58 protein-coding genes and 2 riboswitches (1 of these 60 only partly in view) are annotated in these 57,501 nt (G+C 44.6%); of the genes, 27 read left to right on the top strand and 31 right to left on the bottom strand.

All coding sequences use genetic code 11. From position 1 onward, the window contains the following. Positions 1–16: 16 nt before the first annotated feature. Positions 17–2,092 carry a DUF5054 domain-containing protein gene (locus tag CLOSA_RS16080; RefSeq protein WP_013273807.1) on the top strand — a complete coding sequence of 692 codons (2,076 nt, stop codon included), beginning with the start codon at positions 17–19 and terminating at the stop codon, positions 2,090–2,092. Between the two features lie 163 nt (positions 2,093–2,255). After that, positions 2,256–3,458: a CapA family protein gene (locus CLOSA_RS16075; protein WP_013273806.1), complete on the top strand. Its 1,203-nt coding sequence runs from the start codon at positions 2,256–2,258 to the stop codon at positions 3,456–3,458. Positions 3,459–3,482: 24 nt separating this feature from the next. Here the strand turns inward: CLOSA_RS16075 and CLOSA_RS16070 are convergent, their stop codons facing one another. Next, on the bottom strand, positions 3,483–4,427 hold the full coding sequence (locus CLOSA_RS16070) for a TIGR01212 family radical SAM protein (protein ID WP_013273805.1): 945 nt from the start codon (positions 4,425–4,427) through the stop codon (positions 3,483–3,485). A gap of 218 nt (positions 4,428–4,645) precedes the next feature. Here CLOSA_RS16070 and CLOSA_RS16065 point away from each other — a divergent pair, with 218 nt between their 5' ends. Next, a complete protein-coding gene (locus CLOSA_RS16065; protein WP_013273804.1) occupies positions 4,646–5,944 on the top strand; it encodes a galactokinase in 1,299 nt (432 codons plus the stop codon). Positions 5,945–6,024: 80 nt separating this feature from the next. Next, positions 6,025–6,672: a cytidylate kinase-like family protein gene (locus CLOSA_RS16060; protein WP_013273803.1), complete on the top strand. Its 648-nt coding sequence runs from the start codon at positions 6,025–6,027 to the stop codon at positions 6,670–6,672. Between the two features lie 254 nt (positions 6,673–6,926). Here CLOSA_RS16060 and CLOSA_RS16055 read toward each other — a convergent pair whose 3' ends face one another. After that, positions 6,927–9,377: an FAD-dependent oxidoreductase gene (locus CLOSA_RS16055; RefSeq protein WP_013273802.1), complete on the bottom strand. Its 2,451-nt coding sequence runs from the start codon at positions 9,375–9,377 to the stop codon at positions 6,927–6,929. Positions 9,378–9,649: 272 nt separating this feature from the next. Between CLOSA_RS16055 and CLOSA_RS16050 the strand changes: the two genes are divergently transcribed. Together CLOSA_RS16050 and CLOSA_RS16045 are read left to right on the top strand one after the other, a co-directional pair. Next, complete coding sequence (locus tag CLOSA_RS16050; RefSeq protein ID WP_013273801.1) at positions 9,650–10,195, top strand: glutathione peroxidase; 546 nt, start codon at positions 9,650–9,652, stop codon at positions 10,193–10,195. A 42-nt stretch (positions 10,196–10,237) separates the two neighbouring features. Next, the gene (locus tag CLOSA_RS16045) at positions 10,238–10,681 is read left to right on the top strand and encodes a MarR family winged helix-turn-helix transcriptional regulator (protein ID WP_013273800.1); all 444 of its coding nucleotides are present in this window, start codon (positions 10,238–10,240) and stop codon (positions 10,679–10,681) included. A gap of 83 nt (positions 10,682–10,764) precedes the next feature. Here CLOSA_RS16045 and CLOSA_RS16040 read toward each other — a convergent pair whose 3' ends face one another. From CLOSA_RS16040 to CLOSA_RS22715, 3 genes are all read right to left on the bottom strand, one after another. Next, positions 10,765–12,156, bottom strand: coding sequence for an FAD-binding oxidoreductase (locus CLOSA_RS16040; protein ID WP_013273799.1), 1,392 nt, complete (start codon positions 12,154–12,156; stop codon positions 10,765–10,767). A gap of 93 nt (positions 12,157–12,249) precedes the next feature. Continuing rightward, positions 12,250–14,796: a PAS domain S-box protein gene (locus tag CLOSA_RS16035; protein WP_013273798.1), complete on the bottom strand. Its 2,547-nt coding sequence runs from the start codon at positions 14,794–14,796 to the stop codon at positions 12,250–12,252. 581 nt (positions 14,797–15,377) lie between these two features. Next, a complete protein-coding gene (locus tag CLOSA_RS22715) occupies positions 15,378–16,214 on the bottom strand; it encodes a glycine zipper family protein (protein ID WP_049791677.1) in 837 nt (278 codons plus the stop codon). Here CLOSA_RS22715 and CLOSA_RS23255 point away from each other — a divergent pair. From CLOSA_RS23255 to CLOSA_RS16000, 3 genes are all read left to right on the top strand, one after another. Then, positions 16,201–17,844, top strand: a complete 1,644-nt coding sequence (locus tag CLOSA_RS23255) for a LysM peptidoglycan-binding domain-containing protein (protein WP_242647818.1) — start codon at positions 16,201–16,203, stop codon at positions 17,842–17,844. The genes CLOSA_RS22715 and CLOSA_RS23255 overlap by 14 nt on opposite strands. A 432-nt stretch (positions 17,845–18,276) precedes the next feature. Then, positions 18,277–18,612 carry a GIY-YIG nuclease family protein gene (locus CLOSA_RS16005; protein ID WP_013273796.1) on the top strand — a complete coding sequence of 112 codons (336 nt, stop codon included), beginning with the start codon at positions 18,277–18,279 and terminating at the stop codon, positions 18,610–18,612. 62 nt (positions 18,613–18,674) lie between these two features. Continuing rightward, a complete protein-coding gene (locus tag CLOSA_RS16000; RefSeq protein WP_013273795.1) occupies positions 18,675–19,262 on the top strand; it encodes a helix-turn-helix domain-containing protein in 588 nt (195 codons plus the stop codon). An 11-nt stretch (positions 19,263–19,273) separates the two neighbouring features. Here CLOSA_RS16000 and CLOSA_RS15995 read toward each other — a convergent pair whose 3' ends face one another. From CLOSA_RS15995 to CLOSA_RS15985, 3 genes are all read right to left on the bottom strand, one after another. After that, on the bottom strand, positions 19,274–19,585 hold the full coding sequence (locus tag CLOSA_RS15995; protein WP_013273794.1) for a YbjQ family protein: 312 nt from the start codon (positions 19,583–19,585) through the stop codon (positions 19,274–19,276). After that, positions 19,566–19,796: a hypothetical protein gene (locus CLOSA_RS15990; protein WP_013273793.1), complete on the bottom strand. Its 231-nt coding sequence runs from the start codon at positions 19,794–19,796 to the stop codon at positions 19,566–19,568. The genes CLOSA_RS15995 and CLOSA_RS15990 overlap by 20 nt, the downstream gene beginning before the upstream one ends. 119 nt (positions 19,797–19,915) lie before the next feature. Continuing rightward, positions 19,916–20,335, bottom strand: coding sequence for a YjdF family protein (locus tag CLOSA_RS15985; protein ID WP_013273792.1), 420 nt, complete (start codon positions 20,333–20,335; stop codon positions 19,916–19,918). Between the two features lie 264 nt (positions 20,336–20,599). Between CLOSA_RS15985 and CLOSA_RS15980 the strand changes: the two genes are divergently transcribed. The 5 genes from CLOSA_RS15980 (at position 20,600) to CLOSA_RS15960 (ending at position 25,448) form a co-directional block, all read left to right on the top strand. After that, a complete protein-coding gene (locus CLOSA_RS15980) occupies positions 20,600–21,238 on the top strand; it encodes a GntR family transcriptional regulator (RefSeq protein WP_013273791.1) in 639 nt (212 codons plus the stop codon). A gap of 117 nt (positions 21,239–21,355) precedes the next feature. Continuing rightward, a complete protein-coding gene (locus CLOSA_RS15975) occupies positions 21,356–22,492 on the top strand; it encodes an ABC transporter ATP-binding protein (protein WP_013273790.1) in 1,137 nt (378 codons plus the stop codon). Beyond that, complete coding sequence (locus CLOSA_RS15970; RefSeq protein ID WP_013273789.1) at positions 22,489–24,054, top strand: ABC transporter permease/substrate-binding protein; 1,566 nt, start codon at positions 22,489–22,491, stop codon at positions 24,052–24,054. Before CLOSA_RS15975 ends, CLOSA_RS15970 begins: the two co-directional genes overlap by 4 nt. Beyond that, the gene (locus CLOSA_RS15965; protein WP_013273788.1) at positions 24,051–24,329 is read left to right on the top strand and encodes a hypothetical protein; all 279 of its coding nucleotides are present in this window, start codon (positions 24,051–24,053) and stop codon (positions 24,327–24,329) included. The genes CLOSA_RS15970 and CLOSA_RS15965 overlap by 4 nt, the downstream gene beginning before the upstream one ends. A gap of 285 nt (positions 24,330–24,614) precedes the next feature. Beyond that, complete coding sequence (locus CLOSA_RS15960) at positions 24,615–25,448, top strand: prenyltransferase/squalene oxidase repeat-containing protein (RefSeq protein ID WP_013273787.1); 834 nt, start codon at positions 24,615–24,617, stop codon at positions 25,446–25,448. Positions 25,449–25,690: 242 nt separating this feature from the next. On the opposite strand, the gene CLOSA_RS15955 is transcribed toward CLOSA_RS15960, so the two are convergent. After that, on the bottom strand, positions 25,691–26,989 hold the full coding sequence (locus CLOSA_RS15955) for an MFS transporter (RefSeq protein WP_013273786.1): 1,299 nt from the start codon (positions 26,987–26,989) through the stop codon (positions 25,691–25,693). Positions 26,990–27,362: 373 nt separating this feature from the next. Further along, a riboswitch (FMN riboswitch) is annotated at positions 27,363–27,477 on the top strand. 159 nt (positions 27,478–27,636) lie between these two features. Between CLOSA_RS15955 and ribD the strand changes: the two genes are divergently transcribed. The 4 genes from ribD to ribH are packed head-to-tail and all read left to right on the top strand — an operon-like array spanning position 27,637 to position 31,072. Further along, positions 27,637–28,743 (top strand): bifunctional diaminohydroxyphosphoribosylaminopyrimidine deaminase/5-amino-6-(5-phosphoribosylamino)uracil reductase RibD, encoded by a 1,107-nt coding sequence (gene ribD, locus CLOSA_RS15950; RefSeq protein ID WP_013273785.1) that lies wholly within the window; start codon positions 27,637–27,639, stop codon positions 28,741–28,743. Beyond that, complete coding sequence (ribE, locus tag CLOSA_RS15945) at positions 28,724–29,371, top strand: riboflavin synthase (RefSeq protein ID WP_013273784.1); 648 nt, start codon at positions 28,724–28,726, stop codon at positions 29,369–29,371. The genes ribD and ribE overlap by 20 nt, the downstream gene beginning before the upstream one ends. 10 nt (positions 29,372–29,381) lie before the next feature. Continuing rightward, a complete protein-coding gene (locus tag CLOSA_RS15940) occupies positions 29,382–30,581 on the top strand; it encodes a bifunctional 3,4-dihydroxy-2-butanone-4-phosphate synthase/GTP cyclohydrolase II (RefSeq protein ID WP_013273783.1) in 1,200 nt (399 codons plus the stop codon). Between the two features lie 20 nt (positions 30,582–30,601). Next, positions 30,602–31,072, top strand: a complete 471-nt coding sequence (gene ribH, locus CLOSA_RS15935) for a 6,7-dimethyl-8-ribityllumazine synthase (RefSeq protein WP_013273782.1) — start codon at positions 30,602–30,604, stop codon at positions 31,070–31,072. 288 nt (positions 31,073–31,360) lie between these two features. Here the strand turns inward: ribH and tet are convergent, their stop codons facing one another. From tet to CLOSA_RS23785, 13 genes are all read right to left on the bottom strand, one after another. Continuing rightward, complete coding sequence (tet, locus tag CLOSA_RS15930) at positions 31,361–33,310, bottom strand: tetracycline resistance ribosomal protection protein (RefSeq protein WP_013273781.1); 1,950 nt, start codon at positions 33,308–33,310, stop codon at positions 31,361–31,363. A 516-nt stretch (positions 33,311–33,826) separates the two neighbouring features. Then, a complete protein-coding gene (locus tag CLOSA_RS15925) occupies positions 33,827–34,957 on the bottom strand; it encodes an AAA family ATPase (RefSeq protein WP_012104147.1) in 1,131 nt (376 codons plus the stop codon). Then, a complete protein-coding gene (locus CLOSA_RS15920; protein WP_012104148.1) occupies positions 34,954–35,700 on the bottom strand; it encodes a DUF6414 family protein in 747 nt (248 codons plus the stop codon). The genes CLOSA_RS15925 and CLOSA_RS15920 overlap by 4 nt, the downstream gene beginning before the upstream one ends. After that, a complete protein-coding gene (locus CLOSA_RS15915) occupies positions 35,693–37,114 on the bottom strand; it encodes an FRG domain-containing protein (protein ID WP_013273780.1) in 1,422 nt (473 codons plus the stop codon). The genes CLOSA_RS15920 and CLOSA_RS15915 overlap by 8 nt, the downstream gene beginning before the upstream one ends. An 18-nt stretch (positions 37,115–37,132) precedes the next feature. Next, on the bottom strand, positions 37,133–37,315 hold the full coding sequence (locus tag CLOSA_RS15910; protein WP_013273779.1) for a MerR family transcriptional regulator: 183 nt from the start codon (positions 37,313–37,315) through the stop codon (positions 37,133–37,135). Positions 37,316–37,498: 183 nt separating this feature from the next. Then, a complete protein-coding gene (locus CLOSA_RS15905) occupies positions 37,499–39,148 on the bottom strand; it encodes a recombinase family protein (protein WP_013273778.1) in 1,650 nt (549 codons plus the stop codon). Positions 39,149–39,153: 5 nt separating this feature from the next. Then, positions 39,154–40,017, bottom strand: a complete 864-nt coding sequence (locus tag CLOSA_RS15900; RefSeq protein WP_013273777.1) for a recombinase family protein — start codon at positions 40,015–40,017, stop codon at positions 39,154–39,156. Next, a complete protein-coding gene (locus CLOSA_RS15895) occupies positions 40,014–41,588 on the bottom strand; it encodes a recombinase family protein (RefSeq protein ID WP_013273776.1) in 1,575 nt (524 codons plus the stop codon). Before CLOSA_RS15895 ends, CLOSA_RS15900 begins: the two co-directional genes overlap by 4 nt. A gap of 124 nt (positions 41,589–41,712) precedes the next feature. Beyond that, positions 41,713–41,868 carry an SHOCT domain-containing protein gene (locus CLOSA_RS23000; protein WP_013273775.1) on the bottom strand — a complete coding sequence of 52 codons (156 nt, stop codon included), beginning with the start codon at positions 41,866–41,868 and terminating at the stop codon, positions 41,713–41,715. 21 nt (positions 41,869–41,889) lie between these two features. Next, positions 41,890–42,252 carry a recombinase family protein gene (locus CLOSA_RS15890; RefSeq protein WP_013273774.1) on the bottom strand — a complete coding sequence of 121 codons (363 nt, stop codon included), beginning with the start codon at positions 42,250–42,252 and terminating at the stop codon, positions 41,890–41,892. 16 nt (positions 42,253–42,268) lie between these two features. Continuing rightward, on the bottom strand, positions 42,269–42,649 hold the full coding sequence (locus CLOSA_RS15885) for a type II toxin-antitoxin system PemK/MazF family toxin (RefSeq protein ID WP_013273773.1): 381 nt from the start codon (positions 42,647–42,649) through the stop codon (positions 42,269–42,271). A 638-nt stretch (positions 42,650–43,287) separates the two neighbouring features. Next, complete coding sequence (locus tag CLOSA_RS15880; protein WP_013273772.1) at positions 43,288–43,701, bottom strand: sigma-70 family RNA polymerase sigma factor; 414 nt, start codon at positions 43,699–43,701, stop codon at positions 43,288–43,290. A 235-nt stretch (positions 43,702–43,936) separates the two neighbouring features. Then, entirely contained in the window at positions 43,937–44,116 is a 180-nt protein-coding gene (locus CLOSA_RS23785; RefSeq protein ID WP_330362154.1) for a hypothetical protein, read from the bottom strand. 268 nt (positions 44,117–44,384) lie between these two features. Here CLOSA_RS23785 and CLOSA_RS15875 point away from each other — a divergent pair, with 268 nt between their 5' ends. The 9 genes from CLOSA_RS15875 to tnpC all read left to right on the top strand — a co-directional run bounded on the left by CLOSA_RS15875 (position 44,385) and on the right by tnpC (position 51,625). Beyond that, complete coding sequence (locus CLOSA_RS15875) at positions 44,385–44,570, top strand: helix-turn-helix domain-containing protein (protein WP_013273771.1); 186 nt, start codon at positions 44,385–44,387, stop codon at positions 44,568–44,570. Beyond that, positions 44,563–45,255 (top strand): VanR-ABDEGLN family response regulator transcription factor, encoded by a 693-nt coding sequence (gene vanR / locus CLOSA_RS15870; RefSeq protein WP_013273770.1) that lies wholly within the window; start codon positions 44,563–44,565, stop codon positions 45,253–45,255. Before CLOSA_RS15875 ends, vanR begins: the two co-directional genes overlap by 8 nt. Then, complete coding sequence (locus CLOSA_RS15865) at positions 45,248–46,354, top strand: sensor histidine kinase (RefSeq protein ID WP_013273769.1); 1,107 nt, start codon at positions 45,248–45,250, stop codon at positions 46,352–46,354. The genes vanR and CLOSA_RS15865 overlap by 8 nt, the downstream gene beginning before the upstream one ends. A gap of 116 nt (positions 46,355–46,470) precedes the next feature. Then, entirely contained in the window at positions 46,471–47,415 is a 945-nt protein-coding gene (locus CLOSA_RS21850; protein ID WP_013273768.1) for a VanZ family protein, read from the top strand. Between the two features lie 173 nt (positions 47,416–47,588). Continuing rightward, entirely contained in the window at positions 47,589–48,056 is a 468-nt protein-coding gene (locus tag CLOSA_RS15855) for a hypothetical protein (RefSeq protein WP_013273767.1), read from the top strand. Between the two features lie 353 nt (positions 48,057–48,409). Beyond that, positions 48,410–48,865: an IS200/IS605 family transposase gene (tnpA, locus tag CLOSA_RS15850; protein WP_013271927.1), complete on the top strand. Its 456-nt coding sequence runs from the start codon at positions 48,410–48,412 to the stop codon at positions 48,863–48,865. Between the two features lie 295 nt (positions 48,866–49,160). Then, positions 49,161–49,505, top strand: coding sequence for an IS66 family insertion sequence element accessory protein TnpA (tnpA, locus tag CLOSA_RS21845; protein WP_013271286.1), 345 nt, complete (start codon positions 49,161–49,163; stop codon positions 49,503–49,505). Further along, entirely contained in the window at positions 49,498–49,854 is a 357-nt protein-coding gene (gene tnpB, locus CLOSA_RS15840) for an IS66 family insertion sequence element accessory protein TnpB (protein ID WP_013271285.1), read from the top strand. Before tnpA (CLOSA_RS21845) ends, tnpB begins: the two co-directional genes overlap by 8 nt. Positions 49,855–49,957: 103 nt before the next feature. Continuing rightward, on the top strand, positions 49,958–51,625 hold the full coding sequence (gene tnpC, locus CLOSA_RS15835; protein WP_013273766.1) for an IS66 family transposase: 1,668 nt from the start codon (positions 49,958–49,960) through the stop codon (positions 51,623–51,625). Between the two features lie 282 nt (positions 51,626–51,907). On the opposite strand, the gene CLOSA_RS15830 is transcribed toward tnpC, so the two are convergent. From CLOSA_RS15830 to CLOSA_RS15790, 9 genes are all read right to left on the bottom strand, one after another. Continuing rightward, on the bottom strand, positions 51,908–52,321 hold the full coding sequence (locus CLOSA_RS15830; protein ID WP_013273765.1) for a sigma-70 family RNA polymerase sigma factor: 414 nt from the start codon (positions 52,319–52,321) through the stop codon (positions 51,908–51,910). A gap of 482 nt (positions 52,322–52,803) precedes the next feature. Further along, a riboswitch (cyclic di-GMP riboswitch) is annotated at positions 52,804–52,890 on the bottom strand. Continuing rightward, a complete protein-coding gene (locus CLOSA_RS22710; protein ID WP_012104158.1) occupies positions 52,860–53,273 on the bottom strand; it encodes a GntR family transcriptional regulator in 414 nt (137 codons plus the stop codon). (Overlaps the previous riboswitch by 31 nt.) Beyond that, positions 53,257–53,877, bottom strand: a complete 621-nt coding sequence (locus CLOSA_RS15820; RefSeq protein ID WP_013273764.1) for a P-loop NTPase family protein — start codon at positions 53,875–53,877, stop codon at positions 53,257–53,259. The genes CLOSA_RS22710 and CLOSA_RS15820 overlap by 17 nt, the downstream gene beginning before the upstream one ends. A 131-nt stretch (positions 53,878–54,008) precedes the next feature. After that, positions 54,009–54,272, bottom strand: a complete 264-nt coding sequence (locus CLOSA_RS15815) for a hypothetical protein (RefSeq protein ID WP_012104160.1) — start codon at positions 54,270–54,272, stop codon at positions 54,009–54,011. A gap of 16 nt (positions 54,273–54,288) precedes the next feature. Beyond that, on the bottom strand, positions 54,289–54,750 hold the full coding sequence (locus CLOSA_RS15810) for a hypothetical protein (protein WP_013273763.1): 462 nt from the start codon (positions 54,748–54,750) through the stop codon (positions 54,289–54,291). Between the two features lie 11 nt (positions 54,751–54,761). Further along, positions 54,762–55,571, bottom strand: coding sequence for an ABC transporter permease (locus CLOSA_RS15805; RefSeq protein WP_013273762.1), 810 nt, complete (start codon positions 55,569–55,571; stop codon positions 54,762–54,764). A gap of 14 nt (positions 55,572–55,585) precedes the next feature. Beyond that, entirely contained in the window at positions 55,586–56,380 is a 795-nt protein-coding gene (locus tag CLOSA_RS15800) for an ABC transporter permease (protein WP_041708666.1), read from the bottom strand. Then, positions 56,364–57,287: an ABC transporter ATP-binding protein gene (locus CLOSA_RS15795; RefSeq protein WP_013273760.1), complete on the bottom strand. Its 924-nt coding sequence runs from the start codon at positions 57,285–57,287 to the stop codon at positions 56,364–56,366. The genes CLOSA_RS15800 and CLOSA_RS15795 overlap by 17 nt, the downstream gene beginning before the upstream one ends. 125 nt (positions 57,288–57,412) lie before the next feature. Next, positions 57,413–57,501, bottom strand: the final stretch of a protein-coding gene (locus CLOSA_RS15790; protein ID WP_049791718.1) for a sensor histidine kinase. It continues 781 nt past the right edge of the window; only the last 89 of its 870 coding nucleotides appear in the window; its start codon lies beyond the right edge, outside the window — the gene reads right to left on this strand; its stop codon occupies positions 57,413–57,415.

Genomic DNA, 57,501 nt, shown 5'->3' with positions numbered 1-57,501 from the left:
TTATTAGGAGACAAAAATGACAAAGAATGAATTAATGACCAAAGAATCAATTAAGAGAGTTCATGTGGTTTTCATGACACATTTTGATATGGGGTTTACGGACCTGGCGGACCGTGTCCTTTCCAACTATATCCACGATTATATTCCGGAAGCCATTGGGCTTGCCAAGGACTTAAACCGGGATGGAAGAAAGCGGTTTGTCTGGACCCTGGGGGCTTTCTTAATTGACCAGTATTTAAAAAAGGCGGGACAGGCAGAGGCTGAGAGGCTGAAGGAAGCCGTGGCAAGAGGAGATATCTGCTGGCATGGATTGGCTTTTACCACTCATACGGAACTGATGGACACAGATCTGATGGATTTTAACCTAAGCTATGGGGACAGACTGGACAGACAGTTTGGCAGAAAAACCATTGCAGCAAAGCTGACTGACGTGCCAGGCCATACCAAAGCTATGGTGCCCATTATGGCTCACCATGGGAAACAGTATCTGCATATCGGGGTAAATCCTTCATCCATGAATCCCATGGTTCCCCAAAGCTTTGTGTGGCGGTCCGGAGGCAGGGAAATCCTAGTCCAGTATTCTCCGGTTTATGGCTCCACCTGCCATGTGGACGGCATGGAGGATGTTCTGGAGTTTGTATTTTTAGGGGACAATCTGGGCATTCCCACCAGGGAAGAGGTATTAAGGCAATTAGAAGCATTGGAAATGAAATATCCCGGGGCCAGGGTAGAGGCCTCTACATTGGATGCCTATGCCCAAAAGCTGTGGGAAAGAAAAGAGGAGCTTCCCATAATTACGGAGGAAATCGGGGACTCCTGGATCCATGGCATTGCCTCTGATCCGGTTAAGGTCAGGGGGCTCAGACGGCTTTTGGGCCTGAAAGACCAGTGGAAAAAGCAGGGAAGCTTTGATCCGGATTTGCCTGAGTTCCATGGGTTTCTGGAAAATCTCCTGATGGTTTGTGAACATACCTGGGGGCTGGATTATAAAAAGCACCTGTTTGATTTTAAAAACTGGAAGAAGGAAGATTTTAAAAAGGCCCGTAAAGAAAACCGTGTGACAGAGGCGATGTTTACGGAAAGGAATGCATCTCTGTTACATGCCATCTGCAGGGAAAAGGGAGCGGAGCATCTGGAAAGCTCCTATGAACGGTACGAAAGTTCCTTTCAGGAACAGCGGGCTTATCTGCAGGAAGCAGTCCGGCTTCTTCCGGAGGATTTAAGAGAAGAAGGGGAACAGGCCCTTACATGGGACCACCTTTCTAAGGAGGAGATATGGGAAGAAGGGGAAACGGTCCATCCCTTTGAGATGATCTCCATACAGGATTGGACGGCAGCATTTGACGGAAGCGGCGCTGTGGTTTATCTGGAAAAAGCGGGAAAGGTCTGGATCCAGTCTGGGTGCTTTGGCCGTTTTACTTATGAAACCTATGGGGCCCTGAATATGGTATCAGAATTTTATGAGTACAATCATGCTTTTAAGGAAAATATGACCTGGTCGGAAGCCGATTTTTCCAAGCCGGGTCTGGAAAACGTAGAGGGACTTTTCAACAGGAATTATTCCTTTGGGGTAAGGGATATGAGAAAATCCGGTGCTACGGTAAGAATCCTTCTGTCAGGAAATCCGGCAGCAGTAACGGAATACGGCTGTCCTGAGAGGGCCTGGATCATCTATACCTTTGGTGCCGAACTTTTATGCGATCTTTTGTGGGAAAATAAGGATGCCAATAAAATGCCGGAAGCCCTTTGGTTTGATGTAACGATTGATGTGGAAAACCCCTGCCTTTGGAAAATGGTAATCATGGACCAGGAGATCTCCCCCCTGGAAGTAGTCAAGGGAGGGAACCGGAGACAGCATTGTACGGAAAAGCTGGTCTACGACGGGGCAGACGGGATGATAGAGCTGAAGAATCAGGATTCTCCCCTGGTAAGCTTAGGGGGCAGACGGTTATATGGCGGCTGCCTGGAGCTTCCTGATATGAAGAAAGGATTATCCTTCTGTTTGTTTAACAATAAGTGGGGAACCAATTTCCCCATGTGGTGCCAGGATGACTGCTGCTTTCGTTATGTCCTGAGCTTCCGTAATAAGTAAATCGGAATGTTTGACAAATCCACGGTTCCAGTGTAAGATAAAAAAATGGAATAAAACCCCATAGAAATAGAAAGGGAAGATCATGAAAAACTCTGTGTTTCTGTGGAAAAAGTAATGGAAAATAGAAAAACATGTGGAAATTGTCAACAATCAGGAGGATTAGATGAAGAAGACCAATGGACTGATGAAGATTTTGATCTTCTTTCCCATATTGCTGTTAATTTTGCTTATTGGGTGGATCGGAGTAAGTGAATGGAAGGCAGCACAGGGGAATCAAATGCCTGAGACAGAGGACTCTCCCAGGGAAAGCCTTGCCCAGTCAGAGTCTTTGGCTTCAGAGGAAACGGAAATACTTACCGTGGAGGCATCTCCGTCTCAGGAGGAGACTCCGGTAACCGGGGAAGAAACGGAAGAAAACCCAGCCGTACAGATGCTCTTTGCAGGAGATATATTACTATCCAGTCATGTAACTACTGCTTATGATAAGGCTGGTAGCATAAATGGGGTGCTGGATGAGGGATTTCGAAGCGAAATCAGCGGGTCGGATATTTTTATGGCCAACCAGGAATTCCCTTTCAGTGACCGTGGCTCTGCAGCACCAGAGAAGCAGTTTACATTCCGCCTTCCTCCATCCAGGGTTTCCATGATGAATGAAATCGGGGTTGACATTGTTGCCCTTGCCAACAATCATTCCCTTGATTATGGAACCGATGCTCTTGTGGACACCTGCACGGCCTTAGATGGGGCAGGAATCCGGTATGTAGGAGCAGGTCCAGATATGAACCGGGCCAGACAGCTTGAAAAAATAGAGGTCAACGGAAAAACCATAGGCTTTCTGGCGGCGTCAAGAGTTTATCCAGATGCCGACTGGGTAGCCAACAGCAAAAAGCCGGGAATGGTAAGCGGTTATGATCCAACCATTCTTTTGGAAGAGATCAAAAAGGCGGGAGAAAGCTGTGATTATGTGGTGGTTTACGTCCACTGGGGCGTGGAAAGGGATGAGAAGCCTCAGGAATACCAGCGGGTTCTGGGAAAGAAAATCATCGATGCAGGCGCAGACTTAGTGATCGGAAGCCATCCCCACGTTCTTCAGGGAATCGAATATTACAATGGAAAGCCTATCTGTTACAGCCTTGGAAATTTTATATTTGGAAGCAGCATTCCAAAGACGGCCCTTATAAGGGCCAATGTGGATTTTACCCAGGGAACCACTACGTTATCTCTTGTTCCTGGGACCTCAAAGGCTGGGTTTACCAGGACACTGACCCAGGAAGATGATATCCAGGGCTTTTACCAGTATTTCCAGGGCATATCCTTTGGAATATCGGTGGATGAAAACGGTGTTGTTCACAATACCGGCAATTAAACTTATCACATAGCTTACGAGAACTCACACGAGGTATCTGTCTCCCTGGCAGATGCCTCGTTCTTTTAGCCGCTTTGCCAGAGTGCCCAGGACCAGCTTCTTATGACCGCTCCATAAAGGAGCCAGAAGCAGCTTTTTCGGCCCATCCCCGCTGATCCGGTGTATGACCACTTCCGGAGGGAGGATGGCGATGCAGTCGATTACCAGATCCACGTATTCTTCCAGGGTACAGACAGGAACCAGGCCCATTTTATATTCTTCGGCCAGGTCAGTGCCCTGGAGCACATGAAGAAGCTGAAGCTTGATCCCGTCGACCCCATGTTTTCCAAGATGGGCCAGATAGTCAACGGTTTCCAGAATCATTTCCCTGGTTTCTCCTGGAAGCCCTAAAATAACATGAGCAATGACAGTAAGGCCGCTTTCCTTTAAATTGCGGTAAGCTTCAGAAAACACAGGAAGAGAATATCCTCTCCGGATATGCTTTGCTGTGGATTCGTGGATGGTCTGAAGTCCCAACTCCACCCATACAGGCTTGATCTGGTTTAATTCTTGCAACAGTTGAAGGACAGGGGGAGGAAGGCAGTCGGGTCGGGTGGCAATGGAGAGAATTGCCACATCCGGATGGGAAATAGCCTGGGTGAACAGCTCTTTTAAATAGGACAGGGGAGCGTAGGTATTGGTATAAGATTGGAAGTAGGCGATGAACCGGCTGGATTCCGGTTTTATTTTTCCCTGTATCCTGCTGCGGGCAGATTGGATCTGCTGGCTTACGGAAAGGTGGGGGGCCAGGGATTCGGCAAATTCTCCGGACCCGCCGCCGCTGCAGAAGATACATCCGCCGGTTCCCAGGGTCCCATCCCGGTTTGGACAGGTCATGCCTCCGTCAAGTGCCAGCTTATAAACCTTTTGCCCGTATTGCCTTTTCATTTCATAATCCAGGGAATGGTAAGGTTTGTCGTTCCACAACATGGTTTCCTCTTTTCTTCCCTCCATCATTGGCTGGCCGTCTTGTTTGATAAGGGGATGAGGCAGACCGGAAGGGTATTTTTTCGATTGTATCATTATACGGGAGTCCGGGATGAACTGTCAAATTATTTTATAGGTTTTCGTAAAATATTATATTGTGAAATCTTTGGCATATATGATACAATGAGCGTGAAAGAGCGAAGGAAAAGGAGAGCAATGACATGAAAGTAAGTGATACGATTCAGATGCTGGAATCAAAAGAGTCTAAAAAGCTTATGACCGCTTTATACGGAGAAGATGCGGTCAGGGAGAACATTGAACGCTATCAGAGCCTTGTGAGGAATTTCCAGACGAAATTTCCAGGGGAAGATGTAGTGCTTTTTTCCTCACCGGGCCGTACAGAGATCAGCGGAAACCATACGGATCATAACCATGGAAAAGTCCTGGCCGGAAGCATAAATTTAGACTGCGTGGGAGCGGCTGCTAAAAACAACAGCAGGAAAGTGAATATTATCAGTGAAACCTATAACCAGAGCTTTGAAATCGATCTGGATGATTTGGACCCAAGTGATAAAAAGGCAGGGACCATTGATTTGGTAAAGGGGCTTTTAAAAGGCTTTTTGGAAGCAGGGTATGAAATCGGCGGTTTTGATGCCTGCATCACCAGCAATGTCATCAGTGCTGCAGGAGTCAGCTCATCCGCTTCCTTTGAAATGCTGCTTTGCTCTATTTTAAATACATTCTTTAATAAAGGTGCCATGGATACCGTGGCTTATGCCCATATCGGCCGGTTCTCGGAAAATGTGTACTGGGACAAGGCTTCCGGTCTTTTGGACCAGATGGCATGTGCGGTAGGAGGACTCATTACCATAGATTTTAAGGATCCGGCAGTTCCGGTCGTGGAGAAAATTGATTTTGATTTCGGTTCTAAAAACCACAGCCTGATTATTGTAAACACAGGAAAAGGACATGCAGATTTAAGTGCTGAATATTCCTCGGTTCCGGCGGAAATGAAAAAGGCCGCTGAATTCTTTGGAAAAGAAGTCTGTGCCGAGATCACGGAAAAAGATGTTATCGATCATTTGCAGGAGGTCAGGGACTATGCCGGTGACCGATCGGTACTTCGTGCCCTTCATTTCTTTGAAGAGAATAAGCGGGTGGACGCAGAAGTAGCTGCTTTAAAGGAAGACCGGTTTGAAGACTTTTTAATGAATATTACCGAATCCGGCAATTCCTCATGGAAATGGCTTCAGAACTGTTTTACCAATACCAGCTATCAGGAACAGGGAATTACCATTGCCCTGGCGCTTACCGAGCTTTTCCTGGCTGAAAAGAAGAAGGGTGCATGCAGGATACACGGAGGAGGATTTGCAGGCGTTATCATGACCATGCTGCCCAACGAGCTGGTGGATGAATACATTTCCTATATAGAGAAAGCCATGGGAGAAGGCAATGCTTACCGGATGAGCATCAGGCCATATGGAGCCATCTGTTTCAACGAGATTATGAATCAATTATAATTGTAAATTTTGCCTCAATGGAGTACAATAAAAGAAAGAAACAGTAAAAAAGAACGTGAGGCAAAAGGAGGCAGGCATATATGAATGAAAAGAAAAATCTGGTCATCACCATAGGAAGGCAATACGGCAGCGGCGGCCGAATGGTAGGAAAAGCTCTGGCAGAGGAGTTGGGAATTCATTTTTATGATGAAGAGATTTTATCTATCACATCGGAACAAAGTGCCGTTGGAGAGGTGTTTTTCCGCCTGGCGGATGAAAAAGCAGGAAGTAATCTGCTATATAAAATCGTAAGCGGTTTAAAGCCGCAGCTTGGAAAGCCCTCTATGGATGCGGATATCGTCAAGCCGGAAAACTTATTCCGGTTCCAGTCCCAGGTCATTAAGGAACTGGCATCACAGGAGTCCTGCATCATTGCCGGCCGGTGCGGGGATTACATCTTAGGCCGTGAAAAGGAAGCATTTCCCGGCCTTGTAAAGATCTTTGTTTATGCGGATACGGAAACCCTTATCAGACGTACCATGGAGGTTGATAAGGTTGATGAGAAGGAAGCGACAAAACGGGTAAAGAAGATCAACCGGGAACGGAAGGAGTACTACCGCTATTATACAGGCGGCAACTGGGAGGATTGGAACAATTATGATCTGATCATAAATACCAGCTGCATTGATCTGGAACAGACGGCTATACTGATCAAGGATTATATTAAGCTCAGGGGCATTGAGCTATAAAGAGAATAACAGAAACGGCGGCTGTGATAGTTCAATCAAAGCCGCCGTTTCTGTTATGAACCAGAGCCTGCAGGAAAAGTCTGCGGCTGTGGTGTTCTTTCAATTTCCCGATTTTCCGGTACCAGTGCTGAGAAGGCATCCTCCAGACTGTTTTTAAAACAGATTAAAATTCCCTTAGCGATCCCTGTTTTCATTATACAGGATGATGCCAATGCAATCGTGCCGGTATTGGGAAGAAGCCAGCAGAAATCAAACTATATGAATAAGTTTACATTGGATTCTTCCGCATCTCCCAGATAGGCGCCAACACCTCCAAGCTCTACTCCTTCGATCAATTCCTCCCGATGAATCCCCATAACATCCATACTCATGGTGCAGGCCACGATTTTTACTCCGGATTTCATGGCCTTTTGGATCAGGGTTTCCAGTGAATCCACATGCTTGTCATTCATGATTTTTTTCATCATGGCAGTTCCCATACCGCCCATATTCATTTTTGACAGCTTTAATTTTTTACTTCCTCTGGGAAGCATGGCACCGAACATGGATTCCATCAGTGACTTTCGGACCGGCTGTTTTTCTTCCTTCCTTAAAGCCGTCAATCCCCAGAAGGTAAAGAACATAGTAACAGGTCTGCCCATAGCAGCGGCTCCGTTGGCAATGATGAAGCTTGCCAATACCTTGTCAAGATCACCGGAAAAAACGATCAGGGTCTTTCCTTCGGCGGTTTCCTTGATGACAGGGGAAACCGGACTGCCTTTTTTCACCAGGGCAACGTAATCATTTCCCCGATGCTCGCAGGCCATCAGCTCATTTCCGGTGCGTCTGCACCAGGCACCGATGTCCCGGGAAAAACCGGGATCAGAGGCGGATACTTCCATGACGGACCCATGGGGCATTTCCTTCATGGTTTCAAACACCTTCATAATGGGACCGGGGCATTGCATGCCGCTGCAATCTAAGCGCATGGCCAGAGTAGGGATATTTTCCGTCTTCCTCTGGCCGCTGTCGGAAAACTCGTCGGCGCCGGAAGGCACCACTGCATCAGCCTGGTAATGGGTGGACTGATAGAACTTAACTCCGCCGGGATAAAGCCTGACGTTATGGAATCCGTTCTGCATCAGAATGCGGGCGGCATTGTATGCCCGGACTCCAATGGCACAGAAGACGATAATTTCTCTGGAAGGATCTAATTCCTTTATGCGGTTTCTTAACTGTCCCAGAGGGATGTGCGTTCCATTAGGAAGGGAGAAGGTCATCAGCTCCGCAGTTTCCCTTACATCAAGTAGCACTGCATCCGGATTCTGCTCCACTTCATCCCAGGCTGAAAATGCGACTTTTCCGGTAATCAGGTTTTCGGCCACAAAGCCAGCCATGTTGACCGGGTCTTTTGCAGAGGAGAAGGGAGGTGCATAGGCAAGCTCCAGACTCTTTAGTTCAGAAATCCCCCCGCCAAGGCGGATAGCAACAGCCAGGGTATCGATCCGTTTGTCAACGCCATCCCTGCCTATGATCTGGGCTCCGAAGATTTTCTTTCCGTCGGTGGAAAAAAGAAGCTTCAGGGTTATGGGAACTGCACCGGGATAATAACCGGCATGGGAATTCTGGGTAATAAGAATGCTTTCATAGTCCTTTCCTTTTTCAAGGCCCCGCCGGATCAGTGCCTTTTCATTGGCTCCGGTAGAAGCCACTGCCAGATCAAAAACCTTTGCAACGGAGGTACCCTGGGTCTTTTCATAGGATTCCTTTGCTCCTGCAATATTATTGGCGGCAATGCGCCCCTGTTTATTCGCAGGACCGGCAAGTGGGATCATGGCAGGCTCCTGGAAAATAAAGTCCTCCACCTGGATCACATCTCCAACGGCATAAATGTCCGGGTCAGAGGTCCTTAAATAATCATCAACCACAATGCCTCCCCGCTCATTGACGGAAAGGCCGGCTGCTTTTGCCAGCTGGCTGTTAGGCCGGACGCCGATGGAAAGGATAACCAGCTCTGCGGAAAGGATCTTCCCGCTTTTTAAAGTAATAGCTACCGCGTCATCCTGGTCTTCAAATCCGGCGACTCCATCTTCCAAATGAAGGTCCACGCCGTTTTGCAGAATGTGCTCATGAAGAAGCTGGGCCATTTCATAGTCCACTGGCGTCATAACCTGATCAAGCATTTCAATAAGGGAAACAGAAAGTCCTGCATGACGGAGATTTTCAGCCATCTCAAGGCCGATGAAGCCGCCGCCGATGACAGCCGCCGTCTTGATATTGCTTTCCTTTATAAGAGCCCGGATCCGGTCAGTGTCAGGGACCGTCCAAAGGGTCTGGATCCGGGAAGAGCCGATACCGGGAATGGGCGGGCGGACCGGTGAGGAACCGGTGGAAATGACTAAGGTATCATAGGTCTCCTCATAAATTTCTCCGGAATCCAGCCGTCTGACGGAGAGTTTCTTGTTCTCCCTGTCAATCGAAGAAACTTCGTTTTTTACTCTGACATCAATTCCATACTTTTGCTTCATGGCTTCCGGTGTCTGAAGCAATAACGCATCCCTGGATTTGATCACATCGCCTATATGATAAGGAAGGCCGCAGTTGGCGTAGGAAATATAATCCCCACGTTCCAGCATGATGATGTTTGCCTCCTCATCAAGTCTGCGCAGCCTGGCGGCACAACTGGCACCGCCTGCGACTCCGCCGATAATCACTATTTTTTTCATCGTATGCCTCCTGAAATATTTTAAACTAACAATGGTCATTTGTTGTTTTAATAAGTATAAACGAAAGTTTATCAAAAGTCTGTGATTGAGTCACATAAGAGCCTGTGCATGAATCCATTTTTTTCAGCGGAACGATAATTTTCTGCCATATTGGTTTTATAAAATTGAATTTCATAAAACTATTGACAAATTAACCATAAGGTTCTATGATAAAAATAGATTTAGAAAATATAATTTTGCACCATATAGCAGAGAATAAGGAGGTATATAAGATGTCTGTTTATGATTTTACAGTAAAGGAAATGAATGGTACAGAGAAGCACTTGTCCGATTATGCAGGAAAGGTGCTGTTGATTGTAAATTCGGCTACGATTTGTGGGTTTACTCCCCAGTATACGGATCTTCAGGCCATGTATGATGAATATAAAGGCAAAGGATTTGAGATTCTGGATTTTCCCTGTAACCAGTTCGGGAACCAGGCTCCCGGCGAAAATGATGAAATTCATTCCTTTTGTACCGGACGCTTTGGGGTTACCTTCCCTCAGTTTGCAAAGATCGACGTCAATGGAGAGAATGCGATTCCCCTGTACCGTTACCTGGTAAATGAAAAAGGCTTTGAGGGCTTTGATCCGGGACATGCCTTAACTTCCCGTCTGGAACAGAAGTTTGAAGCGGTTAATCCCAACTACAAAAAGGAACCGGATATTAAGTGGAACTTCACCAAATTCCTTGTGGACCGTCAGGGAAATGTAGTCAGGCGTTTTGAGCCCACTGCCGATAGGAAGGCTGTGGAGGAAAGTGTGAAGAATTTATTATGATAAGACGGACATGGGACAGGAATGGGAGAAGGGAGAGAAGTAATGGACTATGAGAAATTAAAGCTGGAAAACCAGCTTTGCTTTCCGCTTTATGCCTGCTCCCGTGAGATCATCAGAAGATATAAGCCGTTTCTTGATGAGATCGGGCTGACCTATACCCAGTATATCGCTATGATGGTATTGTGGGAGCGGAAGCAGGTTACCGTTAAGAAGATGGGAGAGCTTCTGTATCTGGACAGCGGCACCCTGACTCCATTGTTAAAAAAAATGGAAGCAGCCGGTCTGCTTAGACGGAGCCGTGCCAGGGAAGACGAGAGAAGCGTGATCATTGAGCTGTCGGAAAAGGGAGAGAAATTAAAGGATCAGGCCGTAACCATCCCTGACCGGATGTTTCAGTGTATTCCCGTGAATGAAGAGGAATCCAGGGATTTATACCGGCTGCTGTATCAAATCCTAGGCCAGGCAGGTAAGAATATCGAAAAGTAATGGATAAAACCAATAAAGCACCGTGGCGGGTAACCTGACTCCCACCACGGTGCTTTTCATCATGTCATGACCGGGACAAAGGTTTACCGGGAGGGGATACAGCATTTTGATGCTGTAAAATTTGTGTCATAAAAACCGCCGATTCCCTGAGGAAAGGTAAAAATGTTAAATGGGTCATATTTTTCCTTTACCTTTTTTAATCTGCAGACATGGCTGCCATAGTATTCTTCAAGATAGCAGGGAAGGCATGCATAGGGGAAATTCACATAGGATCCCTTGGTCACCGATTCCAAATATCTGAATCGGTCGGCGATCCAGGCAGCATTTTTACATTTGTGTTCATCAAATACGGTATCAAGCCAGACAATATAGTTTGCCTTACGGTAGAAGAAAGCGGTTTCCTCCTCATCCACCTCAGCGACCTTACCTCCGAGGGCATAAAAGGAAATGCTGGCATAAACGGAACCTTCGGCCCGTTCCTTAATAAGCCCGGCTATTTTTAAGCTTTCGCAGTTACTAAAGTCCCGCAAGGCAAAACGGCTTGCTGACTTGAATTTTTCATACGGTGGATAAAAATCCCCGATTATCGTGACAGCTTCCAAAAAGGTCACATATTTTAAACTGTATTTTACGCCTCCAAGCTCTAAAAGAGGGGCAATGATTCCCAGGGCTGCTTCAGGAGGTCCGTAAAAAATCCCCCGTGCGATGATTGCAAGTCCTTCATATAGAGAGTTGTAAATCCTTGAGATCAAAGTGACTCTCTGGTCTGCATCCTTTAGCCAGTCCTGCCAGGTCTGCAGAAACAAAGACTGCTTTTCCTGGTCTGCATGAGGATATCTGATATCAATGATTGTGACTTTATTTACTTTATGAGGAAGACGGAAGGTCATGGAAACGATCACACCAAAGTTACCTCCGCCGGCTCCCCGGCATGCCCAAAATAAATCGGCATTTTCCTGGGAACTGGCGTTCACCATGCATCCTTCGTAATTGACCATCCGGATTTCCAAAAGACTGTCGCAGCCAAGTCCAAAATATCGGCAGGAAAGTCCGAAGCCTCCGCCTAAAGCATACCCGCTCACCCCCACTGAGGGGCAGGTTCCGCCTGGGAAAGGGTAACCTTTTGATGAGACGAATTCATATAGCTGCTTGTTTGTTACGCCTCCCTGAACGTGAAGCAAATGGGCGTCTTCATCAATGGTAATCTGGTTCATTTCGCTTAAATCAATGTCAAGTACATCATTGCCGGTAGAGTAGCCTTCGTAGTTATGGCCTCCGTTTCGGATCCGCAGGCAGATGTGATATTTCCTTGCCCATAAAACCGCATTGCTTACGTCATTCTGATTCAGGCAGTAGACGATGGCCAGGGGGAATTTTTGGACCGACCTGTTATATACTTGTCTTAATTCATTATAATAAGGGTCGTCTGGAGTTACAACACGACCGGTAAGCCCGTTAAAGTTACAGGTGTTCATGAGGATTGCCTCCTTTCCTAATAACATTTTATTAGGAAGGAGGACATTTGGTTCGGCTTGGATAGGTACCGCCCATCAGTCAGCTTAAGCCGGTCAGCAGAGTTGGTTCAGCTCCAAAAACAACTGGGCGATCTGAGGATCAAACTGTGTGCCTGCGCAGCGGCTGATTTCCTCCATTGCTTTCTGACTGTCCATTGCTTTGCGGTAAACCCGGTCACTTGTCATAGCATCATAGGCGTCTGCAACCGCCAGAATACGGCATAGCAGCGGGATCTCAGTTTCCTTTAAACCTCTGGGATAACCGGTTCCATCCCATCTTTCCTGATGGGCGAGGATATGTTCGGACACGGTGAAAAGCTCCGTAGTATTCTGGGCGATCCGGTAACCGATTTCCGGGTGGCGTTTGATCTCTTTCCATTCTTCCTCATTTAAGGGGCCGGTTTTTTTCAGGATCTCCATACTGATCCCCACTTTTCCGATGTCGTGGAGAATGGATAAAAGGGACAGATCGTTTTTTTCTTCAGAAGTCAGGTTCATTTTTTCGGCCATAGCAATGCAATAGGTTTCGATTCTTAAAGCATGCTCCTCCGTTTCCATACTTTTTTCATGGAGGGTTGCCAATAAAGTATTTATAATGCGGTTGCGCCAGCTTTTTCCTTCCAAGAGCTTTTTGTGATACATCAGTTCCTCCGCTTTTTGCAGCACCTGATGGAGTTGGTCGTATTCACTGTGCTTTACGTCAAATCCCAAAGACACGCTGATCTGCAGGGGAAGGCGGTGGTTTTTCCTGAATTCTTCCTCCAGAGTTTGTATGATTTTCTGAGCCTGGACGGTATCGGTATTGGGCAGCAGGACCAGGAATTCGTCCCCTCCCCATCGGGCGGTGATCCCATTTTTCTGAATGGTACGTTGGAATGTTTTTGCAACTTCCTTTAAAAGAAGGTCGCCTGTTTTATGGCCGAAAACATCGTTGGTCACCTTCAGTCCATTTACATCCCCCATGATCACCGTAATCGGAAGCATAGAGGACTTGTCCATCCGGATCATCTCTTCTTCCATGTACCTGCGGTTAAAAATTCCCGTTAAGGAATCATGATAGCTTAAATACATGATTCTTCGCTGCTGCCTTTTTTCATTGCTTACATCGTGAAATACCATGACAACTCCGTATACATGTCCCGTTTGGTCTTTGATGGGAGCAGCACTGTCTGTAATGGGAATAAAGTCCCCTTGTCTGTTTAAAAGGACGGTATGATTGGCAAGCCCCACAATTTTACCGGTCCGCAATACCGCACTGACCGGATTTGAGATGGCTTCTCCGGTTGTTTCATTTCTTAGATCGAATATTTTCTCAAATGGCCTTGCGGCGGCTGTTTCATTATTCCAGCCGGTGATCTCCTGAGCCGCCTGATTTAAATAGGTGATGTTCCCTTCGTTATCCGTGGTAACCACTCCATCCCCAATGGAGTTAAGGGTAACGCTTAACAATTCATTGTCCCAGTAAAGGTCATATCTGAATTTCTCACGGTCAGAAACATCAAAAATGATGGAGAAAAGCTGGTTTTCCCCTTCATAGGTAATGGGGCTGGAATACACGTCCACCATTTTGATTTCCCCGTTTTTTAAGCGGTGGGTAAACAGGGAATAAGGCGTTTCATGATTAAGAGCCTGAACGCGCATAAGCTTGATGACGTCATTGGAGGTTTCACTCATGTCCTGAATTCGCATTGTTAAAATCTCTTCCCTGGTGTAGCCGTAAAACTTACAGGCCGATGGATTGGCATTCAAGATTTTCCCGGTTGTCATGTCAATGATCAGCATGACGGCTGAGTGCTCCGTAAACATGGAATTTAAATTATTAAGGAGACGCTCCTTATCCTCCCGCAGTTTTTTTAATTCTGTAATATCAAGGCGTGATCCGAAAATGTAGGAAACTTCACCGTTTACTTTTACCGGGGTGAGCTGGACCAGCCAGTCCCGGCTGCCTCCCATGAATTCTACGGTTTCTTCGTACATCATGCTGTTTCCGGAGGCGATGCATTTCATGTATCCCTCCTGCAAAACACGACCCACCTCATCCCCCATTGCTTCTCTGGGCGTCTTACCTTCCATGAGAGGGGGGGTCATTCCGGTCAATTTCTGATGGACCGCATTGTTTCGGATATAACGGAATTCACCGTTCGTATATTTCAGAAAAAATAATCCATCCTGGGTGCTGTTGAAAAAAACTTCAATTTCCTGGCTCAGGGTTTCATTTTTCTCTCTTTGAGACTCCAATTCCCTATAAATTTCCGTGATTTCGTCAAAAATTGTCACCACGCTGTTAGGTGAGGGATTATAAACGGTGACCTTAAAGCGGTGTTTCCCTATGGTTACGGTAAAATGTCTGTCCTTTTCTGCCATTCCAAGACTTTCATGAAACGTACTCCATGCGGGGGCTTCTGTTTTATCCTTCAGAAGCAGGGATATGTTCTTTTGCAGTGATTTTTCCTTATCAAGGCCCCAGATATCAAAAAAGGCATTATTTGCTTCTGCCAGAACATATTCCTGTGTGTGTTCCGTGTTCCCAAAGACAATTTCGTAATAGGCATAACCCAATGGCGACTGCATGAAAAGTTTCTCTATTCCCTCATTTGTCATAACAGGACCCCCTTTCCGTGTTTTTAATGTGTAAGGTCTCAATGTGTAGAGTTTTGTAATAAAATAATATCAAAAGTCTTTTCATTAAGCAATTCATGATTTGTGATTCTAAGAAATAATTTCCATATTATTCCAAATCTTATGAATTGGAAAATTTATTGCATTTTTTGTCAGGATATAGGGGATCCCCCCGGTTCTGTCCAGAAAAGGCGGGTCCTTCATAGGCAGAAGCCGGGACAATGGTCAGAACAATAAAATTCCTTGATGGAAACTTACTTTTATTTCATATAAAATATAATTTTTAAGGTTTGACAGGTACTATTCTGATTTCTCAATCATAAAATATGACAAATTGCTTAATTGAAAGGCAGTAATCTTATGACTCCTTGCCCTGAAGGATTATACTCCTACACGATTCAAGGCGGTGATACATTATGGTTCATTGCACAGCGTTACCGCACTACCGTGGAGGAAATTATGGCAGTAAATCCGGGAATAAACCCGAATAATCTGTTAGTCGGGCAGGTGATCTGCGTCCCTCGTGGAAGCAGGAACCGCAATATGCCCAACCAGCCCCAGACTCAGCCCCGGACGCAGCCACAAACCCAGCCCATGACGCAGCCCACACCGCAGCCGATGACGCAGCCCCGGACGCAGCCACAAACCCAGCCCATGACGCAGCCCACACCGCAGCCGATGACGCAGCCCCAGACGCAGCCCACACCACAGCCGATGACGCAGCCGATGACGCAGCCCACACAGCAGCCGATGACGCAGCCCACACCGCAGCCAATGACGCAGCCGATGACGCAGCCCACACAGCAGCCGATGACGCAGCCACAGACACAGCCGATGACGCAGCCGATGACGCAGCCCCGGACGCAGCCCACACAGCAGCCGATGACGCAGCCACAGACACAGCCGATGACGCAGCCGATGACGCAGCCCCGGACGCAGCCCACACAGCAGCCGATGACGCAGCCACAGACACAGCCGATGACGCAGCCGATGACGCAGCCCCGGACGCAGCCCACACAGCAGCCGATGACGCAGCCACAGACACAGCCGATGACGCAGCCGATGACGCAGCCCACAACCCAGCCGATGACGCAGCCGATGACACAGCCTACAGCGCAGCCGATGACACAGCCCCGGACGCAGCCAGCACAGCAGCCGCAGACGCAGCCGATGACGCAGCCCACAACCCAGCCGATGACGCAGCCGATGACACAGCCTACGGCGCAGCCGATGACACAGCCCCGGACGCAGCCAGCACAGCAGCCGCAGACGCAGCCGATGACGCAGCCCACAACCCAGCCGATGACGCAGCCGATGACACAGCCTACGGCGCAGCCGATGACGCAGCCCCGGACGCAGCCAGCACAGCAGCCGCAGGCGCAGCCGATGACGCAGCCCACAACTCAGCCAATGACGCAGCCAACACCACAGCCTCAAACCCAGCCAACGGCGCAGCCGATGATGCAGCCCCGGACCCAGCCGGCAGCTCAGCCTCCAGCACAGGGAGAATGGAATCTTGGCTCCGGCATGAACAATTGTTTAGAAGGGATGCAATCCTATACAATTCAGGCTGGAGACAGTTTATGGCTTATTTCACAACGTCATTCTATAACAGTTGATGAAATTATGGAGGCGAATCCAGGGATTAACGCCAATCGTCTGTTCGTTGGCCAGGTGATCTGTATTCCCCAGTCAGGAGGCAGCCGCGATATGACTTCCCAGGCCCAGCCCCAGGCTGAAATCCAGCCTCAGACTCAAAGCGTAATAGAGGAAAACCGGAGGCGCAGAGGCAGGATGAACCGCTGCCCGGATGGATTATATCCCTACACGATTCAGGCCGAAGACACGCTTTGGCTTATTTCGCAGCGGCATTTTACTACCGTAGAGGCAATCATGGAAGCGAACCCAGGTGTGACTCCCAATAATCTGTTTGTCGGCCAGGTAATCTGTATTCCCCGGGGAACGAATCGAAAGGTACCTGAGAGGCCACGGAGACGGCCCCGCAACGAGGAAGAGCGGAGAGGCGGCAGAGATGAGAGACCCTGCCCGGGAGGATTGCATTCCTATATCATTGAAGCTGATGATACGCTTTGGCTTATTGCACAGCGTTTCCAGACTACCGTAGAAGCAATTATGGCTGTAAATCCAGGTATTAATCCAACGAATCTCTTTATTGGCCAGGTGATTTGTATTCCATATGGACAGAGGCTGCCAATCGTATGCCCGAGCCCTCGGCCGCAGCCCCAACCCCAGCCTGTGCCGCAGCCCCAGCCCCAGCCTATGCCGCAGCCCCAGCCCCAGCCAAGGCCCCAGCCACGGCCTGTGCCGCAGCCCCAGCCCCTACCGCAGCCACAGCCTCAACCAAGGCCGCAGCCCCAGCCTGTGCCCCGGCCCCAGCCTGTGCCGCAGCCACAGCCTCAACCAAGACCCCAGCCCGTACCGCAGCCCGTACCGCAACCACAACCCCAGCCCCAGCCCCCGGCTTCCATCACGGAGGCAGAACAAAATTTAAATAGCTATCTGCGGCTTTTATGGCTACAGCATGTATACTGGACGAGAATGGTTATTGAGAGTGTGGCTTTTGATCTTCCGGATGTGCATGTTGTAACAAATCGTCTTCTGCAGAATCCAAAGGATTTCGAAGAAGTATTAATTACATTCTATGGACCGGATAATGCCGCAAAATTTGCAGAGCTGCTGACAACCCACCTTACGATTGCAAATGAACTTGTTATGGCGATGAGGGATGGCAATGTGGAAGCCGCCTCGGATGCAGAAAAACGCTGGTATGAAAATGCAGATCAGATTGCAGCGTATCTGGCAAGTATTAATCCCAACTGGATGATGGATGACTGGCAGGATATTCTCTACGATCATCTGGCATTGGTAAAGACAGAGGCAAATGACATCCTGACGCAGAACTTCGAAAATAGCGTCAGCGTATTTGCTGACAATGAAAGGGAAGCTCTGGAAATGGCTGACATAATGTCAATGGGGATCGTTCAGCAATTCAGACAATATTTCATTTAGTATCAGGTAAGGAAAGTGTATCCCGAAAGCCTTAGAATGTCATTTGGGATATCATCCTGATTTTCATAAAAAAGTTCGTGTTTCCCTTTGCAGGAGCAAAACACGAACTTTTTTAATATTTGTATCTTCTTTCCTTTTTTGGAAAGATAAAATCTTCTTTCGGAATATTGGATATTAAATTCCATGGTATGCGACACCAGTAGCAGGCAGAATCCTTTTGTGTTAAAATAAACATGATCACAGCATGGTTTTAGGTGAAATTGGTGAGAATGAGAATAATATGCCATGGAATCACTCTACGAAGCGTAGATTGAAAAGTGAATGACAAACAATTACAATACTATATGGAGAAAAGCTGTAGGAGAGTCTGCGGCGGAATCCGGCTAGCTACATTTGATGAATCCTTAACGTTAGAAAGATGGTGACAGCAAAATGGATAAACCTTCAAGGAAGGCACTGAAAGAGCAGTACCAAAGCAGGAAAGTTGTTGGAGGAGTATACTGCATTCGATGCAGTGGCAGGGATCATGTCTGGTTTCGGGCCACGACTAATATGCAGGGAGCAAAAAACAGATTTTTATTTTCCCTTTCAACGGATTTATGTCCGGAAATATGTATGATGGATGCGTGGAAGGAGTCCGGGGCATCCCAATTTTCCTTTGAAGTAATTGAGGAAATGGAAAAAAAGGAGACACAGACGGAACAAGAATTTTCTGACGATGTGAATACACTTCTGGAGTTATGGCTGGAAAAACAGCAGGAGAAATAATCGATAATCAATGACCATAAAACGGGGAAGACCGGTTTTTGATTCCGGATAAGGAGGTAAACATGCAAAACAATAAAGTTGGTAGCATAATCCGCGCCCTGCGCTTGGAACACTCTATGACACAAAAGCAGCTTGCGGATAAAATGAATCTTAGCGATAAAACCGTTTCCAAATGGGAACGGGGCATGGGCCTGCCTGATATTTCCCTGATTCCGGAGCTTTCCCGGATTTTGGAAATCGATATTATGCATTTATTGTCCGGCGATATGACGCCCAACAATTTTACAGGAGGTAATATGAAAAACACGAAATATTTCGTCTGTCCCACATGCCAGAATATCACTCTCTGCACAGGAGAGGCGGAAGTCTCATGCTGCGGCAAGAAGCTGGAGGCCCAGACCTTAAAAAAAGCCGAAGAGAGAGAAAAACTGTCTGTTCAGGTCATGGAAGACGACTGGTATATCACCAGTGACCATCCCATGGATAAAGAGCATTACATTTCCTTTGTGGCTCTGGCTTGCAGCGACCGTATCCAGATTATGAAGCAATACCCTGAATGGAATTTAAATGTGCGCATTCCAAAAAGAGGCAATGGAATGCTGATCTGGTACAGCACAGATTGCGGTCTGCAGTATCAATTATTAAAATAAGACAGGGAGGTTCAGCGGAACTTTACCGCAGTCCCGTAAGCGATGACTTCTGCGGCCCCCTGCATCACAGAGGAGGAGGCAAAACGGATGGCCACGATCCCGTCGGCGTGTAATGCCCCGGCCTCTTCCACCATGCGTTTTGTAGCAAGCGCCCTGGCCTCGTTCATCATTTCTGCATAGGATTTCAGTTCCCCGCCTACCAGGGACTTTAACCCCTGGGTAATATCTTTTCCAAGATTCCTAGACTGGATGGTGCTGCCTTTTACCATTCCCAGCATTTCCAGTTCTTTTCCGGTAATATACTCAGTAGTTACTAAGATCATCTTCTTCACCGCTCCTTATTTCCCTGATTCGTTCTACAAGAACATAGATGCATCCTCTCGCCAAAATTAAGGGAATTATGGTTCCAAGCAGCTTCACTGCAAGGGGCAGTCCCTTCATTAATATACATGCGGCTGAAAAACCCATGTAATAGATAACAAGGAGTATGGTTATCACAAGAGGTGCAATGATTTTCTTTCTGTGCAGCTTCATGTATTCATCCTCAGGTTTTCATGATGATTTTATTCTATAAAAAGTTTCTGCATAAAAGGCGAAAATTATGTATGGCCGATGATCCAGTTGAGGTTTGCGTCAGAGAAAACACAGGGAGATCAGTGCCCCCTGTGCTTTTCCTTGCGTTTTGCCTGACGCAGTTCATATTGGTACTCTTTCTCAGCTTCCCGCTGAGCGCGGGAACGGGATTTTCGTTCCAATTTAACCTGCTCCTGTTGAAGCTTCAAAGCCTGCTGCGCCTTTGTTCCAATTCCGGTATTTTGCAGCTGCCTGTCAATTTCTCTTCGCATTCTCTTGGGACTGATGTGTTTTTCCAGCATTGCAGACCCGTTAAGAGACGGACTGAACCGAAGCCTGTGGTAGTTTTTGAGTATAAAATCGTAGATTTCGTAATCCTTAGGTTCCGGCCCAAAGGTAATTTTGCATACCTCGTATCGGTCTTGGTTTTCACTCTCCCAGATACCTACCCAAAAGGGGTCCTCAAATAATACGGTCAGTCGGGAACAAGTTTTTCTCATAGTAATACCCTCCTTTTATGTGACTTGCAAAGAACGGACAACCAAGGAGGCAGGTTACTGACAGCACGTGCTGCGTCCGGACTACCGACCGGAACTGTGTTTTTATCTCTGCACTGTATATTTTAGCACATATTATCTTAACATAGAATCATTATTTTCTTTCAGTTCCGTATTTCCTTAAGGCTCTCACCTTGCACTGTGCCGGGTTTTAGGCTATACTGATGATGTTTTATACTATAATCAGGCAAAGGAAACGTGATTTACATGGACATAGAGTCAAAGCATAAAACAGCGATCCCCCGCTACCAGCAAATTGCGGCAGAGGTGGCGGCCCGGATCGCCAATGGGGAATATGAGGAGGGTGAGAAAATATACGCCCGTTCCTCTCTTGCCAGCCAGTATAGCGTATCTCCGGAGACTGCGCGGCGTGCCATCTGCATACTCAGTGATCTGGGTATCGTATCCTCGGAAAAGGGCAATGGGATCATTATTAAGTCCCAGAAAAAAGCTGCGGATTATATCCGTCAAAACGGCAAACGGCAGACCATTGATACCATTAAGGAAAATCTGTTAAAAAGCGTCAGCCGCCAAAAACAGGAAATGGAATATTTAAATGACTGCCTGAAGGAATTGATCGGGGCTTCCGTCCATTTCCGGTCAATGAACCCGTTTATGCCCTTTGAAATACGGATCACCAGCGAATGCGCTCATTTAAATAAGACCGTAACGGAAATCCAGTTCTGGCAGCGTACCGGAGCCACTGTGATTGCTGTCAGCAGGAATGATACTGTCATAAAATCCCCCGGACCATACGTTGCTTTATCGGAAAATGATACCATTTATTTTATAACACAGGATGACACCCCGGACAGGGTAAGAGAGTTTTTATATTCCTCCAAATAACAGTTTTATGATGACGCCTGAAGCCAGATTGCTTCAGGCGTTTTTTACTGAAATTTGACAAAGTGACAACTTTATAATATAATCAAGTTGTTACTTTGCTAAAAAGGAGGGAAAAATATGATACAATTTGAACGTATTTCAAAACGTTATAAGGCAAAGCAGGTTTTGAATCAAATTACATTTACGATAAAAAGTGGTGATCTGGTGGCAATTATTGGTGAGAGCGGCTGCGGAAAGACGACATTGTTAAAAATGGTCAACCGTTTGATCAAGCCCTCATCAGGAACGATTTTCATTGATGATAAAAGCATCGCCAGTATGGATGAGGTTGCTCTCCGAAGGAGAATCGGATATGTGATCCAACAGACGGGACTGTTCCCCCATATGACTGTCAAAGAAAATATTGAGCTCATCCCAAAGCTGGAAAAGATACCTTCCAAGGATATTGAGGACAATACAAGGAAACTGATGCAGATGGTAGGTCTTGACTGTGATGAATTTTTGCACCGGTACCCAACGGAGCTTAGCGGAGGGCAGCAGCAGAGGATCGGCGTTGCCAGAGCTTTTGCAACGGACCCGGATATTATCCTGATGGATGAGCCGTTTTCAGCCCTGGATCCTATGACAAGATCGGATCTTCAGGATGAGCTGGTGCAGCTTCAGGCAAAGCTAAAAAAGACAATAGTATTTGTGACTCATGATATGGATGAAGCCGTTAAGATTGCTGATATGATCTGCATCATGAAGGATGGGGATATTCTTCAATATGATACTCCCGAACATATCCTGAACAATCCGGTGGATGAATTTGTTTCTAATTTCGTAGGAAAAAACAGGATCTGGTCCTCACCGGAATACATCAAGGTATCCGACATCATGATCGAACAGCCGGTTACAGCCGGCAAAGACTTATCGGTACTGAAATGCATTGAAAAGATGCGAAGGAACAAGGTTGACAGCCTGCTGGTGGTGGAACGGGACAGCAGGCGTTTGATGGGGATTGTCAAGGCCAGCAGATTAAGAGGCATTGAAGACAGAAACCAGATAGCAGAACAATTTATGTATGAGGACTTTCCTTTCCTTTTCCCGGAACAGTGTATTCTGGATGCACTGAAAATAGTGACTGAAAAACAGGTATCTACGGTTCCGGTAGTGGATGACCAAAGGCGTCTGAAAGGGCTTATTACACGGAGCAGCCTGGTAACCACACTGAGTCAGCAATACTTTGACTATGAAGGAGGAGAGGCAGAATGAATTTCTGGAATTATATCTTAAGCAATTATCCGCAGATCTTATCCTTGTTGATTGAACATCTGAAGCTGACCGCCGTATCGGTGGGTCTGGCGATTCTCATTGGAGTCCCTCTTGGAATTTTTATTTCCTATGCGGCAAAAGCCAGCAAACCGGTTTTGTCAGTTGCAAATGTGATCCAGGCCATTCCCAGTATGGCTCTTTTAGGCTTCCTGATCCCATTGCTGGGGATCGGTATTATTCCGGCCATTGTTGCAGTTGTTCTTTATTCTCTGCTTCCCATTATAAAAAACACCTATACAGGAATTGAAAATATTAATCCCCAGACCCTGGAGGCTGCCAGAGGAATCGGTCTGACGCCGTTTCAGGTGCTGACAAAGGTGCAGATTCCCCTTGCTCTTCCGGTCATCATGGCAGGAGTAAGGATCGCTTCCGTAACGGCGGTGGGGCTGATGACCATGGCAGCATTTATTGGTGCAGGCGGACTGGGATATCTGGTATTTTCCGGCATCCGGACGGTGAATAACAATCAGATCCTGGCAGGAGCTGTTCCTGCCTGTTTATTGGCCCTCATGGTGGACTTTCTTATTGGTCTGGTTGAGAAGCTGGTAACGCCGGTCAGCTTACAGAAGGGAGACCGTTCTGTTAAGGTAAAAAGAAGGAACGCACAGAAGGCAGTGCTTGCAGCGGCCTCAGGGCTTTTGGCTGTTGTATTTCTTTTCACATCTGTTGGCACAGTATCTGGAAATACACGTACCATATCCGTAGGGTCCAAGGATTTTACGGAACAGGAGATCCTTGGAAATATGGTAGCGGACTTAATCGAGGACAGAACCGATATTGCCGTAAGCAGAAAGCTGAGCCTAGGGGGGTCACAGGTGTGTTTCTCCGCCATAAAAACCGGGGACATTGATCTTTATATGGATTACAGCGGCACCTCCTACAGCGATATTTTAAAGCATCCTCCTATCAGTGATATGGAGCAGGTATATCAGACCGTGAAGAAGGAGTATAAAGAGCAGCTTCATCTGGAAGTGCTGAAACAGATGAGCTTTAATAATACTTATACACTGGCCGTGACCCAGGAAATGGCAGAAAGCCATCACTTAAATAAGATCAGTGATCTTGCCGGTATCGCGGGGACCCTGGTATCCGGCACTACCTTTGAGTTCTCCAACCGGAAGGATGGACTGTCGGGACTGCAGAAAACGTATGGCTTCCAGATGGGAAAAAGCCTTACCTTAGATGCTGCTCCACGGTACACCGCTTTAAAAAACGGTGAAATCAATGTCATTGATGCCTTCTCCACCGACGGGCTTCTTAAAAAATTCGACTTAAAAACTCTGGAAGATGATAAGGGATTTTTTCCTCCTTATTATGCGATTCCGGTTGTCCGGGAAGAAGTTTTGGAGGAATGCCCGGAAATTACCGGAATCATGGAAGAGCTGGCTCCGGTTTTAACCAATGATGTTATGATTGAACTGAACTATAAGGTAGATGAATTGCAGCAGACTCCCGCTGATGTGGCAAGAGATTTTCTGAAAGAAAAAGGATTGATATCATGATTTATGGAACACTGCTTTTTGCTTTTCTTTCCATGGTATTTTCTTCTCCCCGGTGGCGCTGGCTCATAAGCCCTGAAGCATCTTTATCGCCAAGGGAGGAGAAAATCGGCTTCCTCTTTGGACGGTATTTAAGGGATGCTGCCGTTGCCATGCTGCTCTTATGGCTCCTGAGGGATTGGAACCGTCCCTGGGTTTATTGGATCGCCGGCTGTGTGTTTTTCCTGCGTACCCTTGGATTTCTTATTCCTATGGCCAGGGTTTTTATAAATGATTAAATATTGCCGGGTGACTGCCGATTTTCATATTACAGCATAGCCGTTTAAAATAGTCAAATGCCATTAAGGGAAACCTTACCGGTGTTTTATTTTCTGCCGTTTGATGATCCCATAGAAACCTTGACATAAACTGTCTTGTTTTCTTATAATGAACTTGAAGTGAAATCACAGGGGGATCAAATGCTGTTGGAGAATGACATCATCATTGATTTCACATCGTGAAACCATAAAAGCAACATCACTAATAGGAATTGCAAGATATATATTTTTGGGGGAGGGTTATAGATGGCGGTGGAAAAGCAGTATTTATCAGATGTGGAAGCAATCTTATCACACAGGCATGACAATGGGGCTGACCTTTGGGCAACGGCCGATAAACGGCTGTTAAAAGGTTCCCCTTTTTCAACCTTTGACAGCGTTCTTTATCTGCTGGAGCTGGGAATGTCTCCTGATGAACCGGTTTTAAAGGATGCAGCTGATTTGATTTTCAGCACATGGCAGAAAGACGGGCGTTTTAAGATATACCCCAAAGGCAGTATTTATCCGTGCCAGACCGCGTTAGCCGCCAATGTGCTCTGTCACATGGGATTTGCCTATGACAGCAGAATGGAAAAAACATTTCAGCATTTATTCGATACCCAGTATTCTGACGGAGGCTGGCGCTGCAATAAGTTTTCCTTTGGTCATGGGCCGGAAACAGAGCATTCCAATCCCATGCCTACGCTGAATGCTCTCAATGCGTTTCGGTTCAGTGGATATTTTGAGAGGGAACCGTTACTTGACAAGGCGGTTGATTTTTTACTTGAGCACTGGCGGATCAGGAAGCCCATGGGTCCCTGCCATTATGGAATGGGAACGCTGTTCATGCAGGTGGAATATCCATTCCGCAATTATAACCTGTTTCAATATGTTTATGTTTTATCTTTTTACAGCCGGGCCAGGAAAGACGGACGATTTTTGGAGGCATTGGAAGCCCTGAAATTAAAAACTGCTGACGGCCAGATCATAGTGGAACGGGTGGTTCCTGAATTAGGGAAGCTTTCTTTCTGCAAAAAGGGGAAACCCAGCAGGCTGGCCACAAAACGATATGTTGAAATTTTAGAAAACTTAAAAAAGTAGGGAGATTTCTATGAAGAGAGAAATTCTTTCACCTCCTTGCAGTTATGATCTTACCTCCGTCAGGAAAAACCCTCTCGACTATTTTTGCCAATCTGTTTTTTGATTTCCCGGCAGCCAATTTACAGCCGCCTTTTTAATGCCTGTATTGTCAGGTTGATCTGGTCATATGGAAACAGCACAGAAAGCGGTAAGTGCTGCTCTGTGCTGTCTGATAGCGTATAGGATTATAAAGGTGAAACCAGTTATTTTTCCAAGTTCCAGATGTGTCTGTCCGCCCGAAACGGCAGACAGGATAAAGCGCCGAACATGCCGATTACGAAAAAGAGCATGGCAGCTCCGGAACCCTTTCCTGATCCAAATAACAAAACCCACAGACTATCTGGCCATTGAACTGCCATAAAGGGTTCAAACACACGGTCGACCAGAATTCCACCGGACAAATACCCCAGAGGAATGGTGAAAAACTGAAGGGTATTCCGTGCAGAATATACCCGCCCCTGGATTTCAAGCGGTATTTTTGAGCGGAAAAGCACATCCATATTGGCATTCATAACAGGAATGAATATCCAACCAAGGACTGCTCCCAGGCACCAAATGGGTGTATTCCGTCCAAAAGCAAGAATAAAGTTCTCTGTACTCATGGAAAAAAGCAGGCAGTTACAGATGACCCGGACTCTGCTTTTCGGCGGCGGCAGGATAGTGACCATAAGACTTCCTAGTATGGTCGCAACCCCTGTAAGAGTATTGACCATACCAAGGGCAATTTCTCCGCCCCCTGTGCGGGAAAGCAGCATTGCCGGTAATGCGGCGCTGAATATGGAAGCTGTAAAGTTGATGACTGCAAGAAACAGGATCAAATCCAGAATTCCCCTGTTTTCCCCAAGGTATTGCAGCCCGGTTTTTACGGACTGTAAGACCGTTTCCCTCCTGGCTCCAGCCTGTGCCTTCAGCTTCGGGATTTTAACAAAAAACAGCAGTCCAACAAACGCAACGGCAAATGTAATTAAATCAAATAAAATAACGAAATGGATGCTTGTAAATGAAAGGATTGCGGTAGCCAGCACAGGCGTCAGCACAGTAACCAGGGATTGAGAAAAAGAACGCATCCCGCTTACCTTCTGATAATATTTTTCAGGTGTCAGAAGGGTTATGGCAACATCGGAAGCCGGCTGCTGGACGGTATTCATCATTCCGTTGAGCGTGTTGATTGCGTATAAGTGCCAGACCTGGAGATTATCTGTTATCAGCAATAGGAGTACTGAAACTGTACATAATGCTGCAAAACTGTCACTGACAAGCATTGTGACCTTTTTGTTCCACCGGTCACTCAAAGCACCTGCAAAAATGCTCAGCAAAACGTAAGGACCATAAGAGCAGACCATTAACAGTGCGGTGGTAAGGGCGGAACCCTGCTGCTGATAGGACCAGATTACCACTGCAAAATTAGTCATTGCACTGCCCAGTGACGAAAAGGACTGGGTAATCCATAAAATCAGGAATGAACGAAGTTCCGAAATATTTGTTTTTAAATCTATTATCATGACTTTGCTCCTCTTTCATAAATTCTATAAAATATCATGAAAGTGCAAAGTCCAACAGACGAATTTGATTCGCTCCGTGCAGCTTCGTCCTGTTCAGACTTTGCACGGAGCCATGCCAATGCATAGCTTCATTTTTATTATCCCTCAATAAATTCTGTTTTTGTATAAAAATGGTTGGAAGGTGAATCATATCTGATTTTACTATAATAGAAATAGAAATACAACTGAATCTCTCTTATTTGGCCAATATGGTTCATGAAATCTAATAAAAATCCATGTATAAAACGGGAGAATAAAATTAAAGGGGGAAAAAGAAATGCTGCGGCAGTATTGACATTTCCCTGATCAGGTAGTATTATTACACTAATTGAATAACAATCTTCAGGGCAGGGTGAGATTCCCTACCGGTGGTAAAGCCCACGAGCCGCAAGGCATGATTCGGTGTAATTCCGAAGCCGACAGTATAGTCTGGATGAAAGAAGATCAAGCAGTATCCGTGTATTTTGACACGCCAACTGATAGTTCCGCTCTGAAATGAATCCTCATTTCAGAGCTTTTTGTATTACGGCGGTATCAATCCATGAATTCATGCAGAAAAATGCCTTGAACCTTGTGTTCAAGGTATTTTCTTTTTAAGGTGGTGTGACATGGAAGATATGGAATATATGGGTATGGCTGTCCGGCTTGCCCAAAAGGGGTGCGGCCTTGTGAATCCAAACCCAATGGTTGGTGCAGTGCTTGTAAAGGAAGGCCGGATCATTGGCGAGGGCTACTATGAACGGTATGGTGCCCTGCACGCTGAACGGAATGCTATTTTAAACTGCCGGGAATCACCGGAAGGCACCACTCTGTATGTAACGCTGGAACCCTGCTGCCATCATGGGAAAACACCTCCATGTACGGAAGCCATTCTGCAAAGCGGAATCCGCAGAGTGGTCATCGGCAGCCATGACCCGAATCCCCTGGTGAAAGGAAAAGGAATTAAGCAGCTTCGGGAACAGGGCATTGAAGTGGTGGAAGATGTTCTCAAGGAGGAGTGCGACAAGCTGAATGAAGTATTTTTCCACTTCATTCAAACCGGAAAGCCTTATGTGGTGATGAAATACGCCATGACCATGGACGGAAAAACCGCCGCTTATACAGGTGCTTCCAAGTGGATTACCGGTGAGGACGCACGCCGCCGGGTGCATGAGGACCGCCGCCGGTACAGCGCAGTGATGGTGGGGATCGGTACGGTACTGGCAGATGACCCGCTGCTCACCTGCCGGTTAGAAAACGGCAGAAATCCTCTCCGGATCATCTGCGATACCCAACTGCACACGCCTCTTGACTCCAGAATTGTTTTGACCGCCAGTAAGGTTCCTACGGTCATAGCCACATCCTCCATGGAAAGGGAAGCACATCAGCCCTACATCAAGGCCGGCTGCCGTATCCTGCCGGTTTCACAAAAGGACGGCCATTTGGATCTGGCCCGGTTAATGGCAAAGCTGGGGGAAGAAAAGATCGACAGTGTTCTCCTTGAGGGCGGCGGAATCTTAAACTGGTCGGCGTTGCAGGCGGGGATCGTAAACAAGGTGCAGGCATACCTGGCACCGAAGCTTCTGGGCGGGGCAGCGGGGAAAACGCCTGTAGCCGGAATCGGTGTTCCCAGTCCTGAGGCTGGTTATTTCCTTACAAACAGTACAATCACCTGCCTGGGAGAAGATATTTTAATTGAAAGTGAGGTGCAGCCCCATGTTTACAGGAATCATTGAGGAAATCGGCGTACTGAAGGAGGTACGAAAAGGTATGCATTCCTCTGTACTTACCATCCAGGGCAGCATTGTATTCGATGACCTTCGTATTGGGGACAGCGTAGCGGTAAACGGAGTATGTCTGACTGCCGCAGGACTTTCTTCCAATACCTTTCAGGCAGATGTGATGCATGAAACACTGGACCGTTCTTCTCTTGGCAGGCTGCGCCCCGGGGCCTTTGTCAATTTGGAGCGGGCGATGCCTGCAAACGGACGGTTTGGCGGACACATGGTTTCCGGACATATTGACGGCGTTGGCCTGGTAAAATCCATGCATAAGGACGACAATGCCGTTTGGTACACCATTGCAGCGGAGAGCAGTATTTTGCGCTACATCGTGGAGAAGGGTTCTATTGCGGTGGACGGCATCAGTCTGACGGTTGCGGCAATTACTGAATCCGATTTCAGCCTGTCTGCCATTCCCCATACAGTGAAGTCTACCATTCTTTCCCATAAAAGGCCAGGAGACCTTGTGAATCTGGAAAATGACCTTGTAGGGAAATACATGGGAAGACTTATAGATTCCGTTCCGGATCAAACCCGGTCAAAGGGAATCACAAAAGAGTTTTTAACCAAATCTGGCTATTAGGAGGAAAACCATGTTTCAATACAATCCCATTGAAGAAGCACTGAAAGCCCTTCAACAAGGAAAAATAATTCTTGTAACAGATAACGAAGGCAGGGAAAATGAAGGCGATTTAATCTGTGCCGCCCAGTTTGCAACAACAGAAAATATTAACTTCATGGCAACCTATGGCAAAGGATTGATCTGTATGCCCATGAACGGAGAAATTTGCAGACGCCTTAACTTTCCCCAGATGGTTTCTGATAATACTGATAACCATGCCACCGCATTCACTGTTTCAGTGGATCATGTGGATACCACTACAGGAATATCCGCGGCGGAGCGCTCCGTCACTGCAATGAGCTGTGTGGCTGAAGAAGCAAAGCCGGAGGATTTCCGCCGTCCGGGACATATGTTCCCCTTGCTGGCAAAGGAAAATGGAGTTCTTGAGCGTGACGGACATACGGAAGCCACGGTAGACCTGATGCGGCTGGCAGGACTTAAGGAATGCGGCCTTTGCTGCGAAATCATGAGCGAAGACGGTACAATGATGCGCAAGCCCCAGTTGATTGAACTGGCTCAGAAATGGAATCTTCCATTTATCACCATTGCCGCATTGCAGGATTACCGGAAAAAAAATGACCGTCTGGTGGAACAAACCTCTGTCAGCGATATGCCCACCAAATACGGCGATTTTAAGGCCTGCTGCTTCGTAAACAGGCTAAACGGCGAACATCATGTGGCTCTTATCAAAGGTGAAATCGGCGATGGGCAGAATATCCTGTGCCGTGTCCATTCCGAATGTCTGACAGGAGACGCCTTCGGTTCCATGCGATGCGACTGCGGACAGCAGCTTGCAGCTGCTATGACGCAGATCCAGAAGGAAGGCAGGGGCATCCTCCTCTATATGCGTCAGGAAGGCAGGGGCATCGGCCTGGTCAACAAGCTGCGTGCTTATGCTTTGCAGGATCAAGGCATGGACACCCTGGAGGCAAACCTTGCCCTTGGCTTTGCCGGTGATCCCCGGGAATATTACATTGGCGCTCAGATTCTTCGGGAACTGGGAGTCAAAACCCTGCGCCTGATTACCAACAATCCGGAAAAGGTCTATGGGCTGTCCGGGTTTGGTATGGAAATTATCCAGCGAGTCCCCATTCAAGTGCCGGCGAATGAGCATGATTTATTTTATCTGATAACCAAGAAGAACAAAATGGGTCACATTTTACACTATTAAATCATGAAGGAGAAAGAATCATGAATGTATTTGAAGGAAAGCTTGTATCAAAGGAAATGAAAATCGGCATAGTTGCCGCACGTTTCAATGAGTTTATCACAGCAAAGCTGCTCAGCGGGGCCTTAGACTGTTTAAAGCGCCATGACGTCAGCGAAGAAAACATTGAGGTGGCATGGGTGCCCGGTGCCTTTGAGATCCCGCTGATCGCATCCAAAATGGCAGGCTGCGGCAAATATGATGCAGTGATTTGCCTTGGTGCAGTTATTCGCGGAAACACCACTCATTATGATTATGTGTGCAGTGAGGTATCGAAAGGAATTGCCCATGTATCCTTAAACAGCGGCATACCGGTTATGTTTGGGGTGCTTACCACGGAGAATATCGAGCAGGCCATAGAACGGGCAGGAACCAAAGCAGGGAATAAGGGCTTTGATTGTGCGGCAGGTGCCATTGAGATGGTCAATCTGATCCGGGAGATAGAGGATTTATAGGAAAACTCCATTCAGTATAGTAAGCAGGAATAATGATTGGGGTATGATGTGATATGGTTTTTTCCATTCAGACCGGCCCCCTGCTGGGATGTCCGCTATCTTATCTTTTATACCCCATGATGGGCATAAAGCCGTCACCCACATGGAAGAACAACTATCATATGTAAAAATAGGAATGAAACTGCCTGTGAAGCAGCAGGAATCATTGATTTAATAAGTGCTTCAAAAAATGACATCCGGATAGAAAGGATATCATTTTTTGAAGCACATTTCTATTTTTATCGCTGGTTACATTTTAGTATCTTCATTGCCGATACAGGCCTTATCAAACATGTAGCGGGTTTTATCCAACCGGTCATCCGGTTTTCTGGCCTGAGTAAAAATTTCTCCGGTATTTTTCTGGTACCCTGCCTGTTCTGTTAAAAAAACTCCGCGGCCTTTTGTGAGCTCTGAAAGCTGTTCTTTGTATAATTGTGATGTGCGGGCCGGAATTTTTCCAGCCACTACGATTTCATGATGCTTTGTTTTTATTGACTCAATATCTGCATGAAATTTTTTTAAGTCATTGTAAACACGGGCATTGCAGTCTTGGGGAACATAAAGTTCAAATGACAGGCATGGCTCCAACAGCTCTGTACCTGATTGTTTCAAAGCCTGCTCAAACACAATCGGAGCCAAATGTCGGAAATCAGCTGGCGTACTTACGGGACTGTAGTACAATCCATATTCAAAAATAACTTTTAGATCGGTTACTTCCCACCCATACAGCCCTTGCTCACATCCATATCGGATGCCTTCTTCAACCGCATTCTGGAACGACCTATTTAAATACCCATAGGACACGTTACTTTCATAATATAATCCGGCTCCAATCGGAAGAGGTTCTATTGATAAACCAATGGAGGCCCAGAAAGGATTTGGAGGGATTTCAATATGGGCGGTAAAGTTTGCTTTTTTCAAGGGCCGTTCTTTATAAATGGTGGTTACATTTTCTATTTTAACTTTTAGATGGTATCTGCTCTGCAATAAGGCAGCGATGACCTCCATTTGCACTTTTCCAAGAAACTCCATTGTGATATCACTGCTTCTGGAATCCAATTTATATTGCAAAAGAGGATCCGTTTCGGCCAGTTCTGACAAGGCTTCTAATAGAAATGCCCGGTCAGAAGAAAAGACAGGGGAAATATTGGCCTGCATGATCAGGTTATGATTGTGCAAAATCAGGTTGCTATTCGGTATTGCTCCTATGGAGTCTCCAATTTTTAATTGAGCTTCATTGGGAAAAATTGCGATATCACTGCATTCAATTTTTTCGGTTTCTACAATTTTGCCATTGCAGGAGGTTTCTAACTTTTTTATTTTTATGCTGTCGGAATGCCCTTCGGGGATCAGCACATCACGCGCTTTTATAGAACCTCCAAAAATACGCATATAAGTGCGCTTATTCCGATGATCATCTCTTTCAATCTTATATACCAATGCAGCAAGCTTGGAGTCCGTGGGTAATGGGTAAGGCTGGAATTCTAAGAGAAGGGCATCCATTAGTTCTTTTGTACCTATATGCTTAAGCGCACTGCCATGATAAATAGGTAAAAGCTTCCCATTGATTATATTCTTTCTTCTGCTAATTAACAGTTCTTCAGGAGTAATAGACTGATCAAGGATAAATTTCTCCAGCAACGCATCATCCGTTTCAATAATTGTGTCTCTAAACTCTTCTGACAATCGGTCAACCTGCTTCGGGGAAAGCGTATAATCATTTTTAAAGCTCTGCATTATAAGAATGTGGGAAGCTAATTTCTCTTTGATATCTTTATAAAGCAACTCAAGATCAATACCGGGCTGATCAATCTTATTAATAAAAATGAAAGCAGGAAGCTTCTTTTTCTTTATTGCATCGTAAAGGATCCGTGTTTGTGCCTGAATGCCGTCTTTGGCTGAGATTAACAAAACGACACCATCCAGTATATTCAATGAACGCTCTACTTCTGAATAGAAGTCTATGTGCCCCGGGGTGTCTATTAAATTAATTTTCACATGATTCCATTGATAAGATGCAATGGATGCTTGTATCGTAATTCCCCTCTGCTTTTCAAGTGTCATAGAATCTGTAATCGTCGAACCACTATCAACACGTCCGGATTTTGCAATAGCACCGCTGGTATAGAGCATACTCTCTGTTAATGTTGTTTTTCCTGCATCTACATGAGCTAAGATGCCTATATTCATAATTTTCATAATTTACACCTCATTGGATTGTTATAATATAAAAATCCCCTGTGATTGAAATACTTTCATCACAGGGGATTGCTATCATAACAATTATGAGCACGACATGAAAAGCTGTTAGAAAGAAAAAATCTACAGCGCGGCATCATCAATAAAATATGAAAGTATTCTTAAATCAAGGTATAAAAACAAACCTATTACATCTGTAATTAGGCTAAATAGTTCATACCTTCCATCATTCAGTTGATTGTTATTTAAGAATACCTTGCCGCATAGTATTTGATCTCCTTTTATTGCTTTCTCCATATTACCTCAAAAGTATCAGATTTGTCAAGCTTGCATGGAGCAGATAAAAAAATAGATACGGTACATTTCGTTCGACAACGCTGCAATTTTGCAGAAACCTCAGGACGCCGCTGATCAACAGACATCTTAAAAGGCATAAGAAAACCCGCGTAAACCCTAGATTTACGCGGGATTGTTGTTGTGTCATTAGGTCAAAATAGATGCACTAATAAAGGGGCATTACTTTTTTGAGTTATTCAATATAAATCTATTAACCAATTCCATATCGATAAATTCCTGCACTATTTTATCGACTTGTCTTACATTGGTAAATCTGGAGGCATTACTATACATAATATTTTTAATTCTCTTGATATTAACGATTTTCCTTTCCTTGAGATCAATGGTTTTCATTTTGTTTGACACACATATGTCAATAATTTTCTTTATTGATTCTAAAGATAAGGTATCAAACTTTATAAATCGATCAAACCGATAAAAGATTGGATCGCCCAAATGCTTTCTAATTTCCTCCTCATTTTGGTAATTAGATGTACATATGACTATTGAATTAAATAATTCGACATGATAATTTTTATCTTCAAAAACACCCTCATCAAACAGCTGATAAAAAGCACTATGAAACACAGGTGCCGGTTTATCAAACTCATCAAGCAAAATTACATTTGATTCCCTTTCTAACAAATCTTTAGCAAAACATGGTTGTGAATGATTCCCTCCAAATAAATAACCGCTAAACTCTCCACTATGAAACATTGAAAATTGTTTTCTGAATAGTTTTTCACCCAGTGTTTTGCTAATGAATTTTGCCGTTTCTGTTTTGCCTACCCCCGAAGGGCCATAAAACATCAAGACCATAGGTTTTCTATTAGATTTATTTAGCAAAGGGTATAATGAAACAAGAATACGTTCTTTAGCTTTCTCTTGTCCAACAATATATTCAGAAAAAGAATTGTTTATTTTTAAGAAAGCTGATTTAGTCAATGTTTTATAATTATATTTTTTTACTTCAACTATTTTGGGGAAAGTCTGTTCAAATTGTTGCCGTATTTGAATGGGCGGATTTTGAAGAAATAGATTATCAATATCATATCCGCTTAATATGCTGATAAAGCTTTGAACGGCCCCCTCGGTAATTCCAGCATATGATTCTGAATAAGCAACTAAATTATCAATATGAGTTTTAATTTTCTCCGCTTCATATTCTTGTCCTTGGTTTTGTTGCTTAATGATGATCTCTTTCCTTTTTGCATCATCATTGGTTATAAATTCTGATAATGAAGTGTTGTCATTTGGTATTAGTTTTTCATACCCTTTTTTAGGACCATAAAAAACAGTAATTTTCTTCATATATCTACTCCAGCAAGAATTACGTCGAATACATCCAAGGCATTGCCGTTACTTTGATCTTCAATAATATCAAAAGCAGAACTTATTGATTTCTGCTCAAAATTAAACTCCTTACTAATATCCAACATCTCTTCCTCAGATTTTCCGACCTTGACTGCATAATAATTTAAATCCATTTTAGATAAATCAGCTATACTATAATTATTTCTGAAAGATACAATGTTGAAACGGAATATGTACTTTTTCAGCATCCCACCTACGGTATTCTCGGCAATTAATTCATAATATCCTTTGCCGCTGGTAAAAGCCTCATCTAACTTAGAAATATCGAAAACAAAACCCTCATCGGTAGTGAAGTCGGATTTTGTAATTTTTAAAAAGGGTGTAAACATTTTAAAAAATGCGATAGAGTTTTTATAAGCTCTTACTTTATAATCATTAAATACACATATTCTTTCATCATTTTGAGCTCTATTCAAAAAGTCTGTTAAAACAGTATTTGATAGTGTAGTTTTTACTAAGGACGACCCGCTTAATGAAAAGTCTGCACTTGCACTTGTTTCAGCACTGCCACCTAAAAAAGGAAGCCAGCTTAGCTTAGCAAACAAATTAGCAGAAGTCTTACTTGCTAACTCTTTATTTTTTTCTTCAATTTTATTTTTAGTTTGTATTTTTTCTCCACCATCATATATGTTTAGATAATCTGTTGCTGACAAGTCATCAAAATATACAACTTTAATCATGTTTTACCTCCATCTTTTCCAAACGTTCTTTGGATTTCTTACAATCTTTTACAAGAACTTCCACCCAGTACTTAAGAAATTGTTCTTTCTCCCCTCTGGAAGTATATAACAACATTTCATCAATAAGGCGTTCTACATCTTTGATATATGCATAAGCAGCATTTGAAAATTTCTCAATGTCACAGTTACCTTTTGGAATATCGTCAGATCTAAAAGATGCCATTTTAACTTGCTTTTTATACGATTGTATTTTATTTATTAAGTCCTCTATCGAATATATATTATTAGAAACAAAATGCGATATATCATCGAATGCGGGATCAATCAAATGAATTAAATCGCTGAATTTCCTGATTATCTCCTGTTCAGAGGCCTGTTCATTTATATAGCTGAATCTTCTGGTAAAATAATCTTTAGTCCATTTAATTGTGTAAGGACAATCTTGACGCCATTCTGTTCTACAAATAAAGTTGCCTTCAGTCAGATCATTTTCATCAAGATAAATGTATAACCATATACGAGCATTAGCACCATATGCAAGAAATAGATTTTTATAAATTTCAGCAATTCTTTTAATCAATTCTTCTTTGTCAAAGTTAATACTACTAATTTGATAATTGGCAAGAATCTTTCTAAACTCATATTTATCATGAATATCAAACTTAGTTTTAGTTAATGAAAAATTTTTGGTTGTATTTGTGCTTTCAAAAACTTGATATAAAACATCGTGTATAAAACCGAGTTTCCTTAATCTGTCGCTTATTTCACGTTTAATATCACGGGGAATAATAATTTTTTCATCTATATAAGCGTCAAGACCTTTTTTGCCAATAGGACTAATTACATCATTACTGCAATCAAATCCAAATAATATTCCTGTACCTCCTTGAAGAATAGCTCTTTGGTTCGTATAAGAAAAATGATAGTCATATTGTATTATATAATTCGAAGATAAGATTTCTTGAATCTGATTCTTTGAGAATATATCATCCTCTAATGCGTCAATGGTTGGGTAATTTTTTAGAAGAACTTTTGAAAACAACACAACCTCTTTGCTGCTAAATGGAATAGCAAGCTCTTTATTAAAAACATATACAACGCCATCGGAGTTACTCTGAGAATTATCTTCTATAGTAAAAAACAATGAACTCAGTGGACTAATACTTAAATCACAGATTCTCGTTGGAAACCCATAGTGCTGAAGTTTAAATATTGAAGAAAAAACATCCAATTTGGATAGTTTCATCTCTTCCTGAATTTTTTCACATTCCAACGGTAGACAGTCTTTTTTTCTAAACAAAGATGGAGCTATTTCCCATTGGCAATTTGCTTGTCCTCTAAAATAGTAATTGTTTTTATAGTTTTCTGTGTAAGTAACATAATCATCAAAAGAACTAATAACAGTTGTTTTCATTGAATAACTCCTCGGTATTTATCTTTCAGCTTTTTGTATTCTGCGCCGCCCATCCTTGGGCTTCACCGCATCCTTAGGTATAGCCCAAGTAACCCCAAACCGAACAGCACCAGATATTTTGCCCTGTGCGCAAAGCACCTGTACCCGGCGTGGAGTGATCGCCCATTTTTCCGCTGCTTCTTTTGCTGTCATATAGTCCATTAAAACGTTCCTTTGCCGAATAAATATTGTATATATTATATATCGCAGCGGCGAATAAAGCAATCAGATTCGTGTAAATTATGGAAATATTCACAGTATTATGGTGAAACAGATTGAAAAACAGCAGAAATTCTGCCCAAAGAGAAAAGCCGCCAGCATTTGTGGCGACTTCACCTGCTATTTTTATTCACCCGGCAGCTCCTGTTCCATCTCCATGTTGTTATCAAAAGTAATCCGGATTCGATCTGTGGATAAAACCACCACCTTGGTGATAATCCCCTTAACTACATCATCACGATATTCCTTTACACTAAGGTCAATGTGTTCCAGCGTGTAAAGCAGCTCATGGATTCGAGCTTGTGTGTTTTGGGCGAGCATGGTCTGCTCTTGATGCTCCCCAAGCTGCCCCTGCAGTCCCTTTATCTCCGCAGCTATTTCCTCAAACTCGGCATCGAAGTAATCCGCACCGGCACTAGATTTGGAGCTGAGTTCCACTAAATCCATCATGACGCTCTGTAGCTCAGCGATACGGTTCTTGACAGCAGCTTCATTGAAACTGTCATCATCCTGCGTACCGATGGCCAGCCGCAGGCCTGCCTTGAGGGTTTCAATGACATCTGCCTTATCCTCATCCAGCCGATTCAGGGCTGTGACAATGGCTTGGTGCAACCGGCTTTCCTCAATGGTGGGCGATTCCTTGCAGTATTTCGTACCGTATTCCAAGCGGTTGATGCAGCGCCAGACCACCTTTTTCTTGCCGTTCCTTGCCCAAGTAACCCGGCGATATTGCGTCCCGCAGTCACCACAGCAGAGAAGCTCAGTCAGCGCATATTTGCTGCTGTATTTCCCTTTTTCAGTTTTCACCGCTTTCTTGGCCACTTTTCTCTTACCAGCTCTCCGGGCGATTTCCTCCTGTACGAGGTTGAATAAATCCTTTGATATAATCGGCTCATGGTTTCCGGTTACATAATATTGCGGGATTTCGCCGTTGTTTTTCCGGGTTTCCTTGGTCAGGCAGTCCGCCACATAGGTTTTCTGCAGTAGGGCATCTCCAATGTAACGCTCGTTGCGGAGCATATATTGCAGTACGCCAACTGACCATTCTTGCTTGCCGGTGGGCGAGAGAATGTTATCTGCCTCCAGCGATTCCTTTATTGTTCGGACGCTGGCACCGGAATAATAGCTCCGGAAAATCCGTTTGACAATTTCCGCTTCATCCGGCACGATCTTTGGCTGACCGTCCTCGCCTTTTTCATAACCCAGCAGACGGGAATATTGAAAGGGAACCTTTCCGCTTTTGAAGCTCTGGCGCTTGCCCCATGTGACATTGCGGCTGATGGACTCACTCTCAGCCTGCGCAAACCCGCTGAGGAAGCACAGTGCCATTTCGCTGGCCATCTCCATCGTGTTGATGCCCTCTTTTTCAAAGATGATGGGAATACCCTTTGCCTTGAGCTTCCGGATATACCCTATGGCATCCAGCGTGTTTCTGGAAAACCGGGAAACCGATTTAGTCAGCACCATGTCTATTTTGCCTTTTTCACACAGTGCCATGAGCTTGAGAAACTCGGTACGCTTCTTGGCGCTGGTTCCGGTGATGCCCTCATCGGCAAAAATACCGGCAAGCTCCCAATCCTTGTTTTTGCTGATTTTATCAGTATAGTAAGCAATCTGCGCAGCGTAGCTGGACTGTTGTTCTTCCTGTTCAGTGCTGACCCGGCAGTAGGCCGCCACACGCAGCTTTCTCTTTCTGGCATTGGGCTTGGTTAAAAGAATATTGGCGGGGATCACATCGACCTTTTTCTGTATGGGTGTTATAGTCTGTGTTTGCATGGCGGTTACTCCTTTCCGGCCTGATTTTGAATTAGCTTTCCGTTGATCATCCGCAACCACAGGCTGCCGTCCGCATCAATGACCACCTGCTTGACGGTATCCTCAAATAATCCGATTGAATAATCCTCCAACAGCGGCTGTTTCTCGAATATCGCCAGCAACCGGCGGGTTAAGTATTCCGGCTCCGTATCAGTACAGGCCTCATATTTTGCAGCGGCACAGCCGAATATCAGCAGCTTGGTGTAGTCGCTGTCCACCTCGCTTTTTTCAAGCTCCCGGTTGATTTGGTTTTCCGTACGGGCAACGTCGAGGGAATAGTTCTCCCGGTGCGGTGAAGAAAGCTCCAGCTGGCTCGGCTCACGGATGATGGTGTTCAGGATTGCTGTTACGCTCTCCAGCAGGGCTTGGTCTGTGATTCTCTTGGGTGTAATGCGCCCCTCGGCGGAGCAGCACCACGCTTCATATTTCTTGCTTCTGCCATCCCTTTTGTATTTGGCTCCACAAGCCCCACAAACCGCTTTACTGCGGATGCTGTCCAGTTCCTCGGATAAAGACTCCCCTTGGCTTTTCTGCCCGATTAGGGCGGCCACAGCCTCGAACGTGTCGGCAGAGATAATCTGCGGGAAGTCATCACTGCCGCAGTAGCGTGAATTCTCCAGCATCCGCTTGGCCATGTGCTTGTTCCAGTCCGTGCGATTCTCCATATAGGGAATGCCTTTGGCAGCGAGGCTTTCGGCAATCCGGCGATAAGACGTTCCGGCTTGGTAATCCTCAAAAACTTGCCGTACCACAGCGGCTTCCGCTTCATGGATGCACAGCGTACCATTTTGAATGTGATAGCCGAATGGAAGGTATCGGTTTTTCTTCATCGTCCGAACACCTCCTTTGGCAGCTGCTCGGTAAAGGTAAAGCCACCGATCAGGCAGAATTTCAACTTATTCTGCTCGGTGACAACAATTTGATTGACGATGCTGTGAAACAAGGTTTCGTCAAAGCCGGTCAGGTACGGTACTCCTTGTTCCATTAGTTCAATCAGCAGCCTGCAGTCGGAAATCATCTCATCGTCCGCATCACTTTCCAGTAGTCTGCGGCGGTTGCGCTTCAGGAGGTCAAGTTGCTGGTTGATTTCATTATTTTTCTGCATAAAAATAGCAGAGTCCATGTAACCTTTCGTCCTGAGACGATTCAGTACCAGACTCTGCTTGGTGAGTTCTGCCATTTCCTTGTTGATGCTTCCGACTTTTGCATCGCTCATGGTGACTTTAGACTTGAGATCCATTAGCTCTTTTAAAGCGGGGGAAAGAATATAGCGGCTGTTCTGTTTTAGCTTGTTAACCATTCGGATAAATGCCTGTATAATGGCATCCTCTCGGATTTGGCGAATTTTGCACAGCTCCTTGCTGCGGAAGTGCTTATGGCAGACCCAATAGGTTTTGCCATTGGTCACCCTGCGGGAGAAGCTTGTACCGCATTTCCCGCACTTGATTTTCAAGGAGAAAACGTACTGCCTGCCACGCCCCTTGCTTGGGCAGAGGGCGTTACGGGTTTTCATCAGCTGTTGTACCTTTTCAAACTCCGACCGGCTGATGAGAGACTCATGGGAGCTGGTGATATAATAGCGGTCACGTTCGCCTTTGTTGCGCTTGGTTAGAAAGGGCATGGTGTCGGTGGTGTAGGATTTCTGCAGCAGGGCATCGCCGATGTAACGCTCACTTTTGAGAATATAGCTGACTGCAGTATACAGCCATTTTATCTCACCATTCTTGCAGGGAACGCCATCGGCGTTCAATTCATCTGCTATTTTCTCCATACTTTTGCCGGAGAGGTAGCTCCCGAATATCCGGCGCACTATCGTTGCTTCCTTGGGATTGGGAATCAGTGTATTGTCCACAAGGTCGTATCCGTAGGGAGCGCAGCAGCAAGTGAAGCTACCGTTTTGCATCCTCCGGGCGTAGCTCCAGTGCATATTGTTGGAGATGGAGGTGGATTCCTCCTGAGCGATGGAGCTGAAAGCTCCGATCATCATCTCATCGTGCATATCGGCTGTCTTGAGGCCATCTTCTTCAAAGTCCACCTCGATGCCGAGGGCTTTCAGCTCCCGGACAGTGGAGAGGCAGTCGTGGATGTTCCTTGCAAACCGGGAAACGGATTTTACAAGGATGCGGTCAATTTTGCCTTTCCTGCAGTCGGAAAGCATCCGCTGAAATTCCTCCCGCTTGTCCGACCGGGTTCCGGTGATGCCCTCATCGGCATAAATATCCACCAGCTCCCATTCATCATTTCCGGCAATCAGGGAGGTGTAATGCTCCATCTGTACGGAAAAGGAATTCAGCTGGTCTGCCGAATCGCTGCTGACTCTGGCGTAGGCGCAGACACGCAGCTTGGTCGGCGCATAGCGGTAAATGGCGTTTACCGGTTTGATAACCTGTACCTGCGGCATGGCGGCACCTCCTTTGGTTTTCGTAGTTTCATGTGTGACAACTCCTTTCGTGTGAGTTCAATACCTTTTCGGTATTAGCACACACGATACCACATAGATGCAGACATAGCTATCACTATTTCCACTAAATAATCCGAAGCCTCGGCTTGTATTTTTCGACCACAAACCCATCTGCAATCTCAAATTCTTTAAGGGTGATTTTACCTTGCTCCAGAAGATAGGTGAGGAAGTTGTGTGCCATTAAATAGCGGACTTCATTGACCGGTTCTGTTTTCGTCATAGCATTTCCTCCTATCGCAATTTAAAACGGCGGCATTGCAAAATCAGACAGCTTGATTTCGCCCTCCATCGGAGAGTAAATATTGATTCCGCAGCCGCTGATTGTTTGAATAAAGCTGATAGTCTTTGCCATATTCCGCCCGACCCGGCTTATCGAATCCACCAGTAAAACCTGAAAGCTCCCGTTTTTTGCCGCTTCCAGAACAGCCTGCAGGCCGGGGCGGTCGAAGCTAAGGCCGCTGCCCAAGTCCTGTGAAGAACCAACAACGGTAAAGCCCATCTGTGTGGCATAGGTTTCCAGTCTTTCATATTGCCCTTTCAAAGCACCGTGGATATCCTCCGGCGCATCAATGCGGCAGTAAATCCAAGCGGATTTTTTATCCATAGAAAACTTCCTCCTTTCACAAACTCAGGCTCATTTGCGTTTCCGGCAGCAGGGCATCCAGACCAAAGCTCACGGCTAAGGCTTCATTGACCTGCTGCATCTGCGAATCGCTCAAATGACCTATGTACTCATGCAGGCGGGAACGGTCAATGGTTCGCACCTGCTCTAACAGCACAAGAGAATTCTCCCGCAGCCCATACTGCTGGCTGCACAGCTTGATATGGGTAGGCAAATGACTTTTTTCGGTACGGCTGGTGATGGCGGCCACGATAACGGTGGGGCTGTAGCGGTTTCCAATATCGTTTTGGATAATCAGCACCGGTCGGATGCCGCCCTGCTCACAGCCTACCACCGGCGTTAAATCGGCGTAGAATATATCACCTTTATGAATACGCATTTTGCATTCCTCCTTTGCGTGAATTGATGTTATACCACAAGGATAAGGACAGCCGCCGCTTTTGACAGGATTTACCCGCAGGGCGGCTGTCCTCATAGTTTCTAATATAACAAAACTCTTGTTCTTCGTTTTCTGCTGCTTCTATTCGACACTACTTCCCGAAGCAGAACACCACAGGCAGAATGCCTGCGGTTAAGGACGATTCCGTCCTTTGGGCAGCCAGCTTAAACCAGCCAGTGGTTAACGTCACGCAAGCGTGGCATATGGCTGTCATGGGACTCTCACCCCCGCCGGGTTCTCCGGCGGCTGCACCCATTGCGATGTCTGTGGCTATGCAGAAGTATCATTGTAGGCTGTTCGGGTCATGGCGGGGCAATCCACCACGGATTGCTTCTCGGACGGACATTTCTCGCTTGGCACCTTTGATGCTATCGGTTTGACGGATAGCTCTGGCCTATCCGCAGGTGGTCTTGGCGTGTCCTCCAAAGCCGCTTTCCCCTCATCGGAGCTGAACAGCTAACGTATTTAAGCTGCTGGATATGACCGAATGGCTCGGTGTTTTTCAAGGAACACGAGAGAGATAAAAATCCCCCTCACTTCTATAAAGGAAAAAGCGAGGGGGGCTATGCGCCAAAAGACTAAATTTCCATCAAATTTTTTAGCTTGGATAAAACCTTTGAGAGCCTGCGATTGACCGTAGATTGGTTAATACCAATGCTTTTGGCAACTTGTGACTCACTTCTCTCATTGAAGAATATTTCATCAATGAGAGAGCGTTCATCCTCCGGCAGGGATTGAAGTGCAATCCACAATGCCTCCAGCTGCTCCTGATGAACGAGCCTGTCCACGATGTCCGGTTGAACACGGACGATGAGGTAATCGATGTTAACACCATCTTCATGGAACCGCTCCAGCGACAGCTCATTCTGGCGAATCAGCTTGTTCTGATAGCGCTCCGCTTCACGCTCTTTATGGTAGGCACGGTAGACGGCCTCGCTGACCTCTACACGCTGTTTTTTTATAACGATGGTATATTTTTTGTTCTCTGACATATGCTTGTCCTCCAAATTTTCAAAATGTGATTGAAAACGAAGGACAAGAGGCGGTGACCGGCACCGGGGAATAATTTTATGCAAAAAAGGAACGTACCTATGGACATGACTGTCCGTTGGTACGCTCTTGCACTTTATTTCACGTTTAACACGCTCTGGCGGTTCGTGTTGATAGGCATGGTTATCCACTAAGGAATATAGGCTTTTTTTAACGAATTACCTATGTAACAACTAGTTATGAAGATGGCCTAATGTCGCTGCAGCAGATGCGCAGCGGTATAGCCTGTAAAGACCAACACATATAAAGTCCCTCCAAACTTAACAGGTTTGGAGGGACTTTAGGAAATATATCTGTTTCGACTTCCTTAATCTCTTTTGCCGTGGCGGTAACTATCCGCAATCCTTTATCGCTCATATCATCAAGCAGGCTTTCAAGCTGTCTGCGCTGCGTGTATTTGTCCGTTTCCTTATTTGGAAAAAAGAATTGGTCTACCGCGATACGTCTAAAAGAGTGACAAGCTCATAAAAGATTTGCAGGCTTGGGTGCTGTCCAGTTTTCAATGACGCAATATACCTAGGGGCAATGTGCATTTGGTTTGCTAACTGGTATCTCGGTTAATATCTTGCTATTATTCGGTCGTCCGTATACAATATTATTATTGACTTGGAAAGGACGGGTGAATATGGATTATATTTCTGCCCCGGAAGCAGCGAAAAAATGGGGCATTTCGGAACGGCGGGTGCAAAAACTTTGCGAGGAAAACCGTATACCCGGCGTGGTGCGGTTTGGCCGTATGTGGCTGATACCAAAAGATACAGAAAAGCCCGCAGATAAAAGATATAAGGTAAGGAGCGTATATAATGAATGAGAAAATACTAATTATTGATGATGAAAAAGAAATTACTGATTTAATAGAAGTGTTCTTACAAAATGAAAATTTCCAAGTGTTCAAGTGCTATTCTTCACAGGACGCACTTATGCTTATCAAAAACGAAAGTTTTGATCTGGCAATTATAGATGTGATGTTACCAGATGGAAATGGATTTGAATTGTGCAAATTAATCCGAGAAAAGTATACTTATCCTATCATTATGCTCACTTCCAAAACAGAGGGTATAGATCGTGTTACGGGACTATCTTTGGGAGCAGATGATTACGTTACAAAACCTTTCTTGCCACTTGAATTAGTAGCACGGGTAAAGGCTCAATTAAGACGAGTGCAGCATTATGACGGAAAAGAAAACAATACATCGGAAACACTTATGGTAATGGGACTTTTTCTTAATAAAACTTCTCATGAATGTAATTTAAACGGTAAAACAATTAAGTTGACACCTACAGAATTTTCTATATTATGGCTTTTGTGCAAAAACAGAGGAAAAGTTTTTAGCGCAGACGAACTCTTTCAACAGATATGGGGTGAGAAATATTTTAAAAACAGTAGGAATACAGTAATGGTTCAAATTAGGCATATAAGAGAGAAACTATATGATACCGGAAATAAACCAAAATTTGTAAAAACTGTATGGGGAGTGGGATATATCATTGAATAAGAAATTTTCAGGAAAATATAAAAAAACAATTTTACTTCGGCATTTAGTATGGGCAATTGCTATATTAGTTATTTTTGCTATTTGCTATTTTATGATAATGGTAGCATATCCGGATAATTTTTATATAATACTTGAAAGAATGATTGGCTATGATTTAGCTTATTTAATTCATAGCTATGAACCGGCAGTTATTCTCTTTATTATTGTAACATCACAATTTCTGGTATGGATTGGAGTTGAATGGAATTCCTCACGAAAGATTATGAAAATCATGGACAGTCTGGACTCTGTTTTAGATAATTCCGCAGACGATATCGGATTGCCCACAGAATTTTCTGATTTGCAAAATTGGCTCAATCTTTTAAAAACTCAAAATAGAGAACAACAGCATTTAAAGGAAATAGAAGTTCAGAAAAAATCTGATACTCTTACCTACCTCGCACATGATATAAGAACCCCTCTTGCTTCCGTTGTCGGATATTTAAGCCTTTTATGTGAAGCGCCGGATATGCCGGAAGAACAAAGAAATAAATTTATAAGAACAGCTTTTGAAAAAGCATTGAAGTTTGAAAATTTAATAGACGAATTTTTTGATATTACACGTTACAGCCTATCAGACAAAGCATTAGTAAAAAAAGAAACTGATTTGTGCTTTTTAATTGAACAAATAGCTGATGAATTTTATCCGTTTCTACAGCAAAAAGGGCTATGCTTAAATTTAGACCTTGCTGACGATTTATTTATTTTTGTTGATGCAGAAAAAATTGCGAGGGTTTTTAATAATGTCATAAAAAATGCAATCACATATAGTTACCCACAAAGTGTTATTGAAGTCTCGGCAAAGAAATCAAGCGAATATATAATTGCGAAAATTAAAAATCATGGTGAAACAATACCAAATGATAAATTAGAACGTATATTTGATAAATTTTATCGTACAGATGAATTCGGAGATTCTGATATAGGCGGTACAGGACTTGGGTTAGCAATCGCAAAGGAGATTATGAGAATGCACAATGGAACAATCACCGCAGAAAGTTTTGAAGAAAATACCGTTTTTACTATTACCTTGCCTATTGATAATAATATACAGCAATAATAAGAAAAAAATAAGATTTTCAAAAGAAATTAAAAATCAACGGTTTGCTTTTATTTGGTACAATCATACTGAATTTAGCAAACCGTTTTTATAGGGCAAATTACAAGGGAGGAATTATGGATAAAATTATTGATAATAAGATTAGTAAAAAAGAAAGAATATTGAGTTTTTGCATATATGCATTTTTTATACTTTATATCGTTTTTTTGCTTCGCATTACACTTTTTAAACAAGCACCTATGTATAACTTATTCGCTGCCATTGGCGCAAGCGAGCGGACAATAAGTATCATTCCTTTCAAGTCAATTTTTGATATGATTAGTACTGACGTTTCATTAATGCGAATCTTGGAAAATGTTCTTGGAAATATTATTATTTTCATTCCTTTTGGCTTACTACTACCAATTATCTTGAAAAAGGAAAATAAGAATATTATTTTGAACGGTGTTATTTTTAGTGCCTTTATCGAAATAATACAGTTTATTTTGGGATTAGGAAGCACTGATATTGATGATTTAATATTTAACACAATAGGAGTTATCACCGGATATCTGTTATTCACAACTATAAAGAAACAATCGAAATCAAATTTATCATTTCTTATTTCCATGACAGTGTTGGTATTTATATCGGGAAGTATTGCCTTTGGCATTTTGTTTGTGAACAATACGGATTTGTTTTTAATATCTCCAAGGGAAACTACTGTAGAAAACAGAGAATTTGTTCAGGATTTTATCGAAACGCAAAATTATCTTAGCGGAAAGTTTGTTGAAGTAAAGGATTCCACACTTACGGTTGAAAAAAGGGTACAAAATGCTTCGGAAAAGAAGGAACTCATGGACGTTAAAATAACGCCCGACAGTCGAATATATATTTGCTATGTTAAAATAGACTACTTTTTCAGTACAGTTTCCGGTGAACATCAACGTTATGAACAAATATTGTATTCTGATTTTATTTCAAATGAAAGCGAAGTAATCAAAAAAGGCAACAATGTTAGTATTTGGAGTTCAGATGGGAAAAAAGTTGACAACTTAGTTGTATTTGAATGGCTTGAATAACCAAAAATGATTGCCAATGCGGTAAAAAGCTTTGTCGAGGTGACCATTTAGCGGTATTAAACTACGTGAAATACCACAGGCAATTTGGTATATATTTATTGGGTGCTTGGATTATTTATGCTATATCTAAAAGTACAATAAAATGGAATATCAAGTTTATAAGGAGGCATGACATGAAAAGAATACTTGCTTTTTTGTTGATTGTCATATTACTTTTTTCATTAATTTCTTGTAAAAGATCGGATAATACACAGGTTACACAAAGCAAAATATATATCGGATATATCGCTTTAGATGGTGATACTCTTGAGTTAGATGAATTTGAGTTTATCACGCAAAAAGACGAAGAACGAATCAAAGAATTAAATTTATCCGAGAGTGATATGCCAGGTGGATACTATATTTATAATGAATCAGATGAGACTATATCTTTTACAATTGATGATAAAACGAAGTTCACATTTTTTGATGTAGGAAATCTATTCGTATCAGAAGATGATGATAAAAAATATACTACAACAGACAAAGAACAATTTCGGAAGTTTTTGTATGGTAATAGAGACATTCCAGCTAAAACGCCTTTTTGGGTTGAAGTTCAAGGAGATAAAGTGATATCTATCATAGAAGAATTTATTTCTTAATTAAATCATAGTTTTTTTAATCCTGGCAATTACCTTTGTATTTTTACTTCCATATCATTGTACATAAACACTACGCAATTGCTGACACTTTTTACATTGAACATAAAACCGTTGTTCAGAAAGTGAAACGCGTAAACGCTAAGCGGCGGTTTTGAGAAAATCAAAGCCGCCGCTTTTGTTATGGGCTTTAGCCTGTTGAACATGGGTGAGTTTCTCTTTAAGAGAAATGAATCCATGTGAAATAATAAACCACCCGCTATGCGGGTGCGAGTCAGTAAGTTATACAAAAAATCACCTTTCCGATTATAATAGAGGTGTCCAAGCCACTATTAGAGAAAGGAAAGGTGATTTCAATGGCGAAGAAAGCCAATGAACTGGCACACACGAAATGGATGTGCAAATATCATATCGTCTTCACACCTAAGTATAGACGAAAAGTAATTTATAATCAATACAAGGAAGATTTGAGAGAAGTCTTGAAGCAACTATGTAATTATAAGGGGGTCCAAATCTTAGAAGGCCATATTATGCCGGATCATGTACATATGCTGGTAAGTATTCCGCCTAAAATTAGCATATCCAGTTTTATGGGTTATCTGAAAGGCAAATCCGCCCTTATGATGTTTGATCGCCACGCAAACCTAAAGTATAAATTCGGAAACCGACATTTTTGGTCGGAAGGATACTATGTAAGCACAGTAGGACTAAATGAGGACACCATCCGAAAATATATACAGGAGCAGGAAAAAGCGGATATTATGCAAGATAAACTAAGTGTAAAAGAATACGAGGACCCTTTTAAGGGTTAGTCGGTATTACAAAGGCCCCTTCAGGGGCGGCGACGAGTCAAAAGCATAGTGGCTTGAACGAAGTGAAAGCCAGCGCCTTGAGACGCTGGCCTAGTATCAAAGGGTTATACCCTTTTCACAAGCCACCCGTTTTACGGGTGGTCTTGACTTGAATAATTGGATAACGGAAGGTGTATTAGTGGTAAATGGTAAATAACGCGTCTACTTTCTGGTTCCTCGCAAAATTGAGATAATGGTGTAAAGTTGAAAAAGTTTCTAACAAACTTTTCGCTCAGAACTCAAGGAGAAACTCCACATGAACACACGACTTGCAACCAACCAGATCCGACTCAGTGAGTGGACCAGGATCATTAAAGACCGTTGTCAAAGTGGTATAAAGGTCGATGAATACTGTGAACGACACCAGTTATCACGCCACGCCTATTACTACTGGCTAAGAAAAGTGAAAGAAGCTGCTCTGATTCATAACAGCTTTGTTGAACTGCCGGCTCTCCCGGAAAAAACTGTTCCTGCAACAACAAGTGAAAATCTTTTTACTTATCAAATGACTATTGCTATTGGAAATACTATATTGGGAGTTAGCGAATCAACTCCAATGGAACTTCTCTCCAAAGTGCTGGAGGTGGTTCGTAATGCTTAATGATGCTGTCGGCTTTAAGCACATTTATATCTGTACTGGATATGTGGATCTGCGCCGAGGAGTGGATGGACTGGTAGCTATTATCAGTGGCTCTTTTGGGCTCGATCCAACGGAACCCGGAAGTATTTATCTGTTTTGTGGAAGAAAAACAGACCGGTTAAAAGCACTTTTGTATGAGGGCGATGGCTGGCTACTTTTATATAAGAGGCTGACTAGCGGTCATCTAAAGTGGCCACGCAGTAGGCAGGAAGCACAATCAATTACCGAACAGCAATTCCGATGGCTGATGGAGGGTCTTTCCATCGAACAAAAAAGAATCATATCCAAGGTAAAACCGGAACTCTATTAACTGCGAATTACATAAGTACCTTGACAGTTAAATCCTTTATCCTAAAGCTAAAAAACACCAGAAATACGATGAATTTCAGAGCTTTTCATGGTATAATGATCCTATGGAAAAGACTACTATTACTAAGGATGAACTGAATAATCTCTCTAAAGATATGATTGTTATGCTTTACTTGCAGCTGCATGAAAGTTTCCAGCTTATTTCGGAGCAGAATACTACCATTCAAAAGCAGAATGAGCAGATGCTCCATCAAGTTGAAAGTCTAAAGGAACAAATCTCTATTCTTACACAGAATCGGTTTGGCAGGAAATCTGAGAAGACTCTGCCGACAGAAGGACAATTATCTTTCGATCTTGAAAACCTGTGTATCCTCAATGAGGCTGAGTCACTGACTGAGAATGGAATTCCCGAAGAACTAGATATGGAAACAGTCCTTGTTCGTAAGCGCAAGCCTCGTTCCAAGGGAAAGCGTGATATCAACCTGAAGGATATCGAGACCATCGTCGTATCGCATGAACGTACTGAAAAAGAGCTCTCAGAACACTTCCCAAAGGGCTGGCATTATCTGCCGGATGAAATATACAAAGAGCTAAAGTATGTACCGGCTCACTTCGAAGTACTGGAGCATCACATCAAAGTATATGCCGGAAATCATGATACCGGTGGGATTCTTCGCGCAGAGGTTCCTCTGCGTCTATTAAGTCACAGCATCCTTACCCCGGAACTGGCAGGAGCCATCATTAACGCCAAGTATGTCAATGCGGTACCATTAAACCGGCTTTCTGAAGAGTTTTTAAGGAATGACGTTAACATTCCAAGACAGGATATGGCAGGGTGGATGATCCGTATTCACCAATACTATCTTGGCCCGATACATGACATGATGAAGGCAGAGATTATGAAAAGCCATCATATACACTGTGACGAAACCCCTTTTGTAATGCCAGAAAAATGTAAGCAGTACATGTGGGTCTACCATTCACCTGGCAGTTCGGAAAAACCACCGGTCTTCCTTTACGAGTATCCAGGAACGAGAGGGACTGCCGCCCCAAGAGAATTCCTAAAAGGATACAAAGGGACTCTTGTGACAGATGGTTATCAGGTATATCACACCCTGGCGAAGGAACGGTCTGATGATCTGAAGGTTGCTGGCTGCTGGTCTCATGCCAGAAGACGGTTCGCTGAGATTGTAAAAGCCAGTGGAAAAAACGGTCCTTCCACACCTGGACAGAAAATAGCAGCTGAAGCAGTAAAAAGGATCGCTGCTATCTATCATGTGGATCATATGTATGAAAAATCATCCGATGAAGAAAGACTGGATCATAGAAAAAACTCAGTCAAACCTCTGATGGATGCCTATTTTGAGTGGATAAAAGAGAATGCAGGTAAAACGGGACTGGATAAAAGTTCAAAACTGGCAGGTGCTCTTGATTATTCCATTCATCAGGAACAGTTTTTAAGAGTATTTCTTGAAGATCCGAAAATACCTCTTGATAACAATGATGCAGAAAGAAGTATCCGTTCATTCTGTGTTGGTAAACACAGCTGGCACATCATCGATTCGAAGAACGGTGCAGAGGCTAGCGCTGCCTTATATAGCATTGCTGAAACAGCAAAAGCGAATGGTCTTAAGCCGTATGAGTACTTCTCTTATCTGCTTGAGCAGTTAATGCATTATCCAAGAAATAATGTTCCGGATGATGAACTGGTAAAACTAATGCCGTGGTCAGAGGAATTGCCAGATCGTTGTAGAAAACTAAAAACACGGTAAATATACCGCCGCCCCAATCGGGCGGCGAACTTGTTGGCCGGGACTGGTTATTTACCATTTACTATTAGTGTTACCCTTTTTTAGGACACGGCGATATCAGGGAGGTATCACCGTGCCTATTTTTTATTATCATGCGCGCCTTTAACGGTTACTGCAAACGGGCGTTGAAGAACGAAGCAGCCAACGCCCATAGGGATACGAAGAGTCAGCAAGATACGCGAAGTGACTTTTTCTGACCTGTCCTCAGAAGATAAATCAGCTTTACACCTATGCGCTAAAAAACTAAATTTCTATTAGTTTCTTCAGCTTAGATAAAATTTTTGAAAGCCTGCGACTAACCGTAGATTGGTTGAGTCCAATGCTTTGAGCAATCTGTGACTCGCTTTTCTCATTGAAGAATATTTCGTCAATGAGAGAGCGTTCATCCTCCGGCAAGATGTCAAGAGCAGCCCACAGTGACTCCAGCTGCTCCTGATGTATGAGCTTGTCCACTATGTCCGGCTGAACACGGACTATGAGGTAATCAATGTTAACACCATCCTCATGGAACCGCTCCAGCGACAGCTCATTCTGGCGAATCAGCTTGTTCTGATAGCGCTCCGCTTCACGCTCTTTATGATAGGCACGGTAGACGGCTTCGCTGACCTCCACACGCTGCCTTTTTACAATAATGGTATATTTTTTATTCACTGACATATGTTTGTCCTCCTAATTTTCAAAATTTTGTTGAAAACGAAGGACAAGAAGGCGGTGATCTACAACGAGGAATATCTCCTAAAAACGCAAAAAGAGCGCACCAGCGGACATAGTCGTCCGTTGATACACTCTTGTAGATATGTTCGTATTTAACACGTTCTGTTAGTTCGTGTTTGTGACCGCTCTGCGCCCATGCGCAGCATAGCCTTTTTTTGACAAGTTACCGATTATAGCTGTATGTAGGAGATAGATGTCCGCTTCATCACGCCCGACCGCTGCTGAGCAGTGGTCGCCTTAAGTTCAAGGCATATTGAATACACATAGAAAACCCTCCAAACTGGTGAGCTTGGAGGGTTACGATATGCTTATTCAGGCATTAAGATAGACCCGCCAAACTCACGTTTTTTTTGTTGGCGGGTAGCGCCTTTCATTTATTATGAAAAAAACCTGCCGCAAAAGGGCAGGTTTCATACGCAATCCTTTACGGCAGCCAGACTGTCATAATGCTCTCGCACTTTAGACCCTCGGCTTTGCGTCCTTACCTTTCGGCAAGTTTGCCCTTTGTCGGAATTCTATTTTCAAAACCATAATCAGAGTTGTCATTGGAATATTGAAATACCACTTCAATGATCTGCTGCCTGTCATATCCAAGTGCTTTCATTGCATGCAGGAACTGCTTGGTTGTATACTGAACCAGTTCCTGACGCCGGTACATGATTTTTTCCTGATCCTTAATCACCGAGTAACCTTTTCCTGTTTCCTTCCCCACCAAACCTTCATGAACCAAAGAAATCATGGCGCGCTGTACGGTATTTGTGTTGACCTGTGCTTCGGACGCTATTTTTCTAAACGAAGGAATTGGCATACCCGGTGCCAATTCACCGGATAAAATCAATTTTTGAAAGTGATTATGTAATTGAAGATAGATGGGAATTTTACTGTCGAAATTCATTATGCTGCCCATCCTCTTCCAGCTTCATTTGACCGGTATTCAGATTTATAACCTGATCAGTAAGTCCGCGCATACGCTCTGCGGAGGACGCGGTTAGAAGCACGGCTATGTATGCGTTAACCTCAATGAGCATTCTCTTTATGATTTTTTGATCATACGCTGAAGCATCTGTAAACATATCCTCCAGAACCAATAAATCAGGAGCTTTCAGGATTTCTCGTATCACCAGCAGTCTGCGGATCTCGCCTGATGTCAGTTCGCTGCATAGCATCTTCTCCTTACCATCCAGCCCGGCAATCAACAGCATACCGGTTAGCATATTGTCAGTTTCGTGCTTTGCATTTGCTTTCTGTAAGACCTGTAAGGGGGTCTGCTCCAGTGGGACTGTGTCCGACAGCAGCACATATCCCATAGACCCGTCGATTTGAAACTTCCCTATGTAATTGGCATCTTTGCCGATCAAAATCCGTATTAGCGCGTGGGTTCCGGCTCCTGTACAGGCTATGATTTTCCCGTAGTGCAGATTAAAGCTGATATCATGAAAGATTGTTTCCCCGGCCTCTATTTTCGTGAGACCGGTACAGTGCAGTACATCACGGTTCATATTACAATGTTCATGCTCCTTTCCTGAAAAATTAATATGCCCAAGGACTACTGTATACAGCAATGATTTGCTGACTGCAAATATACACGCTCAGTTTCATAGATAATCCCGTGTTATTTTTTCTGACAATCTTAGATAAGACGCGGAATCACGACAAAAGCCAGAATACCCACAAGGTACACCGCGTTCAGGCCAAGAGCAATTTTGGTATAAATATCTCTCAAATGCTTTTTGGCAAACAGAAACAGTGAATAAATAAAGCTGAGCGCGATGAAGATGAAGTAACCGATCACGATACCTGTCGCGTTCGGGTCGGACGGCTTCCACACAAAGAGAATAGTAATTGGGACAAAGATCGTTATAAAGGCAATGATACTTAGAATTTTATTTTTCATGGTTTTTTTACTCCTTTTATTTGATTTCCAGTTCTACAGAGCCAGTGAAGCCATCGCCCTCAACGGCTATATAGTTGCTGGCAGATGGCAGCTCAATTGTTTCAGAATAATCGCCGCTGCTTTCGATCAGCACCTGAGGGTCATCCGTCCCTGACTTAAAAACAACCTTTGCAGTCCCATCCGTGATGTTGAGGGTGCAGGTGATTTCAATTTTATTTCCGTCCTCCCGTTCCAGCGCCGTTCCGCCAAACAGGGTTTCCGTTCCTGTGAATCCGTCGTAATCAGCGGAATAGTTCCCGACATAGCTGTCGGAGCCGAAGCTGCGCTTTCCCTGCAATTTGCTGTCTTTTGTCAGGTTATCGTCCCCGGCTTCCTGAAGAGTTTGGTTGTAGTGATCAACGATCTCATCTTTAGTGCAGCCTGTCAGTACAAAAACGAAGCAGCACGCTATCATTAAAAAAAGGATTGATTTTTTCACTTGTGAACCTCCTATCGGTTATGCTTGCCGTGACCGCTCTTCTTTAAGGAAGCGGCTGCAGCTGCGTCTTTGCTCGGAATATTGATAATGATTCCGGTCAGCAGTATCATTGCTAAGATTACGCAGATGCCAATTAAAACGTTCTGCGTGGAAGCATAGCTGCCTGCGGTATCGGACACAAAGCCCTCGCCGCCGAAGCGTACGATACTGAGTCCGGCTGACAACGGCCACAGATTGCGAATCACGGGATTCTTAAAGTAAATCGTAATGTATCCGAGAAGGAATGCAACCACGGCTCCGCCCCGGAAAGCGTCCTGTCTGCGCCCGCAAAGGGCGATCAGAGGGAATTCCCCAATGCAGATAAACAAGGCCATTCCGATAATCTGGACACTACCCGATAAAATGATGCTTAGCGACATGTTTTCCGGGCAGCAGATCAGGCCGACGATTATTGTAACGAATGCGTTATAAAGACCGAGCAGCAACGCAACCATACCGAGGGCGGTCAGCTTGCCAGTCATAAGGCGTGGAAAACTGACGGGGACGGTCAGCAGATTCTTGAGAGTGTCATCCGTGTATTCCCGGTTAATCATATAGCCACCGATCAGGGCGAGAATCATAGGGAAAAAGATTGTCATGTTGTTCCAGATGGTGCTGTTAAGTAAATCAGGAAATGTATAGTTCAAAACGGTCTTGGCGTCGTCCGACATCATGTTCTGCATTGCAATCGAAATGATAGGAGAACAGGTTACACCGATGATGCCAACGAGGATGATGCTGTACCGTTTCAGTTTTTGAAATTCTGTGCGAATCAAATTCATCGTCACGCCTCCTTCTATAGTTCGCGCTGGTTGTAAATCCGTATCATCAGCGCGGTAAACACAACCGCCATCACAGCAAGGATTACAAGGCAGACGGGGGTGGAAACAAAGTATGGCCTCATGGTTTCATAAAATTCCGATGCTGAACCTTTCCCCGGATCGTAAAACTGATAGATCCAGCGGTTGATCAGCGGGATGGGCAGCACCGTCCCGATATTCACACCGACAGGTGTCAGCATGCCTGCGTCCGTAAAGTGGACGACGTAGTTGACAATCGTATAAAACAGGGTGATGACAATGGAAATCAGGTTGTTCTTATTGAACCACACCACTAATACTACGCATGGGAGAGACGCTACCAGGAGCATAAGCCCAAGCAAAATGCTGAGAAAAAATTTCTGCCCCATATTGATAAGAGCCATGCCCAGCAGCTTTGCGCACACTGCACTGGCTAGAAATCCGCCGAGGGAATAGGCCACGGCAACAATCGCCATGACGCTTATTTTCGCCAGCACAAGCCTTTCTCTTGAGACCGGGATCGTCGCAAGGTTTTTTAACGTGTCGCTGTCCTGCTCCGTAAAAAACAGCGAAGTAGAGATTACCACCAAAATGGGAAGCAGTAGAAGGAAATCTCCGTAGTCAACAATTCCCGAAAATAGATTGTCAAAATCCGGCTGCGTTGGGGTGTTCCAGTACAGCGCTGTCATCACAATCGGAAAAATGAATGCCGCCAGTGTCGCCAGCAGAAACATGGGACGCCGTTTGAACTTTTGAAATTCACAAAGGATCAGGTTATGCAATGCCCTCACCCCCGGTCACGCGCTTGAAGTAGTCCTCCAGCGTGTCCTCGCAGGTGTGGGCTTCCGCGACCTCCAATCCATTCTCAATAAAAGCGCGGGTGAGCGCGGTCACCGGCAAATTCGTATCGTACAGGCGCAGACTGCGGTCATTTTCCACCGTAAAATTTTTTGCCCCAAAGCTTCGCTCCATGATTCTGGCCGCCTGTGCCGTGTCGGAGACGATGAAATGAACATACTTACTGTTTTTTTCTTCTAATTCAAAAAGACTTTCTTCCTCCAGCAGAGCCCCATGGTCGATGATACCGATATCGTCCGCCAGCAGGGATATTTCCGAAAGAATGTGGCTGGAAATCAAAATGGTTTTTCCTCTCGCGTCGCACAGCTCCCGGATGAACGAACGGACTTCCGCAATGCCGATGGGGTCAAGCCCGTTGATCGGCTCGTCCAGAATCAGCAGTTCCGGGTCGTGCATGATGGCAAGCGCGATGGCCAGACGCTGCTTCATACCGAGTGAGTATTGTGAAAACAGTTTTTTATCGCCGTATGGCAGCCCGACAACTTCCAATGCGCTGGAAACAGCGTTGCGCTTGGAAACACCCCGGAGTCGGGCAAAGATATTCAGGTTTTCCGTGCCGGTCAGATTTGGGTAAAAGCCCGGCGACTCAATGAGGTTGCCGACACGTGGCAGGATTTTTTTCTCATTTCCACGAATGCTTTTACCGAAAATTTTCACCTCTCCCGAGGTCGGCTGCGTCAGGCCTAGCAGCATTTTCATCGTCGTGGTTTTTCCGGCACCGTTTCGTCCGAGCAACCCATAAATACGACCCTTTTTTACATGAATACTCAGGTTGGCAACGCTTTTCTGCGCGCCATATTGTTTGGTAAGATTTTTTGTTTCAATGATTATATCACTCAATCTCAGAACCTCCTTTTCTTACTGAAACCAGTGTAACACGCCAAGCTTGCATTAACCTTGCATTAACCTTGCATTAACCTTGCAATTTTGGCAGAAAAAATCCCTGCCCACAGACAGGGATTCACTCAATTTTTTACTGAGAAGCCAACGATAAACGCTGTATATCGGTTTGGTTCACTTTGGGCGGTAATCTTACCGTCCATTTTTTCGACCA

It is taken from the genome of [Clostridium] saccharolyticum WM1 (assembly GCF_000144625.1).
In the GTDB taxonomy this organism is placed as follows: domain Bacteria; phylum Bacillota; class Clostridia; order Lachnospirales; family Lachnospiraceae; genus Lacrimispora; species Lacrimispora saccharolytica.
The sequence above is the reverse complement of the archived record's forward strand: the minus strand, read 5'-3'. Positions and strand labels throughout refer to the sequence as shown.

Coding starts and splice junctions, on each gene's coding strand:
- CLOSA_RS16080 (WP_013273807.1), top strand. CDS start 17: ATGACAAAGAATGAATTAATGACCAAAGAATCAATTAAGAGAGTTCAT.
- CLOSA_RS16075 (WP_013273806.1), top strand. CDS start 2,256: ATGAAGAAGACCAATGGACTGATGAAGATTTTGATCTTCTTTCCCATA.
- CLOSA_RS16070 (WP_013273805.1), bottom strand. CDS start 4,427: ATGTTGTGGAACGACAAACCTTACCATTCCCTGGATTATGAAATGAAA.
- CLOSA_RS16065 (WP_013273804.1), top strand. CDS start 4,646: ATGAAAGTAAGTGATACGATTCAGATGCTGGAATCAAAAGAGTCTAAA.
- CLOSA_RS16060 (WP_013273803.1), top strand. CDS start 6,025: ATGAATGAAAAGAAAAATCTGGTCATCACCATAGGAAGGCAATACGGC.
- CLOSA_RS16055 (WP_013273802.1), bottom strand. CDS start 9,377: ATGAAAAAAATAGTGATTATCGGCGGAGTCGCAGGCGGTGCCAGTTGT.
- CLOSA_RS16050 (WP_013273801.1), top strand. CDS start 9,650: ATGTCTGTTTATGATTTTACAGTAAAGGAAATGAATGGTACAGAGAAG.
- CLOSA_RS16045 (WP_013273800.1), top strand. CDS start 10,238: ATGGACTATGAGAAATTAAAGCTGGAAAACCAGCTTTGCTTTCCGCTT.
- CLOSA_RS16040 (WP_013273799.1), bottom strand. CDS start 12,156: ATGAACACCTGTAACTTTAACGGGCTTACCGGTCGTGTTGTAACTCCA.
- CLOSA_RS16035 (WP_013273798.1), bottom strand. CDS start 14,796: ATGACAAATGAGGGAATAGAGAAACTTTTCATGCAGTCGCCATTGGGT.
- CLOSA_RS23255 (WP_242647818.1), top strand. CDS start 16,201: ATGACGCAGCCCACAACTCAGCCAATGACGCAGCCAACACCACAGCCT.
- CLOSA_RS16005 (WP_013273796.1), top strand. CDS start 18,277: ATGGATAAACCTTCAAGGAAGGCACTGAAAGAGCAGTACCAAAGCAGG.
- CLOSA_RS16000 (WP_013273795.1), top strand. CDS start 18,675: ATGCAAAACAATAAAGTTGGTAGCATAATCCGCGCCCTGCGCTTGGAA.
- CLOSA_RS15995 (WP_013273794.1), bottom strand. CDS start 19,585: ATGATCTTAGTAACTACTGAGTATATTACCGGAAAAGAACTGGAAATG.
- CLOSA_RS15990 (WP_013273793.1), bottom strand. CDS start 19,796: ATGAAGCTGCACAGAAAGAAAATCATTGCACCTCTTGTGATAACCATA.
- CLOSA_RS15985 (WP_013273792.1), bottom strand. CDS start 20,335: ATGAGAAAAACTTGTTCCCGACTGACCGTATTATTTGAGGACCCCTTT.
- CLOSA_RS15980 (WP_013273791.1), top strand. CDS start 20,600: ATGGACATAGAGTCAAAGCATAAAACAGCGATCCCCCGCTACCAGCAA.
- CLOSA_RS15975 (WP_013273790.1), top strand. CDS start 21,356: ATGATACAATTTGAACGTATTTCAAAACGTTATAAGGCAAAGCAGGTT.
- CLOSA_RS15970 (WP_013273789.1), top strand. CDS start 22,489: ATGAATTTCTGGAATTATATCTTAAGCAATTATCCGCAGATCTTATCC.
- CLOSA_RS15965 (WP_013273788.1), top strand. CDS start 24,051: ATGATTTATGGAACACTGCTTTTTGCTTTTCTTTCCATGGTATTTTCT.
- CLOSA_RS15960 (WP_013273787.1), top strand. CDS start 24,615: ATGGCGGTGGAAAAGCAGTATTTATCAGATGTGGAAGCAATCTTATCA.
- CLOSA_RS15955 (WP_013273786.1), bottom strand. CDS start 26,989: ATGATAATAGATTTAAAAACAAATATTTCGGAACTTCGTTCATTCCTG.
- ribD (WP_013273785.1), top strand. CDS start 27,637: ATGGAAGATATGGAATATATGGGTATGGCTGTCCGGCTTGCCCAAAAG.
- ribE (WP_013273784.1), top strand. CDS start 28,724: ATGTTTACAGGAATCATTGAGGAAATCGGCGTACTGAAGGAGGTACGA.
- CLOSA_RS15940 (WP_013273783.1), top strand. CDS start 29,382: ATGTTTCAATACAATCCCATTGAAGAAGCACTGAAAGCCCTTCAACAA.
- ribH (WP_013273782.1), top strand. CDS start 30,602: ATGAATGTATTTGAAGGAAAGCTTGTATCAAAGGAAATGAAAATCGGC.
- tet (WP_013273781.1), bottom strand. CDS start 33,310: ATGAAAATTATGAATATAGGCATCTTAGCTCATGTAGATGCAGGAAAA.
- CLOSA_RS15925 (WP_012104147.1), bottom strand. CDS start 34,957: ATGAAGAAAATTACTGTTTTTTATGGTCCTAAAAAAGGGTATGAAAAA.
- CLOSA_RS15920 (WP_012104148.1), bottom strand. CDS start 35,700: ATGATTAAAGTTGTATATTTTGATGACTTGTCAGCAACAGATTATCTA.
- CLOSA_RS15915 (WP_013273780.1), bottom strand. CDS start 37,114: ATGAAAACAACTGTTATTAGTTCTTTTGATGATTATGTTACTTACACA.
- CLOSA_RS15910 (WP_013273779.1), bottom strand. CDS start 37,315: ATGGACTATATGACAGCAAAAGAAGCAGCGGAAAAATGGGCGATCACT.
- CLOSA_RS15905 (WP_013273778.1), bottom strand. CDS start 39,148: ATGCAAACACAGACTATAACACCCATACAGAAAAAGGTCGATGTGATC.
- CLOSA_RS15900 (WP_013273777.1), bottom strand. CDS start 40,017: ATGAAGAAAAACCGATACCTTCCATTCGGCTATCACATTCAAAATGGT.
- CLOSA_RS15895 (WP_013273776.1), bottom strand. CDS start 41,588: ATGCCGCAGGTACAGGTTATCAAACCGGTAAACGCCATTTACCGCTAT.
- CLOSA_RS23000 (WP_013273775.1), bottom strand. CDS start 41,868: ATGACGAAAACAGAACCGGTCAATGAAGTCCGCTATTTAATGGCACAC.
- CLOSA_RS15890 (WP_013273774.1), bottom strand. CDS start 42,252: ATGGATAAAAAATCCGCTTGGATTTACTGCCGCATTGATGCGCCGGAG.
- CLOSA_RS15885 (WP_013273773.1), bottom strand. CDS start 42,649: ATGCGTATTCATAAAGGTGATATATTCTACGCCGATTTAACGCCGGTG.
- CLOSA_RS15880 (WP_013273772.1), bottom strand. CDS start 43,701: ATGTCAGAGAACAAAAAATATACCATCGTTATAAAAAAACAGCGTGTA.
- CLOSA_RS23785 (WP_330362154.1), bottom strand. CDS start 44,116: ATGAGCGATAAAGGATTGCGGATAGTTACCGCCACGGCAAAAGAGATT.
- CLOSA_RS15875 (WP_013273771.1), top strand. CDS start 44,385: ATGGATTATATTTCTGCCCCGGAAGCAGCGAAAAAATGGGGCATTTCG.
- vanR (WP_013273770.1), top strand. CDS start 44,563: ATGAATGAGAAAATACTAATTATTGATGATGAAAAAGAAATTACTGAT.
- CLOSA_RS21850 (WP_013273768.1), top strand. CDS start 46,471: ATGGATAAAATTATTGATAATAAGATTAGTAAAAAAGAAAGAATATTG.
- CLOSA_RS15855 (WP_013273767.1), top strand. CDS start 47,589: ATGAAAAGAATACTTGCTTTTTTGTTGATTGTCATATTACTTTTTTCA.
- tnpA (WP_013271927.1), top strand. CDS start 48,410: ATGGCGAAGAAAGCCAATGAACTGGCACACACGAAATGGATGTGCAAA.
- tnpA (WP_013271286.1), top strand. CDS start 49,161: ATGAACACACGACTTGCAACCAACCAGATCCGACTCAGTGAGTGGACC.
- tnpB (WP_013271285.1), top strand. CDS start 49,498: ATGCTTAATGATGCTGTCGGCTTTAAGCACATTTATATCTGTACTGGA.
- tnpC (WP_013273766.1), top strand. CDS start 49,958: ATGGAAAAGACTACTATTACTAAGGATGAACTGAATAATCTCTCTAAA.
- CLOSA_RS15830 (WP_013273765.1), bottom strand. CDS start 52,321: ATGTCAGTGAATAAAAAATATACCATTATTGTAAAAAGGCAGCGTGTG.
- CLOSA_RS22710 (WP_012104158.1), bottom strand. CDS start 53,273: ATGAATTTCGACAGTAAAATTCCCATCTATCTTCAATTACATAATCAC.
- CLOSA_RS15820 (WP_013273764.1), bottom strand. CDS start 53,877: ATGAACCGTGATGTACTGCACTGTACCGGTCTCACGAAAATAGAGGCC.
- CLOSA_RS15815 (WP_012104160.1), bottom strand. CDS start 54,272: ATGAAAAATAAAATTCTAAGTATCATTGCCTTTATAACGATCTTTGTC.
- CLOSA_RS15805 (WP_013273762.1), bottom strand. CDS start 55,571: ATGAATTTGATTCGCACAGAATTTCAAAAACTGAAACGGTACAGCATC.